This is a genomic window from Anaeromyxobacter soli, from assembly GCF_022808855.1.
Taxonomy (GTDB): Bacteria; Myxococcota; Myxococcia; order Myxococcales; family Anaeromyxobacteraceae; genus Anaeromyxobacter; species Anaeromyxobacter soli.
Map to the genome: position 1 here is coordinate 1 of NZ_JAKZLF010000020.1, position 55,894 is coordinate 55,894.

51 protein-coding genes (1 of these 51 cut by a window edge) are annotated in these 55,894 nt (G+C 74.3%); 37 read left to right on the forward strand and 14 right to left on the reverse strand.

What is annotated here, in order from left to right; all coding sequences use genetic code 11:
• From MLV88_RS14300 to MLV88_RS14355, 12 genes are all read left to right on the forward strand, one after another.
• Positions 1-1,067 (forward strand): dihydrolipoamide acetyltransferase family protein (locus tag MLV88_RS14300; RefSeq protein WP_243337800.1); only part of this gene is annotated, 1,067 nt, incomplete at its 5' end.
• Between the two features lie 7 nt (positions 1,068-1,074).
• Positions 1,075-1,863, forward strand: coding sequence for a TatD family hydrolase (locus MLV88_RS14305; protein WP_242372609.1), 789 nt, complete (start codon positions 1,075-1,077; stop codon positions 1,861-1,863).
• Positions 1,864-1,875: 12 nt separating this feature from the next.
• Positions 1,876-2,790 (forward strand): tRNA threonylcarbamoyladenosine dehydratase, encoded by a 915-nt coding sequence (locus tag MLV88_RS14310; protein ID WP_242361469.1) that lies wholly within the window; start codon positions 1,876-1,878, stop codon positions 2,788-2,790.
• A gap of 130 nt (positions 2,791-2,920) precedes the next feature.
• Positions 2,921-4,366 (forward strand): dihydrolipoyl dehydrogenase, encoded by a 1,446-nt coding sequence (gene lpdA / locus MLV88_RS14315; protein WP_242341186.1) that lies wholly within the window; start codon positions 2,921-2,923, stop codon positions 4,364-4,366.
• Between the two features lie 14 nt (positions 4,367-4,380).
• Positions 4,381-5,481 (forward strand): lipoyl(octanoyl) transferase LipB, encoded by a 1,101-nt coding sequence (gene lipB / locus MLV88_RS14320; RefSeq protein ID WP_242341192.1) that lies wholly within the window; start codon positions 4,381-4,383, stop codon positions 5,479-5,481.
• Between the two features lie 103 nt (positions 5,482-5,584).
• Positions 5,585-6,109, forward strand: coding sequence for an SUKH-4 family immunity protein (locus MLV88_RS14325; protein ID WP_242355018.1), 525 nt, complete (start codon positions 5,585-5,587; stop codon positions 6,107-6,109).
• Positions 6,110-6,421: 312 nt separating this feature from the next.
• The gene (locus tag MLV88_RS14330; protein ID WP_242341188.1) at positions 6,422-7,813 is read left to right on the forward strand and encodes an aspartate kinase; all 1,392 of its coding nucleotides are present in this window, start codon (positions 6,422-6,424) and stop codon (positions 7,811-7,813) included.
• 167 nt (positions 7,814-7,980) lie between these two features.
• Positions 7,981-8,988, forward strand: a complete 1,008-nt coding sequence (locus tag MLV88_RS14335) for a hypothetical protein (protein WP_242341189.1) — start codon at positions 7,981-7,983, stop codon at positions 8,986-8,988.
• A 9-nt stretch (positions 8,989-8,997) separates the two neighbouring features.
• Entirely contained in the window at positions 8,998-9,582 is a 585-nt protein-coding gene (locus MLV88_RS14340; RefSeq protein ID WP_242341190.1) for an RNA polymerase sigma factor, read from the forward strand.
• Positions 9,579-10,316, forward strand: coding sequence for an anti-sigma factor (locus MLV88_RS14345; RefSeq protein WP_242361467.1), 738 nt, complete (start codon positions 9,579-9,581; stop codon positions 10,314-10,316). Before MLV88_RS14340 ends, MLV88_RS14345 begins: the two co-directional genes overlap by 4 nt.
• Positions 10,313-11,893: a caspase family protein gene (locus MLV88_RS14350; RefSeq protein ID WP_242341058.1), complete on the forward strand. Its 1,581-nt coding sequence runs from the start codon at positions 10,313-10,315 to the stop codon at positions 11,891-11,893. Before MLV88_RS14345 ends, MLV88_RS14350 begins: the two co-directional genes overlap by 4 nt.
• Positions 11,886-12,833, forward strand: a complete 948-nt coding sequence (locus tag MLV88_RS14355) for a hypothetical protein (RefSeq protein ID WP_242341059.1) — start codon at positions 11,886-11,888, stop codon at positions 12,831-12,833. Before MLV88_RS14350 ends, MLV88_RS14355 begins: the two co-directional genes overlap by 8 nt.
• Positions 12,834-12,840: 7 nt before the next feature.
• Here the strand turns inward: MLV88_RS14355 and MLV88_RS14360 are convergent, their stop codons facing one another.
• The gene (locus MLV88_RS14360; protein ID WP_242341060.1) at positions 12,841-13,833 is read right to left on the reverse strand and encodes a DUF6976 family protein; all 993 of its coding nucleotides are present in this window, start codon (positions 13,831-13,833) and stop codon (positions 12,841-12,843) included.
• Positions 13,834-14,019: 186 nt separating this feature from the next.
• Between MLV88_RS14360 and MLV88_RS14365 the strand changes: the two genes are divergently transcribed.
• Entirely contained in the window at positions 14,020-15,546 is a 1,527-nt protein-coding gene (locus MLV88_RS14365; RefSeq protein ID WP_243337801.1) for a hybrid sensor histidine kinase/response regulator, read from the forward strand.
• Positions 15,547-15,593: 47 nt separating this feature from the next.
• On the opposite strand, the gene MLV88_RS14370 is transcribed toward MLV88_RS14365, so the two are convergent.
• Entirely contained in the window at positions 15,594-16,967 is a 1,374-nt protein-coding gene (locus MLV88_RS14370) for an aminotransferase class I/II-fold pyridoxal phosphate-dependent enzyme (RefSeq protein ID WP_242341062.1), read from the reverse strand.
• 313 nt (positions 16,968-17,280) lie between these two features.
• Here MLV88_RS14370 and fdnG point away from each other — a divergent pair, with 313 nt between their 5' ends.
• The 5 genes from fdnG to MLV88_RS14395 all read left to right on the forward strand — a co-directional run bounded on the left by fdnG (position 17,281) and on the right by MLV88_RS14395 (position 23,594).
• Positions 17,281-20,349 carry a formate dehydrogenase-N subunit alpha gene (fdnG, locus tag MLV88_RS14375; RefSeq protein WP_242341063.1) on the forward strand — a complete coding sequence of 1,023 codons (3,069 nt, stop codon included), beginning with the start codon at positions 17,281-17,283 and terminating at the stop codon, positions 20,347-20,349.
• An 11-nt stretch (positions 20,350-20,360) separates the two neighbouring features.
• Positions 20,361-21,233, forward strand: a complete 873-nt coding sequence (gene fdxH / locus MLV88_RS14380; protein WP_242341064.1) for a formate dehydrogenase subunit beta — start codon at positions 20,361-20,363, stop codon at positions 21,231-21,233.
• A 3-nt stretch (positions 21,234-21,236) separates the two neighbouring features.
• Positions 21,237-21,917 carry a formate dehydrogenase subunit gamma gene (locus MLV88_RS14385; protein WP_242341065.1) on the forward strand — a complete coding sequence of 227 codons (681 nt, stop codon included), beginning with the start codon at positions 21,237-21,239 and terminating at the stop codon, positions 21,915-21,917.
• Complete coding sequence (gene fdhE, locus MLV88_RS14390) at positions 21,914-22,783, forward strand: formate dehydrogenase accessory protein FdhE (protein WP_243337806.1); 870 nt, start codon at positions 21,914-21,916, stop codon at positions 22,781-22,783. Before MLV88_RS14385 ends, fdhE begins: the two co-directional genes overlap by 4 nt.
• 109 nt (positions 22,784-22,892) lie before the next feature.
• Positions 22,893-23,594 carry a DUF5666 domain-containing protein gene (locus MLV88_RS14395; protein ID WP_242339477.1) on the forward strand — a complete coding sequence of 234 codons (702 nt, stop codon included), beginning with the start codon at positions 22,893-22,895 and terminating at the stop codon, positions 23,592-23,594.
• Positions 23,595-23,675: 81 nt separating this feature from the next.
• Here MLV88_RS14395 and hutH read toward each other — a convergent pair whose 3' ends face one another.
• Positions 23,676-25,241 (reverse strand): histidine ammonia-lyase, encoded by a 1,566-nt coding sequence (gene hutH / locus MLV88_RS14400; RefSeq protein WP_242339479.1) that lies wholly within the window; start codon positions 25,239-25,241, stop codon positions 23,676-23,678.
• Between the two features lie 139 nt (positions 25,242-25,380).
• On the opposite strand from hutH, the gene MLV88_RS14405 reads away from it, so the two are divergent.
• The 4 genes from MLV88_RS14405 to MLV88_RS14420 all read left to right on the forward strand — a co-directional run bounded on the left by MLV88_RS14405 (position 25,381) and on the right by MLV88_RS14420 (position 29,787).
• Entirely contained in the window at positions 25,381-25,779 is a 399-nt protein-coding gene (locus MLV88_RS14405) for a helix-hairpin-helix domain-containing protein (RefSeq protein WP_242339481.1), read from the forward strand.
• 58 nt (positions 25,780-25,837) lie between these two features.
• The gene (locus MLV88_RS14410; RefSeq protein WP_242339483.1) at positions 25,838-26,848 is read left to right on the forward strand and encodes a zinc-ribbon domain-containing protein; all 1,011 of its coding nucleotides are present in this window, start codon (positions 25,838-25,840) and stop codon (positions 26,846-26,848) included.
• Positions 26,849-26,901: 53 nt separating this feature from the next.
• A complete protein-coding gene (locus MLV88_RS14415; RefSeq protein ID WP_242339485.1) occupies positions 26,902-28,110 on the forward strand; it encodes a glycosyltransferase family 2 protein in 1,209 nt (402 codons plus the stop codon).
• A 78-nt stretch (positions 28,111-28,188) separates the two neighbouring features.
• A complete protein-coding gene (locus tag MLV88_RS14420; RefSeq protein ID WP_242339487.1) occupies positions 28,189-29,787 on the forward strand; it encodes an amidohydrolase in 1,599 nt (532 codons plus the stop codon).
• A gap of 46 nt (positions 29,788-29,833) precedes the next feature.
• Here the strand turns inward: MLV88_RS14420 and MLV88_RS14425 are convergent, their stop codons facing one another.
• Positions 29,834-30,325: an NlpC/P60 family protein gene (locus MLV88_RS14425; RefSeq protein ID WP_242339489.1), complete on the reverse strand. Its 492-nt coding sequence runs from the start codon at positions 30,323-30,325 to the stop codon at positions 29,834-29,836.
• A gap of 263 nt (positions 30,326-30,588) precedes the next feature.
• Here MLV88_RS14425 and MLV88_RS14430 point away from each other — a divergent pair, with 263 nt between their 5' ends.
• Positions 30,589-31,017 carry a hypothetical protein gene (locus MLV88_RS14430; protein WP_242339491.1) on the forward strand — a complete coding sequence of 143 codons (429 nt, stop codon included), beginning with the start codon at positions 30,589-30,591 and terminating at the stop codon, positions 31,015-31,017.
• Here MLV88_RS14430 and MLV88_RS14435 read toward each other — a convergent pair.
• Positions 31,014-31,535 carry a hypothetical protein gene (locus tag MLV88_RS14435; RefSeq protein ID WP_242339493.1) on the reverse strand — a complete coding sequence of 174 codons (522 nt, stop codon included), beginning with the start codon at positions 31,533-31,535 and terminating at the stop codon, positions 31,014-31,016. The two genes, MLV88_RS14430 and MLV88_RS14435, sit on opposite strands and share 4 nt — an antisense overlap.
• A gap of 82 nt (positions 31,536-31,617) precedes the next feature.
• On the opposite strand from MLV88_RS14435, the gene MLV88_RS14440 reads away from it, so the two are divergent.
• Positions 31,618-33,264 carry a mucoidy inhibitor MuiA family protein gene (locus MLV88_RS14440; RefSeq protein ID WP_243337809.1) on the forward strand — a complete coding sequence of 549 codons (1,647 nt, stop codon included), beginning with the start codon at positions 31,618-31,620 and terminating at the stop codon, positions 33,262-33,264.
• Positions 33,265-33,340: 76 nt separating this feature from the next.
• On the opposite strand, the gene MLV88_RS14445 is transcribed toward MLV88_RS14440, so the two are convergent.
• The 5 genes from MLV88_RS14445 to hutU all read right to left on the reverse strand — a co-directional run bounded on the left by MLV88_RS14445 (position 33,341) and on the right by hutU (position 38,419).
• Positions 33,341-34,111, reverse strand: coding sequence for a class II glutamine amidotransferase (locus MLV88_RS14445; protein WP_242339497.1), 771 nt, complete (start codon positions 34,109-34,111; stop codon positions 33,341-33,343).
• A 111-nt stretch (positions 34,112-34,222) separates the two neighbouring features.
• Positions 34,223-34,801 (reverse strand): endonuclease dU, encoded by a 579-nt coding sequence (locus MLV88_RS14450; protein ID WP_242339499.1) that lies wholly within the window; start codon positions 34,799-34,801, stop codon positions 34,223-34,225.
• The gene (locus MLV88_RS14455; protein ID WP_242339501.1) at positions 34,798-35,322 is read right to left on the reverse strand and encodes a metallophosphoesterase family protein; all 525 of its coding nucleotides are present in this window, start codon (positions 35,320-35,322) and stop codon (positions 34,798-34,800) included. Before MLV88_RS14455 ends, MLV88_RS14450 begins: the two co-directional genes overlap by 4 nt.
• 75 nt (positions 35,323-35,397) lie before the next feature.
• Positions 35,398-36,678, reverse strand: coding sequence for an imidazolonepropionase (gene hutI / locus MLV88_RS14460; protein ID WP_242339503.1), 1,281 nt, complete (start codon positions 36,676-36,678; stop codon positions 35,398-35,400).
• 100 nt (positions 36,679-36,778) lie between these two features.
• A complete protein-coding gene (gene hutU, locus MLV88_RS14465) occupies positions 36,779-38,419 on the reverse strand; it encodes a urocanate hydratase (RefSeq protein ID WP_242339505.1) in 1,641 nt (546 codons plus the stop codon).
• Positions 38,420-38,531: 112 nt separating this feature from the next.
• Between hutU and asd the strand changes: the two genes are divergently transcribed.
• The 7 genes from asd to MLV88_RS14500 are packed head-to-tail and all read left to right on the forward strand — an operon-like array spanning position 38,532 to position 45,133.
• Positions 38,532-39,380, forward strand: a complete 849-nt coding sequence (gene asd, locus MLV88_RS14470) for an archaetidylserine decarboxylase (protein WP_242339507.1) — start codon at positions 38,532-38,534, stop codon at positions 39,378-39,380.
• A 26-nt stretch (positions 39,381-39,406) separates the two neighbouring features.
• On the forward strand, positions 39,407-40,654 hold the full coding sequence (hisS, locus tag MLV88_RS14475) for a histidine--tRNA ligase (protein WP_242339509.1): 1,248 nt from the start codon (positions 39,407-39,409) through the stop codon (positions 40,652-40,654).
• Entirely contained in the window at positions 40,654-41,553 is a 900-nt protein-coding gene (miaA, locus tag MLV88_RS14480) for a tRNA (adenosine(37)-N6)-dimethylallyltransferase MiaA (RefSeq protein ID WP_242339538.1), read from the forward strand. Before hisS ends, miaA begins: the two co-directional genes overlap by 1 nt.
• Before the next feature lie 54 nt (positions 41,554-41,607).
• Entirely contained in the window at positions 41,608-42,576 is a 969-nt protein-coding gene (locus tag MLV88_RS14485; protein WP_242339512.1) for an acetyl-CoA carboxylase carboxyltransferase subunit alpha, read from the forward strand.
• A gap of 48 nt (positions 42,577-42,624) precedes the next feature.
• The gene (gene hisC, locus MLV88_RS14490; protein WP_242339514.1) at positions 42,625-43,719 is read left to right on the forward strand and encodes a histidinol-phosphate transaminase; all 1,095 of its coding nucleotides are present in this window, start codon (positions 42,625-42,627) and stop codon (positions 43,717-43,719) included.
• Positions 43,716-44,429 carry a (d)CMP kinase gene (cmk, locus tag MLV88_RS14495; RefSeq protein WP_242339516.1) on the forward strand — a complete coding sequence of 238 codons (714 nt, stop codon included), beginning with the start codon at positions 43,716-43,718 and terminating at the stop codon, positions 44,427-44,429. The genes hisC and cmk overlap by 4 nt, the downstream gene beginning before the upstream one ends.
• Positions 44,426-45,133 carry a hypothetical protein gene (locus MLV88_RS14500; protein WP_242339518.1) on the forward strand — a complete coding sequence of 236 codons (708 nt, stop codon included), beginning with the start codon at positions 44,426-44,428 and terminating at the stop codon, positions 45,131-45,133. The genes cmk and MLV88_RS14500 overlap by 4 nt, the downstream gene beginning before the upstream one ends.
• Before the next feature lie 8 nt (positions 45,134-45,141).
• On the opposite strand, the gene MLV88_RS14505 is transcribed toward MLV88_RS14500, so the two are convergent.
• Complete coding sequence (locus tag MLV88_RS14505; RefSeq protein ID WP_243337814.1) at positions 45,142-46,416, reverse strand: alpha/beta hydrolase; 1,275 nt, start codon at positions 46,414-46,416, stop codon at positions 45,142-45,144.
• Positions 46,417-46,690: 274 nt separating this feature from the next.
• Here MLV88_RS14505 and MLV88_RS14510 point away from each other — a divergent pair, with 274 nt between their 5' ends.
• The 6 genes from MLV88_RS14510 to MLV88_RS14535 all read left to right on the forward strand — a co-directional run bounded on the left by MLV88_RS14510 (position 46,691) and on the right by MLV88_RS14535 (position 51,954).
• Complete coding sequence (locus MLV88_RS14510; RefSeq protein ID WP_243337816.1) at positions 46,691-47,143, forward strand: hypothetical protein; 453 nt, start codon at positions 46,691-46,693, stop codon at positions 47,141-47,143.
• Between the two features lie 2 nt (positions 47,144-47,145).
• The gene (locus MLV88_RS14515; RefSeq protein ID WP_242339523.1) at positions 47,146-47,778 is read left to right on the forward strand and encodes an energy-coupling factor ABC transporter permease; all 633 of its coding nucleotides are present in this window, start codon (positions 47,146-47,148) and stop codon (positions 47,776-47,778) included.
• The gene (locus MLV88_RS14520) at positions 47,765-48,331 is read left to right on the forward strand and encodes a hypothetical protein (protein ID WP_242355726.1); all 567 of its coding nucleotides are present in this window, start codon (positions 47,765-47,767) and stop codon (positions 48,329-48,331) included. The genes MLV88_RS14515 and MLV88_RS14520 overlap by 14 nt, the downstream gene beginning before the upstream one ends.
• Positions 48,331-49,110: an energy-coupling factor ABC transporter ATP-binding protein gene (locus MLV88_RS14525; RefSeq protein WP_243337817.1), complete on the forward strand. Its 780-nt coding sequence runs from the start codon at positions 48,331-48,333 to the stop codon at positions 49,108-49,110. Before MLV88_RS14520 ends, MLV88_RS14525 begins: the two co-directional genes overlap by 1 nt.
• A gap of 77 nt (positions 49,111-49,187) precedes the next feature.
• Positions 49,188-50,039, forward strand: a complete 852-nt coding sequence (gene ispH / locus MLV88_RS14530) for a 4-hydroxy-3-methylbut-2-enyl diphosphate reductase (protein WP_242339530.1) — start codon at positions 49,188-49,190, stop codon at positions 50,037-50,039.
• 208 nt (positions 50,040-50,247) lie between these two features.
• Entirely contained in the window at positions 50,248-51,954 is a 1,707-nt protein-coding gene (locus tag MLV88_RS14535; protein ID WP_242339532.1) for a 30S ribosomal protein S1, read from the forward strand.
• Positions 51,955-52,020: 66 nt separating this feature from the next.
• On the opposite strand, the gene cheB is transcribed toward MLV88_RS14535, so the two are convergent.
• The 3 genes in view from cheB to MLV88_RS14550 are tightly spaced (at most 3 nt apart) and all read right to left on the reverse strand, a layout consistent with a single transcriptional unit that may run on beyond the window.
• The gene (gene cheB, locus MLV88_RS14540) at positions 52,021-53,037 is read right to left on the reverse strand and encodes a chemotaxis-specific protein-glutamate methyltransferase CheB (protein WP_243337819.1); all 1,017 of its coding nucleotides are present in this window, start codon (positions 53,035-53,037) and stop codon (positions 52,021-52,023) included.
• Complete coding sequence (locus tag MLV88_RS14545) at positions 53,034-55,370, reverse strand: hybrid sensor histidine kinase/response regulator (protein WP_243337821.1); 2,337 nt, start codon at positions 55,368-55,370, stop codon at positions 53,034-53,036. The genes cheB and MLV88_RS14545 overlap by 4 nt, the downstream gene beginning before the upstream one ends.
• A gap of 3 nt (positions 55,371-55,373) precedes the next feature.
• Positions 55,374-55,894 carry the final stretch of a methyl-accepting chemotaxis protein gene (locus MLV88_RS14550; RefSeq protein WP_243337824.1) on the reverse strand. It continues 1,114 nt past the right edge of the window, so 521 of the gene's 1,635 nt are visible here — the last part of the coding sequence; its start codon lies off the right edge, out of view; it ends in the stop codon at positions 55,374-55,376.

Below are 55,894 nucleotides of genomic sequence, written 5' to 3' on the forward strand. Positions count from 1 at the left end.
GCGCCGCCGCCGTCGGCGCCGAGCACGGCCCAGGCGAGGGCCGGCACGGAGGCGCCCGCGGCCCGGGCCGCGACGCCGGCCGTTCCGCGCGCCGCCGCGCCGGCGGCGGCTCCGGCCCTGTCCGCGCGCCCCGCGGGCCAGAAGGCGCTGGCGACGCCGGCGGCGCGGGCGCGCGCGCGCTCGAGATCGACATCAACGCCGTGGCCGGCTCCGGGCCGGGCGGGCGCGTCACGAAGGAGGACCTCGCCGCGTTCCGGAACGCCACGAACGGGCACGGCCGCCCGGAGCGCGGGGCCGCGCCCTCGGCCGAGGTCATGCCCGCGCGGCCGGCGGCGCCCATCCCGCTGCGCCCCGAGGGCGGCGGCGCCGAGGAGCGCGTGCCGCTCCGCGGGGTCCGCAAGCGGATCGCCGAGAACATGGCCCGCTCCAAGCGGACCGCCGCGCACTTCACCTTCGTCGAGCAGTGCGACGTGACGGAGCTCGCGCGGGTGAAGGACCGGATCGCCGCCGCCGCGAAGGAGGAGGGCGTGAAGGTGACGTTCCTCCCGTTCATCGTGAAGGCGGTCGTCGCCGCGCTGAGGAAGTTCCCGAAGCTCAACGCCACGATGGACGACGAGCGCGGCGAGCTCGTGCTGCACCGCCGCCACGACATCGGCATCGCCTCCGCGACGGACGCGGGGCTCGTCGTGCCGGTGGTGCGCGGCGCGGACCGGCGCTCGCTCGTCGAGCTCGCGCGGGAGATCGAGCGGCTCGCGCAGGACGCGAAGGCCGGGCGGGCGCGGCCGGAGGACATGGGCCGCTCGACCTTCACCATCACGAGCCTCGGCGCGCTGGGCGGGATGTTCGCGACGCCGGTCCTCAACTACCCCGAGGTGGGCATCCTCGGCGTGCACCGCATCCGGCCCACCCCCGTGGTGCGGGACGGGCAGGTCGTGGTCCGGGACGTGATGCACCTGTCCATCACGAGCGACCACCGCGTCATCGACGGCCACGAGGCGGCGGCCTTCTGCTACGAGATCATCCGGACGCTCGAGGATCCGAACCTGCTCTTCATGCACATGGCGTAGGCCCGCGCTGATCGACACCCACTGTCACCTCGACAAGCTCGAGTTCGCGCCCGATCGCGACCGGGTCCTCGAGCGCGCGCGGGCGGCGGGCGTCTCGGAGGTCGTCGTCCCGGCGATCGGGCCCGACGGCTGGGCGGGCCTCGCCGGCTGGGCGCGCGCCAACCCGGGCGTGCACTTCGGGCTCGGCCTCCACCCGCAGCTCCTCCCCGAGCTCGACCCGCGGGACGACGCGCGGCACCTGGCGGCGCTCGAGGCCGCGCTCGCCGAGGGCGGCGCGGTGGCGGTGGGGGAGTGCGGGCTCGACGGGCCGAGCGTCGCCGCCGGCGCCCCGCTCGAGCGACAGGTGCGGGTGCTCCGCGCGCACCTCGCCCTCGCCCGGCGGCACCGGCTCCCGGTCGTGCTCCACTGCCTGAAGCTCCACGAGCCGCTCATCGCGCTCCTCGAGGAGGCGCCGCTCCCCGCGGGCGGCGTGCTCCACAGCTTCTCGGGCAGCGCCGACCAGGTGAAGGGCTACCTGCGCTTCGGCCTCCACTTCTCGTTCGCCGGCCCGGTGACCTACGAGCGCGCGCGGCGCCCCATCGCCGCCGTCCAGGCGGTCCCGCCGGACCGGCTGCTCCTCGAGACCGACGCGCCGGACCAGACGCCGCGCCCGCACCGGGGCCGGAACGAGCCCGCGTTCCTCCCCGAGATCGCCTCGGCCGTGGCGCGCGCCACCGGGCGCTCGGTCGAGGAGGTGGACGCGCTCACCACCGCGAACGCGCGGGCGCTCTTCCGGCTCGGGCCCCAGGGGCGGTAGAAGAGCGCGCGCATGGACACGCGTCGGCATCTTGTCGGGGGGGCGCAGACGGCGCGCCCCGCCGATCCCCCGGTCGCTCCGGCTCCCGCCTCGCCGCGCCACGACCGCACCGCGCGCCTCCTCGGCGCGGACGCCATGGAGCGGCTCGGCAAGGCGCACGTGGTCGTGCTCGGCATTGGCGGGGTGGGGAGCTTCGCGGCGGAGGCGCTGGTGCGCGCCGGGGTCGGGCGGGTCACGCTCGTGGACGGCGAGCGCGTGGACGAGACGAACGCGAACCGCCAGCTCCACGCGCTCGAGGGCGCGTTCGGCGCGCTGAAGGTCGAGGAGATGGCGGCCCGCCTCGCGCGGGTGAGCCCGGCCGTGCGGGTGGACGCGATCGCCGAGTTCTACTCGGAGGCGAGCGCGGAGCGCATCGTCCCGGCGGGCGTGTCGTTCGTCGTGGACGCGATGGACACCGTGGTCGCGAAGCTCCACGTCATCCAGCGCTGCCTCGCGCTCGGCGTCCCCATCGTCACCTCCCTCGGCGCCGCGCGGCGGCTCGATCCCACCGCCATCCAGGTGACCGACCTCTGCGAGTCGCACACCGATCAGCTCGGCAAGGACGTCCGCAAGTACCTGCGCCGGCGGCACGGGATCTCCGCGGCCGAGCCCACCGGCGTCCTCGCCGTCTGGTCGGTCGAGACGCCGCGCGAGACGCTCGCGCTCCCGGGCGACGACGGCGGTGTCCCCGGCGCGCGCCCGCGCGGGTCGGAGGAGCGCCGCCGCGGCCCGAAGGTGTACGGCAGCGCGGCGTTCGTCACTGGCGCGTTCGGCCTCGCCGCCGCGGCCGCCGTCGTGCAGCGGCTCTCCGGCGTCGCGCCCGAGACGCACCGGATCCTCTCGGAGAAGGAGGAGGCGCGGCGGCGCAAGCGGCAGCGCGCCCGCTGAGCGGGCAGGCCATCCCTCTCGGGGGAGCCGCTTTCGTGTTGACCGTCGGCGGCCCGCCGATAGAGTCCCCGCGCGCGCGAGGTCGCGCGGTTACATCTTCACCCAAGGACTCCACCCAGGAGATCGCTCCATGGCCACCAAGACCTTCGACGCCGTCGTGATCGGCGCCGGCGTGGGCGGATACCCCGCCGCCATCCGGCTCGCGCAGCTCGGGAAGAAGGTGGCGCTCGTCGAGAAGGAGACGCTCGGCGGCGTGTGCCTGAACTGGGGCTGCATCCCGTCGAAGGCGCTCATCGCCGCGGCGAACCTCGTGGACGAGATCAAGCACGCGGCCGAGCGCGGCATCGTGGCCGGCGAGCCGAAGGTGGACGTCGCGAAGCTGCGCGAGTTCAAGAACGGCGTGGTCAAGAAGCTCACGAGCGGCGTCGGCCTGCTCGAGAAGGGCAACGGCGTCGAGGTGGTGAAGGGGACGGCGACCTTCGTCTCGCCCACGGCCATCGACGTCGAGCAGAACGGCGAGCGGACGCGCGTCGAGGCGCAGGCCTTCATCGTGGCGACGGGAGGCCGCCCGGTCGAGATCCCGGGCTTCAAGTTCGACGGCAAGGACGTGTGGAGCGCGAAGGAGGCCGTCGATCTCCCGGAGGTCCCGAAGCGTCTCGTCTGCATCGGCGGCGGCATCATCGGGATGGAGCTCGGCACCGTCTACGCGAAGCTGGGCTCGCAGGTCACGTTCCTCGAGGCGCTGCCGAACATCCTCACCGGCATCGACCCGGAGGCCGTGCGGTTCGTGCAGAAGAACCTGCGCCAGCGCGGCGTCACCGTGCACGTGAACGCGAAGGCGAAGGGGTTCGAGCGCAAGGGCGCCGCGCTCGCGGTCAAGGTCGAGGTGGAGGGGAAGGAGACCACGATCGAGTGCGACAAGATCCTCGTCGCCGTCGGGTTCCGGCCGAGCCCCGAGGGGCTGGGGCTCGACAAGATCGGCGTGAAGGTCGGGCCGAAGGGGATCGAGGTCGACGCGCAGTACAGGACGAGCGTGCCTTCGGTCTTCGCGATCGGCGACGTGACGGGTGGGCCGTTCCTCGCGCACAAGGCGTCGAAGGAGGGCGAGATCGCGGCGGAGGTGATCGCCGGGATGAAGTCGGCGCGCGACTGGGTCGCGATGCCGGGCGGCATCTTCACGGATCCGGAGATCGGCACCGTCGGGCTCTCCGAGGAGGAGGCTCGCGCGCAGGGGTACGACCCCATCACCGGGAAGTTCTCGTTCGGCGCGCTCGGCCGCGCGATCGCGATCGACCACACGGACGGGTTCGTGAAGGTGGTCGCCGACCGCGCCTCGAAGCTCCTCCTGGGCGTGACGGCGGTCGGGCCGGAGGCGGCGGATCTCATCGCCGAGGCCACGCTGGCGCTCGAGATGGGCGCGTACCTCGAGGACGTCGCGCTCACCATCCACGCGCACCCGACCCTCCCCGAGGCGTTCATGGAGGCGTGCAAGACCGCGCTCGGCGAGCCCATCCACATGTTGAAGCCGCCCGAGCGCAAGAAGAAGGGCGAGGCCGCCGAGCCCGCGCGGGCGTGACGGGCGCCGCGAACGTGCGCACGCTCCTCGTCCACAGGCTCGGCCGCGTCGAGTACGAAGACGGCCTCGCGCTCATGCGCCTCGCGGGCGAGGCGGTGCGGGCTGCGACGCCGCCCGGGGTCGATCACCTCTTCCTGCTCGAGCACCCGCCGGTCGTGACGCTCGGGCGCGGCGCGGACCGGGCGAACATCGTCGCCGCCCCGGCCTGGCTCGAGAAGCAGGGCTTCGAGCTGCACGACACCGACCGCGGGGGCGACGTCACCTACCACGGGCCCGGCCAGATCGTCGGCTACCCCGTCGTCGACCTCGCCGACCGCCCCGACGTGCGCCGCTACGTCGCCGCGCTCGAGGAGGCGATGATCCGCACCTGCGCGGACTACGGGGTCGAGGCGGGCCGGCACGAGGAGCACCGGGGCGCCTGGGTCGGCCGCAAGAAGATCGGCGCGGTCGGCGTCCACCTGTCGCGCTGGGTGACCTCGCACGGCTTCGCGTTCAACGTCCGCACCGACCTCACCCACTTCCAGGTGATCGTGCCGTGCGGCATCGCCGATCCGCGCCTCGGGGTCACGAGCCTCGAGGCCGAGCTGCGCGAGCGGGGCAGGGCGGCGCCGGAGCTGCCGGAGGTGGAGGAGCGGCTCGCCGCCCACGCGGCGGAGGCCCTGGGGCGCGCGCGCGAGGACGCGTCCCCGGACCTGCGCACGGTCTCGGTGGTGCCGGTCGGCGCCGACGGGCGCGTGCTGCTCCTGCGCCGCAGCGAGGCGCGCGGCGGCTTCTGGCAGCCGGTGACCGGGCGCATCGAGGTGGGCGAGAGCGAGGCGGAGGCGGCGCGGCGCGAGCTGCGAGAGGAGACCGGCGCGGACGTGCCGGTCGAGCCGCTCGGCTACCGGCACGCGTTCGGCGTCGATCCCGTCCTGGCACGGCTCCCCGGCGGCGCGCTGCGGCTCGCGGAGGAGACCGCCTTCGCCGCCCGGCTCCCGGCCGGCTTCGAGGTCCGCATCTCCGACGAGCACGCCGAGCACGTCTGGCTCACGCCGGCGGAGGCCCTCGAGCGGCTCCGCCTGGCGGGGCTGCGCAAGGCGGTGCGGCTCGCGACGGGCTCGCCCGCCTCGCGCTGAGGCCGGCTTCCCCGGCCAGGCGCCCGGACCCGGGAGACGTGTGGTCCGAGGTGGTCCGGGCGGCGGCTCGGCGCTGTCCCGCGTCCATGGCATGATGCGCGCCGTGGTCGTCACCGAGCGCCATCGCCTCCGCGAGAAGCTTCCGGACCTCGGCAACGCCGCGCGCACGCTCGCGCTGCGCGGCGTGCCGCGCGAGGTCCGCATCCCCGGGTGGACCGGGCCGACGTTCTTCTCCTCCGAGCTCGCCGACGGGAGGCTCCGCACGCTCGAGCAGTTCGCGAGCGGCGGCGCGGAGACGGCGGGCGTGACGGGCTGGGTGATCGGCTCCATGCGCGACCCGATGTCCTGGGGCGACGAGCCGCCCGCCGCGGTCTTCGTCCTCGAGCGGGTGAGCGGCCGCGTGCTGCTCGTCGACCTGGAGCAGGGGCAGCGGCCCGCGTTCGTGAGCTCGAGCGCGGGCCTGTTCCTCGACGCGATCGACGTGTTCCTGCAGTGGTGGGGCGCCGAGGAGCCGGTCGCGCAGCGGCTCAAGCGGATCCGCACGGATCTCGCCCGCATCGACCCCCCGGCGATGGCCTCGCCGGCGAACCACTGGCCGCAGTGGCTCGATGATCTGAACGAGAGCTGAACGGGGGCTGCGCCCCCGCCCCGCCGACGGCTGACCGCCGTCGTCGGGGACCCCACCCCTGCTCGCCGGGTCCCGTGCGCCGCCGCGAGCGGCTTCGCCGCTTCCGCGGCGTCGCCCCGGCGGGCTCGCTTCGCTCGCCTGTTCGCGAATCATGATCGGCCGTTCAGCCGTGGCGGGACCGCTCGCGGCGGGCTCCCGGACCCCGCCGGTCGCCCGCTCGCGCCCCAGGGGGGTCGCGATCCCGGCCACAGTTGGTATCATCCCGGCTTTCGCCCGGAACTCCACACCATCCAGCCCCGCGGGATCCGTTCGATGATCAGCGTCGAGAAGATCGGTGGCACCTCGATGTCGGCGTTCGAGGACGTCCTCCGCAACATCATGCTGCGCGACCCGAAGCGCGTGCACGGCCGCGTCTACGTCGTGTCCGCCTACGCCGGCGTGACGAACCAGCTCCTCGAGCACAAGAAGACCGGCGAGCCCGGCGTCTACGCGCGGTTCGCGAACGGCGCGGACTACGCGAGCGCGCTCGAGGGGCTCACCGCCAAGCTCAAGGAGATCAACGCGGGCCTCGCCCCGATCGGTCTCGATCTCGCCCGCGCCGACGGCTTCATCGAGCGGCGGATGCGCGAGCTGCGCGCCTACCTCGACTCGATGCGCCACGTCCTCGCGAGCGGGTACCTGCGGCGCGACAACGTGCTGCTCGCCGCGCGCGAGATGCTCGCCGCCATCGGCGAGGCGCACAGCGCCTTCAACAGCGTCGAGATCCTGAAGGCGAAGGGCGTCGCGGCCTCCCTCATGGACCTCACCGGCTTCGACGACGACGAGCCGTTCACCATCGACGAGCGCATCCACGCCTCGTTCAAGGGCGTCGACCTCGCGAACCAGGTGGTGGTCGTCACCGGCTACACGAAGGGCGTCGAGGGGATCATGCGGGAGTTCGACCGCGGCTACTCCGAGGTCACCTTCAGCAAGGTCGCCGTCGAGATCAAGGCGAACGAGGCGGTCATCCACAAGGAGTTCCACCTCTCCTCGGCGGATCCCCAGCTCGTGGGGGCGGAGAACGCGGTGGTGGTCGGGATGACGAACTACGACGTCGCCGATCAGCTCGCCGACGTGGGCATGGAGGCGATCCACCCGAAGGCGGCGAAGCCCATGGAGCTCGCCGGCATCGCCATCCGGCTCAAGAACACCTTCGAGCCCGACCACCCGGGCACGCTCATCACGAAGCAGTACACCGGCAAGCAGGCGCGCATCGAGATCATCGCCGGCTCGCCGAAGGTGACCGCGGTCGAGATCCACGATCCCTCGATGGTCGGGACGGTCGGCTTCGACTACGGGGTGATGGAGCTGTTCCGCAAGCACGGCGTCTCGTACATCCTCAAGGCGACCAACGCGAACTCGATCACGCACGTCGTCTGGGAGAAGTCGGTGAGCGCGGGCTTCGTCGAGGAGCTCGAGAACGCCTACGAGGTCGTGACCGCCGTGCCCTCCGCGATCGTCTGCGTGATCGGCACGAACATCGCGTTCCCCGGGGTCCTCGCCCGCGCCACCGCGGCGCTCGCCGAGAACGGCATCAACGTGAACGCCGTCTCCCAGTCGCTGCGCCAGACGAGCATCCAGTTCGTCATCAACCGCGACGACTACAAGCGCGCGGTGGTGGCGCTCAACTCGGCGCTCTGCCTCAACCCTCCCGTCGCGGCGTGAGGCTCGCGAGGGCGGCGTCCCGCGACCGCGGGGCGCCGCCGCCCGCGCACCCCCTCCCACCTTCCTGACGACCCGGCGCGGGTGGCACTTTCCATTCCGCGCGGGGGAGCGTGTCTCTCTCCGTAGACCGCGCCGGAATGATCCGGCCGACCACCGAGGTCTCCGAGATGAGAAAGACGATCGCCGCGCTGTCCCTCGCCGTGCTCGCGTCAGCGTGCGGGAAGCAGGACATCACCCCTGACGAGGCGCGGAGCGCCGTCCCCGAGTCGAGCGCCATCCGCATCGACACCCCGAAGGACAGCGCGGACGCTTCCTCCCCGTCCTCCCCGGCCGCGCTCACCGCGACCGCCGAGGCGACCTTCGACGCCCGCTTCCCCGCCCTGACGACCTCGGACTACGCGCGCTGGTCCTACGTCACCGCCTGGACCGTGAACGGCGGCGCGTGGTGGACGCTCGCGACGCTCCGCCTCGTCACGCTCCTCCCGCCGACCGCCTGCAGCGGCGACACGTGCACCTGGGGCCCCTGGGACGAGGAGAGCAAGGTCGGGCTCAAGGTGAAGCGCTGGCAGCTCGTCGTCACGAAGGTCGAGGAGGGCAAGTTCACCTACGAGCTCTCGGCCATGAACCTCCTCGTGCCCGGCCCGTTCCTCTCCATCGTGAGCGGCGTCGCCGAGCCCGCCGGCCCCGGCCGCGGCAAGGGGCAGCTCACCGTCTCCTTCGACAACGCGCGCCAGCTCCCGGAGTCCGAGCAGCGCTACGGGACGCTGACGATCCAGTACGACACCACCGCCGAGGCCCGCGTCGACGCGCAGCTCGCCGGCGGGCGCGACGAGCAGAACGGGAACCCGCTCGACGCCGCGTACGCGTTCGTCGCGACGGGCGCCGGCGGGGACCTCCAGGTGGCGTTCCGCGGCCAGGACCCGGCGGCGAACCCGGTGAACCTCTCGCTCCACGCGCGCTGGGACGGGACCGGCGCGGGCCGCGGCGACGCGCGGGTCTTCGCCGAGGACGTGAACGGGAGCTGGACGTTCGACTACGGCGCGAGCGAGTGCTGGGCGGGCAAGGCGGGCGCCTTCGCGCTCACCTACGACACCGATCCGGCCTTCGGCGACGTGTCGGCCTGCGCGAGCGCCTTCCAGGGCGAGCCGCAGTACTCGACGCTCGGCCTCCCCTGAGCGGGGCGGATGGCGCGGCTCGAGGTCATCGCGGGAGGGAGGGCCGGCCCCGCCGGCCCGCTCCCCGCGGCCACGCCGGCGGCGGGGCTCGTCGAGGAGCTCTACCGCCGGCACGCCGCGGGCGTGCTCGCGCGCTGCCGCTACCTGCTGCGCGACGAGGAGGGGGCGCGCGACGCGGCGCAGGAGGTCTTCGTCCGCGCGCTGCGCGCGCTCCCCGAGCTGCGCGCCGCCGCCTCGCCGAGCGCCTATCTCCTCACCGCCGCGACGCACCACTGTCTCAACGTCCTGCGCGCCTCGCGGGCGGCGTGGCGGGACGAGCTTACGCGGCTCGCCCGGGAGCGGGTGAGCGAGGGCATCGCGCCGGACTCCCGCGAGCTCGTGCGCGCGCTCCTCGGCGCGGCGCCGGTGGAGGCGCAGGAGGTCGCCGTGCTCTACTTCGTCGACGAGCTGACGCAGGCCGAGATCGCGGCGGCGACCGGCCGCAGCCTCCCGACCGTCCGCAAGCGGCTGCGCGAGTTCCTGGGCGCCGCGCGCGGCGCGCTCCGCGAGGCGTTCCCCGACCTGACCCTGCCGGATCCGGAGGAGCTGCCATGAAGACCGAGCTGGGCGGCCCCGGCGTCGCGTGCTCGATCTCCCGGATCCGCCGGCTCGAGGCGGGCGAGCTGACGGGCGACGAGCGCTCCCGCACCGAGGGGCACCTCGCCGGCTGCGCGCGGTGCCAGGCCTCGGCGCGCGAGCTCGCGCGCGAGCGCGAGGCGCTCCACGCGTCGCTCCCGTTCGAGCGGTTCGCCGCGGGCGTCGCGGAGGGGCTCGCCCGCGCGGACGCGCCGGCCGCGGCCCCGCGCCGCCGCCTCCTCCGCGCAGGGCTGGCGCTCGCGGCCCTCCTCGTCGCCGTGGCGGCGGTGCCGCTCCTCCAGCGGCTCGCGCCCGGGCCGGACACGCAGGACTGGCGCGCCAAGGGCGCCCTCGAGCTCACCCTGTGGGCGAGCGAGGGCGGCCGCGTGCGGACGCTCGGGGAGGCCGAGCCGGTGCCGGCGGGCGCGTCGCTGCGCGTCGGGCTCCCCGCGTCGCGTCACGCGCACGCCGCGGTGGCGCTCGTGGACGGGGACGGCGTGGCGGTCCTCTTCGCCGGGCCGGCCACGGCGGGGGCGGTGGGGGACGCGTTCGCGTGGACGGGCGCGGGGGAGGGGGCGCTCGTGGCGGTGCTCGACGACCGCCCCGTGGACGTGGGCGCGCTGCGGGCCCGGCTCGAGCGGCGCGGGGCGGAGGGCGCCGCCGGGGCGGGGCCCGCGGTGATCGTCCGGCCGCTCGTGCGAGGGCGGCCGTGACCCGGGCGCTCGCCGCCGCCGCGCTCCTCGCGCTCGCCGCCGGAGCCGGCGCGGCGGAGCCGCACCGCTTCGCGCTCGTCGCGGGCGCGCCCGACGGCGGGCCCGGGACCGCGAAGCTGCGCTACGCCGAGCGCGACGCGCGCCGCATCCACGGGATCCTCACGCGCGTCGGCGGGGTCAGGCCGGAGGACGCGCGGCTCATCCTCTCCGGCAGCGCCGGCGAGCTCATGCGCGCGCTCGGAGAGCTTTCGGACCGCGCCGGCGCGGCGCGCGCGCGCGGCGAGCGCACCGTGCTGCTCGTCTACTACTCCGGGCACGCGAAGGACGGGGCGCTCCGGCTCGGGAGCGGCCGCGTGCCGTTCGGCGACCTCCGCGCCGCGCTCGAGGCCGCGCCCGCCGACGTCCGCGTGGGCCTCGTGGACTCCTGCCGCTCGGGGGCCATCGCCCGGGCGAAGGGCGTCCGCCCCGCGCCGGCCTTCGACGTCTCGGCGGCGGAGGAGGGGCCCCGCGGGCTCGTGCTCATCGCCTCGTCCGCCGGGGACGAGGACTCGCAGGAGTCGGACACCATCGGGGCGAGCTGGTTCACCCATCACCTGGCGTCGGGCCTCCTCGGCGCGGCGGACGCCTCCGGCGACGGGCGCGTCACGCTCGCCGAGGCCTACGCCTACGCGTACGCGCGCACCGTCGGCTCCACCGCCTCGAGCGCGGGGGGCGTCCAGCACCCGGTGTTCCTCTACGACCTCGGCGGCTCCGGCGATCTCGTCCTCACGGACCTCGCCCCGGTCGCAGGAGGGCTCCTCCTGCCCGCGGCCGCGGAGGGGCTCTACGTCGTGCTCGACGGCGCAGGCCGCGCCGTCGCCGAGGTGGCGAAGGGGGCAGGGGTGGAGCGGCGCGTCGCGCTCCCGGCGGGCCGGTACACCGTGAAGAAGCGGCTTGCCGACGACTCGGCGCTCCTCGTCGCGCCGGTGGCCGTGACCGGCGCCGCGCCGGCCGTCGTGGACGACGCGCGCATGGACCGGGTCCGGCTCGATCGCGACCCGCAGAAGGGCTTCTCGGGCACGCGCTGGGCCCTCCTGGCCGGGCTCGGCGCGCAGCGCTTCTTCGACCGCGCCGCGCGCGACGGGCTCTTCCCGCCCGCGGCGCTCGGCGGGCTCGAGCTCGCGGTCCGCGACGATCTCGGGCGCGGGCTCGCCTGGGGGATCGACGCCGCGCTGGGTGGCGGCGCCGGCACGCTGCGGATGCCGGGCGTCGAGCCCATCCCGGTGAAGTTCGCCGAGATCGCGGGGGGCGCCTCGCTCTGGAAGGACCTCGTCCTCGGACCGGTGGTGCTCTCGGCGGGCGCGCGGATCGGGCTCACGTTCCTCGGGCGCAGCTTCCCGGCGCGCGAGGAGCTGCCGAGCCAGACGTTCTTCACCGTGACGCCGGGGCTCGTGGGCGGCGCCGCCTGGCGCGCCTCTCCGCGCCTCGCCGCCGTGGCGCGCCTGCGGCTCTCGTACCTCTTCTACAACGTCGACGAGAACCGGAGCCTCGGGTTCGTCGAGGGGATGCTGGGGGTGGAGTATGCGCTCGGTGAATAGGCTGATCGTCCTCGCGCTCTGCCTGGGCCTCTGCGCCTGCGGCGACTACTCGACCGAGGACCTCCGGTTCCTGGCCGCCGTGCCGAGCCGCGCCGATCTGCGCGTGGAGGTCCCGCAGGACGCGGCGGCGAGCGCCGGAGCCTCGGCGCAGGTCGCGGCCTGCCCCACGCGCGCGGCCGACACGTGGCTGCGCGCCAAGCCGGAGTCGGACCGGCTGAACTCCGCGGTCGAGTTCCTGCTCGGGCTCGTGGACGTCGTCCGGCGCGAGCCGCCCTCCTGGAGGCAGGTGGACGCCCGCGGCTGGGGGCCCTTCCCCGACGGACGGCACCCGGGGCGCGAGCTCCGCGTGACGCTCCTGCGCCAGTACCCTGCGGGCCCGGAGGCGCCGCCCACGTTCGCGTACGCGTTCGACGCGCGCGTCTCCGGCGGCGGCGCCTGGACGACCGTGCTCGCCGGCTCGTTCGAGGGCGCGTCCGCCTCGCTCGGGAAGGGAACGCTCGGGCTCGACTTCGACGCGCTCTGGTCGCTCGGGATGGCCGACGCCGGCACGCCGCGGGGGCGGATGGGCGTGGAGTACGACCGCTCCGCGGAGCCGGTGCGGATCGGGCTCCTCCTCGACCAGGACGGCTTCGGCCTCGCGCAGTTCGGCTACCGCTTCGAGGGCTACGCCGACCGGAGCGGCACGTTCACCTACGCGTTCCGGAACGCCCAGGGCGACCTGCTCGTCGCGACCGCCTCCTTCGACGCGGCGGCGGCCGGGCGCGCCGCGGTGGGCTTCCGCACCGTGGCCGGGGTCACGGGCGGCTTCCGCGAGTGCTGGGATCCCGCCGCGTGCCTCGTCTACGTGGACGATCCCGCGGCGTTCAGCTGCGGAGGCGCCTGGCCCTGCTCGCTCGGCGACGTGTCGGCGTGCCCGGCGGTGCCGTCGCCGCCGTTCTGAGGACGATTCACCCTGCGTGCGAGACGGTGAGGTAGACCATCGTCTGGTTCAGGAGCTGGTAGGCGATCTCGCCGAAGGTGATCGGGCCGACGATGTCTCCGGTGGTCCTGCCCTCGAGCGACGAGTTGACGAAGTTGACGACGCAGTTGCACGAGAGGGCGACGCGCTCGGCGATCCCGGTGGGGAGCGCCGAGACGAAGGCGTCCACGTAGTCCTCGATCGGTCGGGCGTGGTGGTAACGGACCCCCGCGAACACCGGAGCGTAGAAGCGGACCTCGCCGCGGGATGGGTCCACGGACTGGAAGCTCACGTTGATCGCCGCGCCGAGGTAGTCGGCGACGAGGGGCAGGCGCGTGTCGAGGCGCGTCTCCCCGACGTACTCGGCGAAGTTGCGCTCCCGGCCGTCGATCTCCGCGAGGGTCGCCGAGAAGCCGGTCGCCGGGAAGGTGATCGTGGGCCCGGTCCCCGCCTCGAAGATGTTGAGGATCCCGATCTCCGCGCGCACGCCGGGCGGGAAGGCGACCTGCATCACGACGGCGTGGTGCTCCAGCGCCTCGGCCGTGGTGCCTTCGAACACCTTGGGCCTCGTCTTGCCGATCTCGGAGAGGTGGACCCCGGAGATCCACCCGAACAGCGGGGCGGTGGCGAACTTCTCGTACCTGGGCGCGTTCAGCGCGAACGAGAGATGCACGCGGCTCGCGTACGGAGCGATGATCACGCCCATCGAGCCCGCGGGCAGGTCCGAATACACCCGCGCGATCTCGCGCTCGTCGTAGCGGCGGATCGCGACGTACTCCGAGGGCGCGGGGAGCCGCTCGACGAAGATGCGGTGGCGATCGACCACGCCGCCTTCCTCGCTCATGAAGTACGGGATGGTCCCCCCGATCCACCTGCCCCTGGGCAGCCGGCTGAGGGGGGTCTCGTCCCCGGCGAGCAGCAGCGTCTCCCCCTCGCGGATCAGCGCCGCGACCTCGTCCACCTCGAGGAGATGCCCTTTCATCACCACGACCATATACCCGCAGTGGCGGGCTCCGCCGAACGCCAGGCGCCGGCACCGAGCGGGGTGAGCGCGTCAGGGCTGCCTTGACGGAGGGACGGGCGCGCCACGGCTGGGCGAGCGCGCCTCGCCGGCTCGCCGGACGCAGCTTTCGCCGAGACGCGGGACCTCGGAGGCATGGCAGCAGACATGAGCCTGCTCGCTCAGCAGCTCCGGCTCAGCGCGATGGAGGCGGAGGTGAGCCGCTTCCAGCGGTTCGCGAAGGACGCCCCCATCGGCATCCTCTTCATCAGCAAAGACGCCACCGTGCAGTTCGCGAACGACGAGTACCTGCGCATCGTCGGCCGAACGCGGGAAGAGTTCGAGGCCGAGCGGTTCCGGCTGGGGCCGGTGCGGCCGCCGGAGTGGCTGCACCCGGAGGTCGGCGCGCGACACGAGAGCGAGTGCGTGCGGGGCGACGGCACGCGGGTGCCGATCCTCGTCGGCCTCTCGATCCAGGAGGACGGCGTCGCTGCGTTCGTCATCGACCTCACCTCCGAGAAGTCGGCGGAGCGCGCGCGCCAGGAGAGCGAGGCGCGCTACCGCGCCATCGCCGAGCAGCTCGCGGAGGCCGATCGACGCAAGGACGAGTTCTTCGGGATCCTGTCCCACGAGCTCCGGAATCCGCTCGCGCCCATCCGGAACGCGCTCCACCTCCTCGCGCGCGCTCCGGACGACCCGGCACGCGCCGCGCGGGCGCGCGAGGTCATCGATCGCCAGATCGGGCACCTCTCGCGGCTCGTCGACGACCTCCTCGACCTCACCCGGATCACGCGCGGGAGCATCCAGCTCGTCAGAAAGCGGCTCGATCTCGCGCGCGTCGTCCGCGACACCGTCGAGGACCACCGCGCCGGGTTCGACGCCATCGGCGTCGCGCTGATCCTGCAGCTGCCGCCGGCGCCGCTCCACGTGGAGGGCGACGAGACCCGGCTCGCGCAGGTGGTGGGAAACCTGCTCGCCAACTCGGCGAAGTTCACGCCGCGCGGCGGCGCGGTCACGGTGCGGCTCGAGGAAGGGCCGGCGCGCGCCGCGCTCCTCGAGGTCCGCGACACGGGGGAGGGGATCGAGCCGGACGTCCTCCCGCGCATCTTCGAGCCGTTCTCGCAGGCGGACCGCAGCCTCGCGCGCTCCCGCGGCGGCCTCGGCCTCGGCCTCAGCCTCGTGAAGCGCCTCGTCGAGCTGCACGGCGGCACGGTGAGCGCGACGAGCGCCGGCCGGGGCGCCGGGACGGAGGTCGCGGTGCGCCTGCCGCTCCTCGATCCGCCCCTCGCGGCGGCGGAGGCGGCGGCGCCAAGTGCCCCGCCGCGCGTCGCGCACGTGCTCGTCGTCGAGGACAACGCGGACGCCGCGGAGACGTTGCGCGATGCGCTCGAGCTCGAGGGGATGGAGGTCACGCTCGCGTCCGACGGCGAGGCGGGGCTCGCGGCCGCCCGGAAAAGAGCGCCGGATCTCGTCATCTGCGACATCGGGCTGCCAGGGGACCTCGACGGCTACGGGGTCGCGCGCGCGATGCGGGCCGATCCCGGCCTGCGCAGGGTCCCGCTCGTCGCCCTGACGGGCTACGTGGGCCCCGAGGACCGGGCGCGGGCCCGGGAGGCCGGCTTCGACCTCCACCTGGGAAAGCCGACCCGGCTCGCCGACCTGCTCGGTGCGATCGGCCCGCTCCTTCCGGCGTGATCGCGCGCGAGGCGCCGCGCTCGCGCGGGCCCGGCGTCAGGCTTGGCTCACCGCCGGCGACGCTCGCAGAAGCTCACGTGGAAGCGGCCGATCCGCTCCACCACCGCCTCGAGCTGCTCGACGGGCGGCAGGATGGTGGTGCGGAAGTGCCAGGTGCCGGCCTGCTGGCCGAAGCCGGAGCCGGGGACGACGCAGATGCCGGTCTCCTCGAGGAGCGCGAGGCACCACTCGGTGTCGGTCGCGCCCTCGGGCAGGGTGATCCGCGGGAACGCGTACATCGCGCCGGCCACCCGGTTGCACGAGATGCCGGGGATCGCGTCGAGGCCGCGCTCCACGATCGCGGCACGGCGGCGGAGGCTCTCGAGGACCTCGCCCCGCTCTCGCGTCCAGGTCCCATGGGACGGCTCGCCGGGCAGCGGCGGCCGGACGAGCAGGTAGGTCACGATCTGCCCGACCGAGTTCGCGCACAGCGCGATCGACTGGAGCTTCGTGATCTCGTCCATCACCGCCGGGGGCACGTTGCGGCACTCGAGGTAGCCGCCCCGGTGCCCGCACTCGCCCAGGTAGCCCTTCGAGACGGAGTGGAAGCTGAAGAGCGAGACGTCGCGGAGGCCGAGCCGCTCGAGCACGCTCGCGAACGACACGAACCGGTCGCCGGGCAGGTAGACGTTGTCCTGGTAGACCTCGTCCGCGAGCACCGCGAGCCCGCGCTCGCGCGCGAAGCGGAGCACGTCCTCCACGTTCCTCGCGTCGAGCACGGCGCCGGTGGGGTTGCCGGGGTTGATGACGCAGATCGCCCGGGGCCGGATCCCGCGGGCGCGCGCCTGCTCGTACGAGCGCTCCAGGTCGGCGAGGGAGAGCCCCCACTGCGCCGCCTCGTCCAGCGTGTACGGCACCGCCGCGCCGCCGTAGAGCGTGATGGTCGCCGAGTAGAGCGGGTACTGCGGGGTCGGGATGAGGACGCCGTCGCGGGCGTCCGCGATGAGGAGCCGGAGCACCGACTGGACACCCTTGCTCGCTCCGTCGGTGAGGAAGATCGCCTCGGGATCCGCCTGGATCCCGTCGCGGGCGTGGATGAAGTCGGCGATCGCGTCGCGCACGAAGCGGAGGCCCTTGCTCTCCGTGTAGGCCCCGAGGCCGTGCTCCGAGGCGCGGAGCACGTGCCGCGCGACCTCGACGGCGTCCGCCGGAAAGGTCCCGGCGGGCGCGCGGTCGAGCAGCTCCGGGTACTCCACGAGCGCCAGCACCTGCCGGACCCATGAGATCGGCCGCTGGCCGAGGGCCTGGGGGTTCCCGATGTTGCAGTAGATGATCTCGCGCCCCTGGCGCTCGAGCTCCTGCGCGCGGGCGACGATCGGGCCTCGGACGGCGTACTGCGCCTCGCGCACCACCGGCGCGACGTCTTCGATTCGGACGACCATGACCGCGCAGGATACGACGCCCCGGCCGGAGCTGCGAGCCCGGGTCCCTCGCCGATGCCGGCCGGTCCGTGGAGGCTGCATGACGGCGTCTCTCGGGAGGTGGCTCTCGCTCCGTCCGGCGGTCGGCACGCGAGCGCGCGGAACGGCGCCAGGCGCTGCCATCCTCCCGCAGCGCGCCGTCGCGATGCGTCATGACGGCGGGCGATCAGCACAATTTGGTCCCGGAGCAGGATTCCCCAAAATTCCGCGACCTTCTGCCGCACACAGGGCCAGCATGCCAGGGCGGCACCAGGGACGATCCCGGAGACCATCCATGAACCTGTCTCGACGGCAGTTCCTCAAGCTGACCACGTCCGGAATCGGCGCTACCAGCCTGGGCGCCCTCGGCTTCGCGCCGGATCGCGTCCTCGCCGACGTCCGCAACTTCAAGCTCGCCTCCACGACGCAGACGCGGAACACCTGCCCGTACTGCTCCGTCGGGTGCGGCATCCTCATGTACGGGCTCGGAGACCGCTCGAAGAACGCGCGCCTCCGGCTGGTGCACATCGAGGGAGATCCGGACCACCCGGTGAACCGCGGCACGCTCTGCCCCAAGGGCGCGAGCCTGCTCGACTTCGTGAACAGCCCGCACCGGCTCAAGTTCCCGGAGTACCGCGCGCCCGGCTCGAGCGAGTGGCAGCGCGTCACCTGGGAGTGGGCGCTCGACCGGATCGCCCGGCTCATGAAGGACGATCGCGACAAGAACTTCATCGCGAAGAACGCCGCCGGCGTCCCGGTGAACCGCTGGACCAGCGTCGGGATGCTCGCCGCGAGCGCGTCCTCGAACGAGTCGGGATACCTCACCCACAAGGTGTTCCGCGCGATGGGGATGACCGCGCTCGACAACCAGGCACGTGTCTGACACGGCCCCACCGTGGCCGGTCTGGCCACCTCGTTCGGCCGTGGCGCGATGACGAACCACTGGGCGGACATCAAGAACGCCAACGTCATCATCGTGATGGGCGGGAACCCCGCCGAGGCGCACCCGTGCGGCTTCAAGTGGGTGACCGAGGCGAAGGCGCACAACAAGGCGCGGCTCATCGTGGTGGACCCGCGCTTCACGCGCACCGCCGCCGTCGCCGATCAGTTCGTGCAGATCCGCCCCGGGACGGACATCGCGTTCCTGGGCGGCGTCATGAACTACCTGCTCTCGAACGACGCCATCCAGCACGACTACGTCAAGGCGTACACGAACGCGTCGTTCATCGTCCGCGCCGACTTCACCTTCGACGACGGGCTCTTCTCCGGCTACGACGAGGCGGGCCGCAAGTACGACAAGGCGAGCTGGACCTACGAGCTCGGGCCGGACGGCTTCGCCAAGGTCGATCCGACGCTCCAGGATCCGCGCTGCGTCTACCAGCTCCTGAAGAAGCACTACTCCCGCTACACGCCCGAGATGGTCTCGTCGATCACCGGGGCGAAGCAGGAGGAGTTCCTCCAGGTCTGCAAGACCATCGCGTCCACCGCGCCCGCCGACCGGACCATGACGAGCCTCTACGCGCTCGGCTGGACCCAGCACTCGGTCGGCTCGCAGAACATCCGCTCGATGGCGATGATCCAGCTCCTGCTCGGCAACATGGGGATGGCGGGCGGCGGGGTGAACGCGCTGCGCGGCCACTCCAACATCCAGGGGCTCACCGATCTCGGCGTGCTCTCCGACCTGCTCCCGGGCTACCTCACGATCCCGAAGGAGACGGACAAGGACCTCGACGCCTATCTCGCGCCGCGCACCCTGAAGCCGCTGCGCCCGGGGCAGATGAGCTACTGGCAGAACTACCCCAAGTTCTTCGTCTCGCTGCAGAAGGCGTGGTGGGGCGAGGCCGCGACGAAGGAGAACCAGTTCGCCTACGAGTACCTGCCGAAGCTCGACAAGCTCTACGACCTCCTCGCGGTGTTCGACCTCATGCACCAGGGGAAGGTGAACGGGTACATCTGCCAGGGCTTCAACCCGCTCGCCTCGGCGCCGAACAAGGCCAAGGTGATCGACGGGCTCTCGAAGCTCAAGTTCCTCGTGGTGATCGACCCGCTCGTCACGGAGACCTCCACGTTCTGGAGGAACGCGGGCGAGTTCAACCCGGTCGAGCCCTCCAAGATCGAGACCGAGGTGTTCCGGCTGCCGTCCACCTGCTTCGCCGAGGAGGACGGCTCGCTCACGAACTCGAGCCGCTGGCTGCAGTGGCACTTCAAGGGGGCGGAGCCGCCCGGCGAGGCGAAGACGGACCTCGAGATCGTCGGCGAGCTCTTCGGCCGGATCCGCCGGCTCTACGCGAAGGAGGGCGGGACGTTCCCGGATCCGATCGTCAAGCTCACCTGGCCGTACGCCATCGCCTCCGCGCCGTCCGCCGAGGAGGTGGCGCGCGAGTACAACGGCTGGGCGCTCGCCGATCTCCCCGACCCGAAGGACAAGACGAAGATCCTGGTGAAGCGCGGCGACCAGCTCACCACGTTCGGCCAGCTCACCGACGACGGCTCCACGGCGGCGGGCTGCTGGATCTACACCGGCAGCTACACCGACAAGAACAACATGGCCCGCCGCGAGACGGCCGATCCGAGCGGGCTCGGGCTCGCCCCGGCGTGGGCCTGGGCCTGGCCCCTGAACCGGCGCGTCCTCTACAACGCCGCCTCCTGCGATCCGACCGGCAAGCCCTGGGACCCGCGCCGCACGCTCGTGAAGTGGAACGGCGAGAAGTGGGTCGGGGCGGACGTGCCGGACTTCAAGGTGGACCAGCCGCCCGAGTCGGGGATGGCGCCGTTCATCATGAACCCCGAGGGCGTGGGGCGGCTGTTCGGCGCGGACAAGATGGCGGAGGGTCCGTTCCCCGAGCACTACGAGCCGTTCGAGAGCCCGCTCGCGCGGAACCCGATGCACGAGAAGCCGGTCGCGAGCACGAACCCGGCCGCGCGCATCTACGCCGAGGACAAGGCCGCGCTCGGGACGGCGGAGCACTTCCCGTACGCCGCCACGACCTACCGGCTCACCGAGCACTTCCACTTCTGGACGAAGCACGCGCGCATCCCCGCCGTGCTGCAGCCCGAGCAGTTCGTGGAGATCGGCGAGGCGCTCGCCAAGGAGAAGGGGATCCGCGACGGCGAGCGGATCAAGGTGCGCTCGAACCGCGGCGAGATCGTGGCGAAGGCGGTGGTCACCAAGCGCATCCGGCCGCTCACCGTGGCGGGCAAGACGGTCCACACGGTGGGGATCCCCATCCACTGGGGCTTCGAGGGGCTCACGAAGCCGGGCTACCTCGCGAACACGCTCACCCCGTTCGTCGGCGACGCGAACGTCCAGACCCCCGAGTTCAAGGCGTTCCTCGTGAACGTCGAGAAGCTCGGCGTGGCCTAGAGGAGGCGGCCATGGCGCTCGAATCGCTCGACATCCGCCGCCGCTCAGCGAGCCAGACCCGGGCCCCCGACGTACGGGAGCGCCTCGAGGTCGCGAAGCTCATCGACATCTCGCGCTGCATCGGCTGCAAGGCCTGCCAGGCCGCGTGCATGGAGTGGAACGACCTCCGCGACGACGTCGGCCAGCTGGGAGGCTCGTACGACAACCCCATCGACCTCACCGACCGCACGTGGACGGTGATGCGCTTCTACGAGGAGGAGATCGCCGACAAGGGCCTGCAGTGGCTCATCGTGAAGGACGGCTGCCTCCACTGCGCGGACCCCGGCTGCCTCAAGGCGTGTCCGGCGCCCGGCGCGATCGTGCAGTACTCGAACGGCATCGTCGACTTCCAGCAGGACAACTGCATCGGCTGCGGCTACTGCCAGACCGGCTGTCCCTTCAACATCCCGCGCTACGGGGTCAGGGACGGCAAGGCCTACAAGTGCACGCTCTGCTCGGATCGCGTGGCGGTCGGGCTCGAGCCGGCCTGCATCAAGACCTGCCCGACCCAGGCGCTCAGCTTCGGGGCGAAGCAGGACATGATCGACATCGCGAATGCTCGGCTCGTGGACCTGAAGGAGCGCGGCTTCGACAAGGCGGCGGTCTACGACCCGCCGGGCGTGAGCGGCACGCACGTCGTCTACGTGATGCCCCACGGCGACCCGGCGCTGTACCGGATGCCGCGCGAGGCAAGCATCTCGCCCCTCGTCTCGCTCTGGCGCAGCGGGTTCGCCCGGACGCTCGGGGTGCTCACGATGGTCTCGGTCGTCGTGGCCGGGTTCTTCCACTGGATGAAGGTCGGGCCGGTCGATCCGGACGCTCGGCCGCCGCGCGAGGGGGAGTAGGCCATGGCGACCGAGATGCATCCGGGCACGCAGCACGAGTTCGCGACCACGCGGCCGCCCGACGCGGTGCAGCGCTACTCCACCGGCGAGCGGCTCACGCACTGGGCCGTGGCGCTCGCCTACGTCGTGCTGTTCCTCTCCGGCCTCGCGCTGTTCCACCCGTTCTTCTACTGGATCTCGCTCTGGTTCGGGACGCCGACGTTCATGCGGATCCTGCACCCGTTCATCGGGGTCGCGCTCGCGATCCTGTTCTTCGCCTACGCGGCGCGGCTCTGGCGCGAGAACCTGTTCTCCCCGGCCGACCGGCAGTGGCTCCGCCGGATGTTCGCGTACATGAACGGCCGCGAGGAGGCGCGCGTCGAGGGCAAGTACAACGCCGGGCAGAAGGCGATGTACTGGTCGATGGTCGCGATGGTGGTCGGCCTGCTCGTGACGGGGATCTTCATCTGGCGCCCGTACATCGCGCCGTCGATCCCGCTCCTCGGCCGCCGCATCGCGTCGGTGATCCACGCGATCTTCGCGTTCATCATGTTCGTCGGGATCGGCATCCACATCTACGCGGCCGTCTGGACGCGCGGGTCGATGCGGGCGATGACGCAGGGCTGGGTCACCCGCCGCTGGGCCCGCTACCACCACCCGGGCTGGTACGACAGGGTCGCGCGCGGCCGGGAGACCGTGCGTTGAGCCCCGCCGCGCTCCCGATCACGCCGGGCGACGCGCCGCCGCCGCTCCGGTTGCCGGAGCCTCCGCTCCTCTTCCGCGCCCGGGCCGAGCGGCTCGAGGCGCTCGCGAGCGGCCACGCCGCGGGCGACTGGCTCCGCTTCCTCGCGCGGCTCGCGCGCGGACAGGACCGGGCGGTGCGAGCGGTCCCCTCGGGCGTGATGCCTCGCCCCGGCGGCGACGGCCCGCCGCTCGCGCAGGCCGCCGCGCGGCGCGATCCCGCCTGGCGCGCGATGCTCGCCGCCGTGCTCGCCGCGGCGCGCGGCGGCGCCCTCCCGGCCGCGGCGTCCGCCGCCGTCGCGCGGCTCGAGGCCGCTTCGCCCGACGCGCTCGAGGCGCTCGCCGACGACGTGCTCGCCGGCGCGCCGGCCGACCTCGCCGCCGCGCCGTTCGTGGGCGCCGCCCTCCAGGCGCACCTCACCCGGCTCGCCGCGGCGCTCGAGCCGGCCACCCCCGCGCCGGCCGGGGCCGCCTGCCCGGTCTGCGGCGGCGCTCCCGTGGCGAGCGTCGTCCTCGGCGACGCCCGCGTGCGCTACGTCGTGTGCGGCCTCTGCAGCGCCGAGTGGCACGTGCCGCGCGCGCAGTGCCCCGTCTGCCGCGAGGCGGGCGGGCTCTCGTACCTCGAGGTCGAGGGCGGCCCGCGCGGCGTCGCCGCCGAGGCCTGCGATCACTGCCACGCCTACCTGAAGGTCTTCGATCTCGCCGAGGCGCACAGCGCGGACGCGGTGGCAGACGACGCCGCGACGCTCGTGCTCGACCTCCTCACGGGCGAGCGCGGGTTCCTGCGGGCGGGCGCGAACCCGCTCGCGCCGGGAGGCGAGCGGGCCTGACGGGCCGGCCTGGACTCGCGCCGCGACGGTCCGGGGGAGCGGTCGCCCGCCGAGCGGGCGAGCGGCGCGCGCCGCCGGTCGTCATCTTTCCGGGAAGGGAGGAGAGGTCATGCAGCTCGGGACGATCGCGCTCGCGGCGGTGCTGCTTGCCGGGCCTGCGGCGGCGCAGGAGACGAAGTCGCAGGAGTCGCAGCAGAAGTCCGAGGCGAAGCAGCAGGAGCAGCAGGGAGAGGAGAAGGCGCAGGGAGCGAAGGGGGCGGACACGCAGGAGGCCGAGCCCAAGCACATGAAGGGGTACGGCTACGGCACGCCGTCCGGTGTGGAGGCGGGAGGCAGCGCGCGACAGGCGGGGGACGAGAAGCGCAAGACGCCGAAGACCCCGCAGCAGGAGGAGGGCGCGAGCGTGACGCAGCCGCACGCGCGCGCGGAGCAGGCGACCCTCAGCGGGGAGATCGTGAGCACCGGGAAGGACAGGCTCACGATCCAGGCGCCCGACGGGATGCGCGACATCCAGGTCACCGCCAGGACCGAGGTGCGGGGCGAAGGGCGCAAGAGCGTGGCGCAGCTGAAGCGCGGCGATCAGGTCCGCGTGTCGTTCGACCCGAAGGCCGGCGTCTCGGTCGCGAAGCGGATCGAGGTCCGCGCGAGCGGCGACGCCCGGAGCGGGAAGGGCGTGGACCTCACGCCTCCGCCGGGGAGCTCGACGCCGCCCGGCTCGACGACCACGCCGAGCGGGACGCCGTCGGCGCCGGCGCCGGGGGCCTCGACCCCGGGCGGCACGACCGCGCCGGGCGGCGAGGGGCGGAAGTAGGGACCCCGTCCTGCCGAGCAGGGATCCGCGAGGGGACGCGCCGCGTGCGGGTGCGTCCCCTCGCTGCGAGTGGGGGGCCGCTCAGAGGTCCAGCTGGCCGTCGTCCACGAGCCGGCAGACCGCCTCGATGTCGCGGTGCAGCTCGCGGTCCTCGTCGAGGCGCGGGACGACGGCCCGGATCCGGCGGTGCGCCTCCGCGACCTTCACGGCAGGTCGAAGCGGTGCCCGCAGGTCGATCGCCTGCGCCGCCACGAGCAGCTCGATCGCGAGGCAGGTCCGCACGTTCTCGAGGACCTGCCTCGCCTTGAGGGCCGCGGTCATCCCCATCGAGACGTGATCCTCGCGTCCCGCCGACGACGGGATCGAGTCCACCGAGGCGGGGTGGCTGAGGACCTTGTTCTCCGAGACGAGCGCGGCGCTCGTGACCTGGGCGATCATGAACCCGGAGTTGAGGCCGTGCTGCGGCGCGAGGAAGGGCGGCAGCCCCGAGAGCGAGGGGTTCACGAGCTGCTCCACGCGCCGCTCGGAGATCGCCGCGAGGTGCGAGGAGGCCACCGCGAGGACGTCGAGCGCGAGCGCGACCGGCTGGCCGTGGAAGTTGCCGCCCGAGACGATCTCGCCCGTCTCCGGGAACACGAGCGGGTTGTCCGTCGCCGCGTTCACCTCGGCGGCGAGCGTGGCGCGGCAGAAGCCGATCCCGTCGCGCGCCGCGCCGTGCACCTGCGGCATGCACCGGAGGGAGTAGGGATCCTGCACCTTGTGGCAGCCCGGCCCCTGGTGAGAGGCGTTGAGCTCCGACCCCGCGAGCAGCTCGCGCAGCCGCGCCGCCGCCGCGATCTGGCCCGGCTGGCCGCGCACCGCCTGGATCTCGGGCGCGAAGGGCCGGTGCGAGCCGAGGAGCCCCTCGAGCGTCATGGCGCCGGCGAGGTCGGCGAGCGCCGCGAGCCGCTCGGCACGGAGCACCGCGAGCGTCCCCAGGGCCGCCATCGCCTGCGTCCCGTTCACGAGCGCGAGGCCCTCCTTCGGCTGCAGCACGGCCGGCGCGAGCCCCACCCGGCGCAGCGCCTCGCGCGAGGGCATGCGCTCCATCTTGCTGGGGGACGCAGCGTCATCGCGCCCCCCAGCAACAAGAGCTTCCCCCTCGCCGATGAGCAGGAGCGCGAGGTGCGCGAGCGGCGCGAGGTCGCCGGACGCGCCCACCGAGCCGCGCTCCGGCACGACCGGCGCGACGCCGCGGTCGAGGAGCGCGAGGAGCAGGTCGAGCGTCTCCTCGCGGATCCCGGAGACGCCCTTCGCGAGCACGTTCGCGCGGAGCAGCATGAGGGCCCGCGCCTCGACGAGCGGGAGCGGCGCCCCGACGCCGGCCGCGTGGGAGAGGACGAGGTTGCGCTGGAGCCGCTCGAGGTCGGCGCGCTCGATGCGCACCTCCGCGAGCGTCCCGAACCCGGTGTTGATGCCGTAGTGCGGCTCGCCGTCCTCGAGCCGCGCCTCGACGAGCGCGCGCGAGCGCCGGACCCGCTGGCGCGCGTCGGGGGAGAGCTCCGCTCGCGCTCGCCCGAGGGCGACCGCCTGGACCTCCTCCAGCGTGAGGGTGTCGCCGTCGAGGAGGACGTGCTGGCGTACCCCGCCGTTCGTGCCGTGGCTCATGGACGGCTTCCCTACACGGGCGACGCACGGTTGTCCCGGCGAGGAGCGGCGGACGCCCCCTGCGTGGCGTCCAGGCGCCCGGGGCAGGGTGGGTGCGCGTGGACCACACATCGGCGCGGCTCTTGCTCGGCCGCGCCACATGGCCCGCCGGATCGCCCTGCTCCTCGCCCTCGTCGCCACGCTCGCGGCCGCGCCGGTGCGCGGGATCCTCGAGACCCCCGATGCTCCCGCGCCGTGCGCGCCCTCCGGCCGCGGCCGGTTCCCGCGGCACTGGGTGGGCTGCGAGACGGACCCCGGCCCGGTTCGGCCGCTCGCCTCCGACGAGCGGCTCGCGCTCGGGCTCCGGGTGGATCCGAACCGCGCCTCGGCACGCGAGCTCGCCTTCGTCCCGGGCCTGTCCCGGCGCCTCGGCGCCGAGGTGGTCGCCGACCGGGAGCGGAACGGGCCGTTCCCGGACGTCGAGTCGCTCCTGCGCGTGCGCGGGGTCGGACCGAAGCGGCTCGCCCAGGCGCGCGAGGCGCTCGTCGTGGAGCCGTAGCGACCTGCCCGGGAGGTGGAGTACCCTGTCCCGCGCCGCAGGGACGGGAGGATTCGCTTTGGTCATTCGCTGTGAACGCTGCTCGACGCTGTACGAGCTGGACGAGACGCTGCTCGCGCCCGACGGATCCCAGGTCCAGTGCACCCGCTGCGATCACGTGTTCACGGCGCGGCCTCCCGCGCCGGCCGAGTCCGCCGGGCCACGAGCGCCCTCGAGCAGCCCCACGTTCACTCCTGCCGAGCTCGAGATCGCCGTCGCGCCCGCCTCGGGCGCCCCGCTCGATCCGCGGACGCCTGACGCCGTCGCCATCGGCGACGTCCCGCCGACGGCGCCCTCGCCGCGCGCCGACGGCTCCCGGCCTCGCGCGCCCACGCCCGAGCCCCGGTACGTGCGCGCCGGCCCTCCTGCCGTCTACCGGCCCACGCCAGGCCCGACCTCCGTCCGCGCTCACCCCGTCCTGCGCCGCGACACGGTCGGCGCCTTCGAGTCGCGGCTCCGCTGGAGCGCGCGGATGCGCTGGCTCCTGCCCGCGGCGGCGGTCGGCCTCCTCGCGCTCGGCGCCGGCGGCTTCCTCTTCGTCCGCGGCCGCTGGGCCGCCTCCAGCGCGGCGAGCGCGCGCGCGGAAGGGGCCGCGAACGCCCGGCCTGCGGGCCACGAGGCCGGCGGAGAAGCGCTCTCCGCGCGGCCGCCGGCCCCGCCGCCGCCCACCGCGCCGCCGCCCGCCGCGTCGCCTGCGGAGCCACCGCCTGGGAACGGCACGCCACCGGCGAGGAAGTCGATTGCCCAGCGACCCCCGATGGCGGCGCCGGCCGGAGCTGCGGCCGTGGGGGCGAGCGCCGCGCAGGCCCCTGCCGCCCTGGAGGGCGCGACCGCGGCACCCGCGTCCTCCCTGGGAGGCAACGCCTCGACCGCGCGGGGGCTGGCGCCGAGCGCACTCACGCCCGCGAGCATCCCCGACGTCGCCCCGGCGTCCGGAATGCCCCAGGTCGCGCCCCCCCTAGCGACCGAGGGCTCGCGTCACCCCGCGCGCGAGCCAGCCGTGCAGGACGAGCCGATCGGCGGGGGCTAGGGCCCCGAGGAGGCCGGCGGGCGTGGCGCGCAGGTTGCTCCAGTCCACGCTCGATGGCGTCCCTCCTCTGGCTGTGCCTCGGTCTCGTCGCGTTCAGCTATCTCGGCTACTTCCTCGTCCTCCTCGTCTGGGACGGCGTGCGCGATGCGCTGTCGGCGCTGCGCTTCGTCGCGGGCGGCGAGGACCGGCGCGCGCGGCGCGAGGCCGACGCCTGGCCGCGCGTGTCGATCGTCTTCTCGGCGTTCGACGAGGAGACGGTCATCCGGCACAAGATCGAGAACTGCCTCGCGCTCGACTACCCGCCGGACCGGCTCGAGATCGTGGTGGGCTGCGACGGCTGCACCGATCGCACCGCGGAGATCGCGCGCGCGGCCGGCGGGGACCGCGTGACCGTCCACGAGCTCACGCCGCGCGCCGGCAAGTCCGCCGCGATCTCGAAGCTCGTCCCCGGGGCGCGAGGCGACCTCGTCGTCCTCACCGACGCGAACGTGATGCTCGAGCCGGGCGCGCTGCGCGCGCTCGTTCGGCGCTTCCGCGATCCCGCCGTGGGGGCCGTGGTCGGGCGGCTGCGCCTCTACAACCCGACCCGCGCCGAGTTCGAGGAGAGCCTCTACTGGAAGTACGAGACGGTCCTCAAGTACTACGAGGGCAAGCACGGCGCGGTGCTGGGCGCGAACGGCGGCCTGTACGCGATCCGCCGCATCCTGTTCAGCCCCATCCGCCCCGACACGATCGTCGAGGACTTCGTCATCCCGGTGCGCATCGCGGTGCGCGGGTGGAAGGTGCCCTACGAGCCCGACGCCGTCGCGCACGAGGAGACGACCGAGGACGCCGGGCGCGAGTTCGTGCGGCGGGCTCGCATCGGCGCGGGGGACTGGCAGGCCCTCGCGCGCGTGCCGGACCTGCTCGACCCGCGCACCGGGTTCCTGTTCTTCTCGTTCGTGTCCCACAAGCTCCTGCGCTGGACGACCCCGTTCCTCCTCGCGCTGGCCCTCGTGCTGAGCGTGCCGCTCGCCGCGCAGCCCGGCGCCTGGCTGTATCGCGCCCTGCTCCTCGGCCAGCTCCTCTTCTACGGGCTCGCGCTCGCGGGCCCGCGCGTGGCGGCGGGGAGGCTCGGGCGCGTGGCGTCGCTCGCGCACTACTTCGTCACGATGAACGCGGCGCTCGCGGTCGGGCTCTGGCGCTTCGTGCGCGGCACGCAGCGCGCCACGTGGGAGCGCACCGAGCGGGTGGCGCCGCCGCCCGGGGTGCGCGCCGCCTGAGCGACGCTCTTCGGTTCGCGCCGGCTGCCGACCTTGTTCGTTGCCCGATCGAGATCGATCGCTTAGAGAGCCGGGGGCATGGCCTCCGCCCCCGAGCTCCTCGTCATCGGCCTCCTCCACACCCTGGATCCGGCCCGCCCCGTGGCGCAGGCCGCGCTCGTGCGCGACGGGCGCTTCGCCTGCGTCGGCACGGTGGAGGCCTGCGCGGCCCGCGCCGCTCCGGGCGCACGGCGGATCGAGGTCGGGAGCGCGGTGCCGGGGCTCGTGGACGCGCACGGGCACGTGATGGGGCTCGGCCGCGCCGAGCTCGAGGTGAGCTGCACCGGCCTCCCGACCGAGGACGCGTGCGTCGCCCGCACGGCGGAGCGGGCGCGCGCGCTGCCGGAGGGGAGCTGGATCCGCGGCCGGGGGTGGGACCAGAACCGCTGGCCGGGGCAGGCGTTCCCGACCGAGGCGCGGCTCTCGCGCGCCGTGCCGGACCACCCGGTCTTCCTCGTCCGCGTCGACGGCCACGCCGGCTGGGCGAACGCGGCCGCGCTCGCCGCCGCCGGGATCGGGCCGGACACGCAGGACCCGCCGGGAGGGAAGCTCGTCCGCGACGCGCGCGGCCGCCCCACGGGCGTCCTCGTGGACGCCGCGATGGACCTCGTGCTGAAGCGGATCCCCGCGCCGTCGCCCGCCGAGATCGAGGAGGCGCTCCGGCGCGGGATGGACGCGCTCGTCCGGCTCGGCATCACCGCCGCGCACGACGCGGGCGTGACGCCCGAGGTGCTCGACGTCTATCGCCGCCTCGCGGCCGAGGATCGGCTCCCGCTCCGCGTCTACGCGATGATCGAGGGAGAGGGGACCCCGGCGGACCTCACCGCCCGGATGGCGCGCTGGAAGGCGTCGCCGGAGGTGGGGCGGCTCACGGTGCGCGCGGTGAAGATCTACGCGGACGGCGCGCTCGGCAGCCGGGGGGCGGCGCTGCACGAGGACTACTCGGACGATCCCGGCAACCGCGGGCTGTTCCTCACGGCTCCCGACCTCCTGCGCGAGAAGGTCCGCGCGGTCGTCCAGGCCGGCTTCCAGCCCGCCATCCACGCCATCGGCGACCGCGGCATCGCCGAGACGATCTCGGCCATCGAGGGCGCGGGCGAGCGCGGCGCGGTGCGCGCGCTTCGGCCCCGGATCGAGCACCTCCAGATCGTCCGGCTCGCCGACCTCCCGCGGCTCGCGGCGGCCGGCGTCGTCGCCTCGATGCAGCCCTCTCACGCCACGAGCGACGCGCCCTGGGTCCCGGCCCGGCTCGGCGCCGGCAGCGCGCGGCTCGCTGGCGCCTACGCCTGGCGCTCCGTGCTGCGCGCCGGCGTGCCGCTCGCGTTCGGCTCGGACTTCCCCATCGAGAGCCCCGACGTGCGGCCCGGCCTCGCCGCGGCCGAGACGCGCCTCGCCTCGGGCGCGGCCGCGCCCTTCCTGCCGGAGGAGCGGCTCCGGCGCGAGGAGGCGCTGCGGGCGTTCACCGCGGGCGCGGCGTACGCGGCGTTCGCGGAGGGGCGCCGGGGGATGATCCGCGAGGGCTACGACGCGGATCTCACCGCGTTCGCGGGCGACGTGCTCGCCGTGCCGGCGAGCGCGCTGCCCGCGCTCCCGGTGACGCACACGATGGTCGGGGGCCGGATCGCGTTCGAGCGATGAGGGTCGGGCTCGTGCTTCGCTCCCGGCGAGCGAGGCGCGCGGGCGCTCACCGGGGCGTCGCGTAGCCCACGAGCAGCCGTCCGGTGGTGACGCGCCCGGCACCGACGATGAGCACGTCGTTCAGCGCCTTGCCGGCCTCGGTGCGCGCCTTCCACGGGCTCGACGCGTTGAGGTGCAGCCGCGCGACGCCGCGCGCCGTCCGGTGCAGGAAGACGACCGTGCCGTCGGCGCCCGCGCGCTCGACGAGGCCGACGTGCTCGACCGGACCGCCGGGGCGATCGGAGAGGAACACGAGATCGCCCGGCAGGGCCTTGCCGCGCCGGACCCCGGCCCCGGCCCTGGCCGCAGCGTGGAGGGCGCTCGCGTCGCCCTCGGCGACGGCGATGCCGCCCTCGGCCAGGGCGGCCCGGACGAGCGCGTCGCAGCCGTCGCCGTGGTCGGCGCCGCCGAGCACGATGGCGCTCGCGCCGAGGAGGCTCGCGGCCGACTCGAGCGCGCGCGGGACGGACACCTGGGAGGCGACCCGGGGGGTCCGCACGCGGGGGAGTCCGGTCTCCGGACCGGCTCCCGTGAGGGAGCCGGCCCGGATTCCGGGGGCGGGCGGGGGCAGGGGTTCGCGCCTCGCCGCGAGCTTCCCCCCGGCGCAGCCCGTCGCGAGGAGGGCCAGCGCGAGGAGACGTCCGCAGCTCGGCGACATCGACGCCGATGGTACGCACGCGACGTCGCACGTCCAATTTTCTCCTCCCGTCGCGACCGCGCGCGAGCAGGATCGCGCGAGGACGCCGTCCCCCCGGAGGCCGCATGACCCGCGCCGTCGCGCTGCTCGTCTCGCTCCTGCTCGCCGCGTGCGCCACCGCGCCGCGCTCGGAGGCGCGCCGCTGCGAGGGCGCCGCCGATCGCGTGAGCGCGCTCCTGCGCGCCGGGCTCGAGACCTACGTGGACGGCATGCGCCGCTTCGCGGCTGCGCGCGATCCGGAGCTCTCGACCGCGGAGGCCGAGGAGCGCGCCAAGGCGAGCTCCGATGCGTGGGCGGGTGCGCACCGCGAGGGGCTCGCCCGCGCCTGCCGCGAGTGGCCCGAGGAGCGGTACCGCTGCGTGATGTCCGCCGCGGACGCCGCGGCGCTGAACGGCTGCGGGCTCGAGGAGGTCGTGCGCGGGTACACCGACGAGGTCGTCTCGGACTTCGCGACGCGGCCGTTCGACCGGTCCGGCGCGGGTCGCTCCCGCTAACTGCGGGTCGAGCTCCGCGCCCGCTTCATCGCGCGCAGCCCGACGACGAAGACGAGGAAGCCCATCGCCAGGAAGAGCAGCATCCGCCCGAGCGCGGCCTTCAGGTAGCCGGGCGAGAGCGCCTCGGTGAAGATGCGGACCTCGCCCTCGCCGGGGAGGCTCACGCCGAAGCGCTTCTGCAGGAAGTCGCGCGTGTAGGTGCCGGGGGCGAAGCCGCCCTCCAGGGGCCCGGCCTGGCACGGGACGTCGCCCACGCGCTGCACGACGAACTGCGCGCCGCCGCCCTTCGGCGCGGCGAGGAAGAACGTGTAGCTCCTGCTCGTCGTGCGCGTGTCGCAGCGCGGCTCGACGTCCTCGAGCCGCACCCAGCGCTCACCCGGCGCGTCGGCCGCCTTCGCCGCGAGCGGCGCGTCCGCGGTGCGCGACAGCGCGATCCCGATGTTCGCCGCGAACCAGGCGGTGCCGAGGGTCCAGACCGCGCCGGCGGCGACGAGGAGCGTGCTCGCGAGCTTTCCCATGGGTGCGATCCATACCATCGGCGAGCGGTCGTCAGATCCTTTTCCCGGCGCGCGCGTTACGACCCGCAGGAGGTCCCACCCCATGCGCACCCTCGCGCTCGTCGCGCTCGCCGTCCCCGCCCTCGCCGCCGCCGCGCCCTCGCTCTCGCCTGCGTCCCGCATCGACGCGGTGACCGTCTACCGTCAGTCCGCCCGTGTCACCCGGGTCGCCCGCGTGGAGCTGCCAGCCGGCGCGAGCCGCGTCGTGCTGGAGGGGCTCCCGGACGAGCTCGACGACGACTCGATCCGCGTGGAAGGGAAGGGCGCCGCCCGCGCACGCGTGTTCGGCGTGAGCGTCGAGCGGGTGACCGCGCAGGCGGCGGTGACGGCGGAGGCGCGCGCGGTGGAGGAGCGGATCGAGCGGCTCCAGGACGACGACCGCGCGCTCGAGGACGCGAGTCGCGCCGCCCAGGCGCGCGCGAAGTTCGTCGAGTCGCTCCGCTCGACCTACTCCGAGGAGCGCGCCAAGAACCTCGCGGTCCGCGGCGTCTCGGTGCGCGAGTGGGCGGAGCTCGCCGGCCACGTCGAGCGCGAGCTCGCGGACGCCGCCGCGCGGGTGCGCAAGGCGGAGGCCGGGCGGCGCGAGCTCGCCCGGAAGCTCGCGCAGGCGCGCGCGGAGCTCGAGAAGGTGCAGTCGAAGCGCGCCCGGACCACGAAGGCGGTCGGCGTCGAGCTGGAGGCGGAGCGGGACGGCGCGCTGGAGCTCGCGGTCTCGTACGCGGTCGGCTCCGCGGGCTGGGCGCCGATCTGGGACGCCCGGCTCGACCCGGAGCGGGCGACGATGGAGCTCACCTTCCTCGGCTCGGTGTGGCAGCGCACCGGGGAGGACTGGTCCGAGGTGAAGCTCGCCGTCTCCACGGCGGAGCCCGCGCGCGGCGTGTACGTCCCCGAGCTCGAGCCCGTCTACCTGACGGAGCGCCGGGACGTGCACACCCTCGGCGTGGCGCGGCGCGCGCCCGCGGGCGCCCCGGCCCCCCCGCAGGGCGCGCTCGCGCCGGCGCCCGCGCCGGGTGGCGCCGAGGTCGAGCAGGACGTGGAGCTCGCGGCCGCGTCGGTCGAGCAGGGGCTCCTCTCCGCCGCCTTCACGGCGCCGCGGCGCGAGTCGGTGGACGGGGCGGGGCAGGCCCGCAAGATCGCCCTGCAGCGCTTCCCGCTGCGCGCGGAGCTCGTCCGCATCGCCGCGCCGCGCCGCGAGGCCGCGACGTTCCTCACCGCCAAGGCGGTGAACGAGACGGGCTTCCCGCTCCTCCCCGGCCTCGCCGGGATCTACGTGGGGGACGAGTTCGTCGGCCGGGCGCCCATCGCCCTCACCCCGCCCGGCGGCGAGCTCGAGCTCGCCTTCGGCGTGGACGATCGGATCGAGGTCGAGCGCAAGGTGCTCGAGCGGAAGCGGCTCACGGCGGGGCTCCTCTCGAAGGACGACGTGCAGCGCTACCGCGTCCGCATCGAGGTGAAGAACCGCTACGCGACCCCGGTCGCGGTGAGGCTCCTCGACCTCGTCCCGGTGAGCCGCGACGAGCGGATCAAGGTGGCGATCCTCGACGGCAGCACCGCGCCGGCGCGGGAGGATCCCGAGCGCCCCGGCGTGCGGATCCACGAGCTCGCCCTCGGGGCCCGCGAGTCGAAGGTGGTGGAGCTCCGCTACGAGGTCCGCACGCCGCGTGGGCTCGCGATCGCGGGGCTGGACTGAACGACGGCCCGGGCGATCACGCCTCCATGAGCGCGGCGAGGCTTGCGAGCGGGGACGGGGCCGGCCCGTCCCGGGGTCACCCTCGCAGCGCGCCGCGCTCGATCTGCGCCCCGTCCTCGGTCCCCACGAAGCCGCCCTCGGGGAGCTCCTGCCACGGGCCCGCGCCGATGGGCTCGCTCGCCACCGCGAAGACGTGGCGCGGGGCGGCGGAGGACGTGACGTGGAGCGTCCGGCCGTGCCGGCACGCCGCGAGGAGGCGGCCGTCGGAGACGACGAGGTTGAGCGACGTCGGCTTCGGGGAGGGCTCGGCGTCGGCGATGCGGAGGACGGTCGCGGTGGTGTCCGCGAGGGCGCGCCGGACCCGGGAGAGGTCCGCCGCGCGCGTCTCCCCGGTCGCGCGGAGGCGGGAGACGAAGAGGTAGAAGACCCGCTCGCTGTCGGTGTCGCCCTGGATCTCGCGGCGCAGGTCGGGATCGATCTCGGCCTCGATGGCGGTCCGCACCGCGGGGACCTCGCGGTAGCGCGCCACCGTCCCGTTGTGGGCGAAGAGCCAGCGATCGAACAGGAACGGGTGCGTGTTCTCGCGGAGCACCGGGCCGACGCTCGCCTCTCGCACGTGCGCGATGACCACCGCGGAGCGGACCTCGCGGCCGGCGGAGACGAAGGACTCGTCGGCGTGGGCCGGGAGGATCCCGCGCCGGACGTGCGGGGCCCCGTCGACGTACCAGCCGATGCCCCAGCCGTGCGGGTGCTTGTGCGACTGGAAGCGGAGCGCGTTCTCCGCGCTGCAGAGCGGCTCGCAGACGTCTAGGCCGGGGTGGGCGTGCTGGCCGAAGAGGCGGCACATCGCGGTCCCGGAACGTAGCAGCGAGCGAGCGCGCGCGCCAATGGGTCGCCGCGCCGCGCCGCGCCGACCGCCGGCCCGCCGAGCTTTCGCTCGTCCAGGCGCGCGGCGGCGTCAGGCGCGCCGGCCGCTCTCGCCCTGCCGCACCGCCGCGGCGACGAGGTGCGCGAGCCGGAGCGGCTCCGGGACGGCGCCGCGGTCCGTCAGCCGCGCGAGGGCCTCGGCCGTGGCCGCCGGCTCCGCGCCGCGCACCTGGAAGACGAACCCGCCGAGCCGGTGCACCGGCCCCGCGCGCTCGAGGAGCGCGAGGCGGCGGCCGGGGCGCGGGAGCCCGCGAATGGCGCGCTCCATCGCGGGGAGGTCCGGCGGGCGGCGCATGACCGCGACGCACGGCCGGTCGAGGCGCGCGGCGAGCGCCTCGAGGTCCACGAGGTTCAGCCCCCCGAAGCCGAGGCCGTCGAGGAGGACGAGGTGCAATTGGGGGAGGAACTTCCCGCCCACGAGCAGCCGGGCGACGGCGTCGGTCGCGTTCCAGCCGTCCTGGCGCACGCGGCCCCAGACGAGCCCCTCGAACCGCGTCCCCGCGCAGACGACGCCCGCGAGCCCCACGTCGCCGCGCCGCCGGCGCACGAACGGCGCGTCGTCGAGGCCGAGGGCGCGGAGCGTCCGGCCCGGCGGCGGGAAGCGCCTCACAGGGCGGCCTCGACCGGCTCGCCGAGGAGCGCGGGCGGGTCGCCGGCGAGATCGAAGAACGTGACGCTCACCCTCCGGCCGTGCACCTCGAGCAGGGCCGCCGTGCGGGGCAGCGAGAAGCGGCGCGGCCCCGCGCTGCCCGGGTTCACGAACAGCGTGTCGCCCACGCGCGCGACGCCCGGCCGGTGCGAGTGTCCGTGGACCACGAGCTCCGGCCGGTGGCGGACGAGCAGCGGGCGCGCCGGAGGCTTCGGCCGCTCGCGCGCGCCGAGGTCGTGCACGAGGAGCAGCGTGAGCGCGCCCACCTCGACGAGCGCGGTCTCCGGCAGGCGCCCGAGCGCGGGCAGCCCCTCGTCGTTGTTCCCGCGCACCGCCTTGACCGGCGCGATCTCCCGGAGCACCTCCAGGATCCGCGGCTTCACGATGTCACCCGCGTGCAGGACGAGCTCGACCCCGTGGAGGACGTCGCCGAGGCGGGGGTCGACGAGGCCGTGGGTGTCCGAGACGAGGCCGATCCGCATGGGGTCCTCTAGGCGGGCACGACCACGGGCGGTGGCCTCCTCGTCGACGTGGAACGTCTCCCGGTCACGCGATCCTCAGCGACAGTCGACCGCCGCGCCCGGCGCCGCGGTGTGGACGACCCGCCCGCGCTTCACCACGACGAGCGCGTGGTTCACCGCCATGTGCCAGGCGAGGTGCTCGGGCGAGCCGCAGCCCCACAGCACGAGGTCGGCGTCGCCGCCGGGCCGGAGCCGCCCCGCGTCCGGACGCCGGAGCGCCCGCGCTCCACCGGCGGTGAAGGCGACGAGCGCCTCCGCCGGGCTGAGCCGGAGCTGCAGGCACGCGAGCGAGAGCGCGAGCCCGACGTTCTCGCTCATGGCGCTGCCCGGGTTGAGGTTCGTCGCGAGCGCGACGCGCACGCCGGCCGAGAGGAGCTTGCGCGCCGGCGCGTAGCGGCTCGAGCCGAGGAAGAGCGTGGAGAGCGGGAGGAGCCCGGCCACGACGTCGGCGCGGGCGAGGGCGGCGATCCCCTCGTCGTCGATCTCCTCCAGGTGATCCGCGCTCGCGCAGGCGAGCTCGGCCGCGAGCCTGGCGCCGCCCGAGGCGGTGAGCTGATCGGCGTGCACGTGCGTCACGAGCCCGTGGCGCGCGCCCGCGTCCAGGATGCGGCGGGCCTCGTCGAGCGTGAACGCGCCCTCCTCCGCGAAGACGTCCACGTGCTCCGCGAGCCGCTCGCGCGCCGCCCGGGGCACGAGCACCTCGCACAGCTCGCGCACGAACGCGTCCCGGTCGCCCGCGCGCTCGGGCGGGACGGCGTGGGCGAGGAGGGTCGGGACGATGGTCACCTCCGCCCACAGCGCGTGCGCGAGGTCGTGGATGATCCGCAGGAGCCTGAGCTCGTCCTCCGTGGAGAGCCCGTAGCCGCTCTTCACCTCGACGGTGGTGACGCCCTGGGCGAGGAGGCGCCGGGCGCGGGCCACCGCGGTCTCGAGCAGCGTGGCGTCGGACGCGGCCCGCGTCGCCCGCGTCGTCACCGCGATGCCGCCGCCGGAGAGCGCGACCGAGAGGTAGCTCTTGCCCGAGCAGCGCAGCGCGAACTCGCCCGCCCGCTCGCCCGCGAAGACGAGGTGCGTGTGCGCGTCCACGAGCCCCGGGGTGACGAGCCCCCCGGCGGCGTCGATGACCTCCGCACCGTCGAGGTCCACCGCGGCCTCGAGCCCGTGCTCCGGGCCGACGAAGGCGATGCGCCGATCGTCCACCGCCACGGCCGCGCCCGGGATGAGGCCAGGATCGGAGGCGCCGGCGTCGCAGGTGGCGACGACCGCGTTGCGGAGGACGAGGGAGGCCTTCGGGCGGAGCGGTTTGCGAGGGGGCACGATCGGGGGCGGGGCGGTCGGGGTCGAGGTCGGGGTATCGGTCGGGTCGGGGTCGGGGGCGAGGTCGGGGGCGAGGGCGAGGTCGAGCGCCCGATCCTCCTCAGGGGATCTTCACCCCCCGTACTCTCGCCACCTCCCTCGCCTCCTCATACCCCGCATCCGCGTGCCGCAGCACGCCCATCGCCGGATCGCTGCGGAGCACTCGCTCGACCCGGCGCCCCGCCGCCTCCGTGCCGTCGGCGACCACCACCTGACCGGCGTGCAGGGACCAGCCGATCCCCACCCCACCGCCGTGGTGGAAGCTCACCCACGAGGCGCCGTTCACCGCGTTCACGAGCGCGTTCAGGATCGGCCAGTCGGCGATGGCGTCGGAGCCATCCTTCATGGCCTCGGTCTCGCGGTTCGGCGACGCGACCGAGCCGCAGTCGAGGTGGTCCCGGCCGATGACGATCGGCGCCTTCACCTCGCCGCGCCGGACGAGGTCGTTGAACGCGAGGCCCGCCCGATCCCGCTCGCCGTAGCCGAGCCAGCAGATGCGCGCCGGGAGCCCCTGGAACTTCACCTTGCGGGCGGCGAGGTCGAGCCAGCGGCGGAGGCCCTCGTTCTCCGGGAAGAGCGCGGCGACGGCGGCGTCGGTGCGGGCGATGTCGGCCGGGTCGCCCGAGAGCGCCACCCACCGGAACGGCCCCTTGCCCTCGCAGAACATCGGCCGGATGTAGGCGGGGACGAAGCCGGGGTAGGAGAACGCCTCCGCGAGCCCGGCCTCGCGCGCGCCGGCGCGGAGGTTGTTGCCGTAGTCGAAGACGTGGCTCCCGGCGGCGCGCATGGCGAGCATCGCCTCGACCTGCCGCGCCATCGACTCCTGGGCGCGACGGACGTAGCCCTGCGGATCGCGGCGCCGGAGCGCCGGCGCGTCGGCGAGCGGCACGTCCGCGGGCACGTAGCCGTTCAACGGGTCGTGCGCCGAGGTCTGGTCGGTGACGAGGTCCGGGGCGATCCCGCGCCGGGCGAGCTCCGCGAAGACCGTCGCGGCGTTCCCCACGAGGCCGATGGAGAGCGGCCGGCGCGCGCGGCGCGCCTCCTCGAGCCGCCGGAGCGCGTCGTCGAGATCTCCGGAGCGCGCGTCGAGGTAGCCGGTCTCGAGCCGCTTCTCGATCCGCGCGGGATCCACGTCCACGCCCAGGAACGCCGCCCCCAGCATGGTCGCCGCGAGTGGCTGCGCGCCGCCCATCCCGCCGAGGCCGCCGGAGAGGACGAGCCGGCCGGCGAGATCGTCCGTGCCGAAGTGCGTCCGCCCGGCCTGCGCGAACGTCTCGTAGGTGCCCTGCAGGATCCCCTGCGTCCCGATGTAGATCCAGGACCCCGCGGTCATCTGGCCGTACATGATGAGGCCGCGCTTCTCGAGGTCCCAGAAGTGCTCCCAGGTGGCGAAGCGCGGGACGAGGTTCGAGTTGGCGATGAGCACGCGCGGCGCGTCGGGGTGCGTGCCGAGGACGCCCACGGGCTTGCCGCTCTGGACGAGGAGCGTCTCGTCGTCGCCGAGGGTCCGCAGGCTCGCGACGATCCGCCGGTAGCTGTCCCAGTCGCGCGCGGCCTTGCCGGTCCCCCCGTACACGACGAGGTCCTCGGGCCGCTCGGCCACCTCGGGATCGAGGTTGTTCATCAGCATGCGCAGGGCGGCCTCCTGCACCCAGCCCTTGCAGGAGAGTCCCGTCCCCCGCGCCGCGCGGATCGCCTCCATCGTGCACCTCCGGGCCTGCAGCCTCACCCACCGTCCGCCCGGCCGCAGCGCCAAAAACGGGGCGCCGCGGCGATCTCCCGGGCCGAGCGTTGGTTTACACTGCCGCGCCCGCATGAACGAAAAGCTCTTCATCTCCGCCCTGAAGCTCCTGCCGAAGAACACCGTCTCGCGCCTCGCCGGCGCGCTCACGCGCTGGAACGCGCCCGCGTCGGTGCGGCTCGCCGCCATGCGGGCGTTCGCCGCGCGCTACGGCATCGATCTGTCCGAGTGCCCGGAGCTCCAGGTCTACGGGACCTTCGGCGAGTTCTTCGCGCGGCCGCTCCGGCCCGGGCTCCGCCCCATCGCGCCCGGCGACACGGTCGTCGTCTCGCCCGTGGACGGGGCCGTCTCCGAGGCCGGCACCGCGGCGGACGGGCGGCTCGTCCAGGCGAAGGGGATCGACTACTCCGTGGGCGCGCTCGTCGGCGACGAGGCGCTCGCGCGGCGGCTCCAGGGCGGCGCCTACACGACCGTCTACCTGTCGCCGCGCGACTACCACCGCATCCACTTCCCGCTCGGCGGCAGGATCACCGGCTGGCGCTACGTGCCGGGCCAGCTCTGGCCCGTGAACCCCGCGTCGGTCCGGAGCGTGCCGGGCCTCTTCACCGTGAACGAGCGGCTCGTCACGATCCTCGAGACGCCGCTCGGCGCCTGCGCGGTCGTCGCGGTGGGCGCGACGGTCGTCGGCCGGGTCCGCGCCTACTACGACCCCACCGTCCCGGTGACGAACCTCAAGGCGGCGACCGCCGCCGCGCGCGACTACGCCTCGCCGCTGCCCGCCGAGAAGGGCGGTGAGCTCGGCGCGTTCGAGATGGGCTCGACCGTCATCCTGCTCTTCGAGCCGGGGCGCGTGCGCCTCGACGCCCGCCTCGTGCCCGGCGCGCGGGTGCGCGTGGGAGAGCCGATCGGTGGGCCCCCTTGAGCCTTTTCTGGTAGAGAGACGCGGCGATGGCGACGAAGATCAACGGCGTCAAGGGGATGAACGACCTCCTGCCCGGCCAGGCGGCACGCTGGCAGGAGATGGAGGCGATCGCGCGCGAGGTGTTCGCGCTCTACGGGTACCGCGAGGTGCGGACCCCCGTGGTCGAGCCGGCGCAGCTGTTCGCGCGCGGCGTCGGCGAGGCGACCGACATCGTGAAGAAGGAGATGTACGTCTTCGAGGACAAGGGCGAGGACCTGCTCGCCCTGCGCCCCGAGGGCACCGCCGGCACGGTGCGGGCGTTCATCGAGCACGGCGCGTTCGTCGAGGGCCCGCAGAAGTGGTTCTACGTGGGCCCGATGTTCCGCCGCGAGCGGCCGCAGAAGGGCCGCTACCGCCAGTTCCACCAGATCGGCTGCGAGGCCTTCGGGATCGCCGAGCCGTTCCTCGACGCCGAGCAGATCGCGCTCCTCGACGACTTCCTCGCCCGCCTCGGGGTCCGCGCCGAGCTGAAGCTCAACTCGGTCGGCGACCGGAGCTGCCGCCCGGCGTACCTCCAGGACCTCCGCGCGTACCTCGGGTCGCACAAGGGCGAGCTCTGCGCCGACTGCAACGAGCGCATGGAGCGGAACCCGCTGCGCGTCCTCGACTGCAAGGTCGAGAGCTGCCAGCCCGTGCTCGCCGCGGCGCCGCGGCTCCTCGAGCGGCTCTGCCCCGAGTGCGCCGCCCACTTCGAGGCCGTGAAGAGCGGCCTCGACGCGCTCGGCGTCCGCTACACCGTGGACACGCGCCTCGTGCGCGGTCTCGACTACTACGTCCGCACCGCCTACGAGTTCACCTCCGACGCCCTCGGCTCGCAGTCCGCGGTGGCGGGCGGCGGCCGCTACGACGGGCTCGTGGAGACCCTGGGCGGGCCGCCCACGCCGGGCATCGGCTTCGCGCTCGGCCAGGAGCGGCTCGCGATGATCCTCGAGAAGGCCGGCCGCGCCGCGCCCGAGCGCAAGCCGGTCGTGTTCTTCGTCAGCGCCGACGAGGCGGGCGCGCGCGAGGCGCTCCGGCGCGCCGCGGAGCTGCGCCGCGCCGGGATCGCCTGCGAGCTCGACCCGCGCGGCGGCAAGATGAAGGCGCAGTTCAAGCAGGCGGAGCGGGTCGGCGCGCGCTACGCGCTCGTCCTCGGCGGCAACGAGGTCCAGACCGGCCAGGCGAAGCTGAAGGACCTCGCGACGCGCGAGGAGACGCCGGTCGCGCTCGCGGACCTCGTCGCGCGGGTGAGGTGATCCGCCTCCTCGTCATCGCGGGGCCGACGGCGTCGGGGAAGACCGCGCTCGCCGTCGCCCTCGCGCGCCGCCTCGGCGGCGAGATCGTGAACGCGGACTCGCAGCAGGTCTACCGCGGGCTCGACGTCGGCACCGCCAAGCCTTCACCCACCGAGCGTGCCGCCGCGCCCCACCACCTGCTCGACGTGGTGGAGCCGGGGGAGGGGATGGACGCGGCCCGCTTCGCGGCGCTCGCCGACGCCGCCATCGCGGACGTCGCCGCGCGCGGCCGGCTCCCCATCGTCGCGGGCGGCACCGGGCTCTACGTGCGCGCCCTGCTCCACGGCGTGGTCGCGGCGCCCGGCCGCGATCCCGCGCTCCGCGCGCGCCTCGAGGAGGAGGCCGCGCGGCTCGGCCGCCCGGCGCTGCACGCGCGGCTCGCCGCGATCGACCCCGAGTCGGCGGCGCGGATCCGCCCGAACGACCTCGTGCGGATCGTGCGCGCGCTCGAGATCGCCGCCGCTGGGCGGAGGCCGTCGGAGCTCCACGCCGAGCACGCGTTCCAGCCGGACCGCTACGCGGCGCGGCTCCTCGCGCTCGACCCTCCGCGCGCGGCGCTCCACGCGCGGATCGACGCGCGCGTGGTGGAGATGTTCGCCGGCGGGATCCTCGACGAGGCGCGCGCGCTCGTGGCGCGCACCGGCGGTGCGCTCCCCGCGAAGCTGCCCATCGGCTACGCCGAGGCGGTCGCGTGCGTGCGCGGGGAGCTCGAGCTCGCGGAGGCGATCCGGCGCGTGCAGGTGGCGCACCGCCGCTACGCGCGCCGGCAGGTCATCTGGCTCCGGCGCGAGCGCGGCGTCGAGTGGATCGCGCCGCCGGTGGACGTCGAGGTCTTGGCGCGGCGCGTCGAAAACGGCTGAGAAGTCCAGCGCCTCGACCGTGCGCTCCGGCCGCCTCGTGCTATAAGGCGCGACGTGACGAAGCCAGCCCATGCCCTCGACTTCGAGCGCCCGCTCATCGCGCTCGAGTCCAAGATCGCCGAGCTGAAGGAGCTGTCCGGCGGCGCCCGCGTCGACTTCACCGACGAGATCCAGAAGCTCGAGAAGAAGGCGAAGCGGCTCCAGGCCGAGATCTTCAGCGAGCTCTCGCCGTGGCAGACCGTCCAGCTCGCGCGCCATCCGAACCGGCCGTACACGCTCGACTACCTCGGCCGGCTGTTCACGGACTTCTTCGAGCTCGAGGGCGACCGCCGCTTCGCCGCGGATCGCGCCATCGTGGCCGGGTTCGCGCGCTTCGACGGCGAGCCGGTGCTCGTGATGGGGCACCAGAAGGGCCGCGGCACGAAGGAGAACATGCTGCGGAACTTCGGGATGCCGCGCCCCGAGGGCTACCGCAAGGCGCGCCGGCTCTTCGATCTCGCCGAGCGCTTCCGCCGCCCGGTCATCATCTTCATCGACACGCCCGGCGCGTACCCCGGCATCGGCGCGGAGGAGCGCGGCCAGGCCGAGGCCATCGCGACGAACCTCGAGGTGATGTCGTCGCTCTCGGTCCCGTCGATCTCGGTGGTCATCGGCGAGGGCGCGTCCGGCGGCGCGCTCGGGCTCGGCGTGACGAACCGGATCCTGATGCTGCAGTACGCCTGGTACAACGTCATCTCGCCCGAGAGCTGCAGCTCGATCCTCTACCGCGACTCCACCCAGGGCAAGAAGTCGGCGGAGGCGCTGAAGCTCACCGCGAAGGACCTCGCGGGCTTCGGCATCACCGACGAGATCATCCCCGAGCCCGAGGGCGGCGCGCACCGCGATCACGACCTCGCCGCCGAGAACGTGCGCGGCGCGATCCGACGCCACCTCGCGGAGCTCGAGAAGCTCTCCCCCGAGCAGCTCGTCGTCGATCGCTACAAGAAGTTCCGGGCGATGGGCGTGTTCACGACCGAGGAGTAGCGCGGGGCCTTCGCGAGCGCGGGGGCCGTCGGGTATAACCGTCGCCCCATGCCTCTCGTCCCGCCCCACGTCGCCTCGCTGACGCCGTACGTCCCCGGGAAGCCCATCGAGGAGGTCGAGCGGGAGTACGGCGTATCGAACGTCGCCAAGCTCGCCTCCAACGAGAACGCGCTCGGCCCCTCGCCCCTCGCCCTGGCGGCGGCGCGGGAGGCGTGCGCGAAGGTGCACCTCTACCCGGACGGCTCCGCGTACGTCCTCCGCAACGCGCTCGCCGCGAAGCTCGGCGTCCCGCCCGAGGAGGTGATGGTCGGGAACGGGTCCAACGAGCTCATCGAGCTGCTCGTCCGGTCGTTCGTGCTCGACGGCGAGGAGGTCCTGACGAGCGCCCAGAGCTTCGTCGCGTACAAGCTCGCCGCGCACGAGCACGGCCGCACGCTCGTCGAGGCGCCGATGAAGGCGCGCTTCCACTACGATCTCGACGCGCTCCGCAAGCTCCTCTCCCGCCGCACGAAGCTCGTCTTCCTCGCGAATCCCGACAACCCGACGGGCACCTGGTTCACGGAGGCGGAGCTCACCCCGTTCCTCGACGCGGTGCCGAAGGACACCCTCGTCGTGCTCGACGAGGCGTACGTCGAGTACGTGGACGCGCCCGGGTTCCAGGACGCGCTCGCGCTCCGGCGGAAGTACCCGAACGTCGTGGTGCTCCGGACCTTCTCCAAGATCTACGGCCTCGCCGGCATGCGTCTCGGCTACGGGCTCGCGCGGCCGGAGGTGGTGGAGTACGTCGACCGCGTGCGGCCCCCGTTCAACACGAGCCTCGTCGCCCAGGCGGCCGGCGCCGCGGCGCTCCAGGACACCGCGCACGTCGCGAAGAGCCGCGCGCTCGTCCTCGAGGAGCGGCCGCTCCTCGCGAGCGGCCTCGCGGCGCTCGGCGCGACCGTCGTCCCCTCCCAGGGCAACTTCGTCCTCGCCGACTTCCCTGGCCGGACGGGCAAGGAGCTCTTCGAGGCGCTGCTGCGCGAGGGCGTGATCGCGCGCCCGGTGGCGGGCTACGGGTTCCCGAGCGCGCTGCGGATCACCGTGGGGCTCCGGCGCGAGAACGAGCGCTGCCTCGCGGCGCTCGGGAGGATCCTCGCAGCGTGACCGCCGGCCGGCCGTTCATCGTGGCGATCGACGGCCCCGCGGGCGCGGGGAAGTCCACCGCGGCGCGGCGGGTGGCCTCCCGCCTCGGCTTCGCGATGGTCGACACCGGCGCGATCTACCGCACGGTCGCGCTGGCCGCGGCGCGCCGGGGGATCGCGTTCGAGGACGACGCGGCGCTCGGCGCGCTCCTGCCCGAGCTCGAGATCCACTTCGCCCCCTCGCCGGGCGGCGGCCAGCGCGTCCTGCTCGGCGCGGACGACGTCTCGGTCGAGATCCGCACGCCGCCCATGTCCATCGGCGCGAGCGCGGTCTCGGCGCGCCCGGTCGTGCGGGCCGGGCTCCTCGAGCTGCAGCGCCGCCTCGCCTGCGCGCCGGAGAACCGGGGCGCCGTGCTCGAGGGGCGGGACATCGGGACGGTCGTGTTCCCCGACGCGGACGTGAAGTTCTTCCTCACCGCCTCCGCGGAGGAGCGCGCGCGCCGGCGCCACGCCGAGCTCGGCGCGAAGGGCGACCCGTCGACGTACGACGAGGTGCTGGCGGATCAGCTCCGGCGCGACAAGAACGACTCGGAGCGTGCCATCGCGCCGCTCCGGCCGGCGGACGACGCGCGGGTGGTGGACACGAGCGGCGTGCCGCTCGACGCGGTGGTGGACGCGCTGGTGCGCGCGGTCGAGGAGCGGCTCCAGGCGGAGGGGCGGAGCAGAGCGTGAGCGAGGAGCGCAGGTACGGGCCGAAGGAGTGCGGGAGCTGCCGGCTCTGGCGGCCCATCCTCGAGGACGCCCGCGGCCCCATCGGCCCCTGCCGCCTCGGCGTCCGCACCGGAGACTTCCCGGGCACCGCGCCGGCCTGCGAGCGCTACCTCTCCCGCGACGCCGCCATCCCGACCGCGCCGCCCCCGACGCAGCTCCGCCGGCGCGCGCCGCGCCCGTCGAGCCCGCTCGTCCACCGCGGCGCGGATCCCGGCGCGCCGCTCGAGCGCGCGCCGCTCGCGCCCGCCGCCGCTCACCACCGTCCTTTCCCGCAGTCCGCGCCGCAGTCCCCCTGGCCCGAGGAGCTGACCGACATGACCCGCGAGGAGTTCGCCGAGGCGATCCGCGAGGCGCTGCGCGAGGAGGGGGCCGACGTCCGGCTCGCGCCGCGCTGGGAGGGCGGCACCGTGGTCCTCAAGCCGGGCGACGGGCAGACCCAGCCGAAGGAGATCCCCCTCGACTCGCTGTTCCACAAGATCGTGATGATCCGCGATCGGCTGCGCGTGCTCGAGCAGAAGGTCAACGCGAACGACAAGCTCTCCGACGCGGAGAAGATCGAGCTGCAGCAGTACGTGACGCGCTGCTACGGTTCCCTCACGACCTTCAACGTCCTCTTCCGCGACGACCGAGACAGGTTCGTCGGCGACAAGGGCGAGAAGGGCTGAGGGGTTCGCTAGCCTCCACCGTCGAACCGCGACTCCCGGTCGTACCCGCCGTAGCGATCGCGGGACTCCGTCTGGACGTCCGCGTCGCCTGCGCTCGCTGGCGATCGCCGGCCGGTGCCGGTCGCGCCGCTCGCGCGGTGGTAGCTCGCCTCGTACGCCGGCGCATCCCGGGCGCCCGCCGCCTTCGCCGCCTCCCAGGCACGCCGGTACGCGTCGCGCGCGCCCTCGAGCTCGCCGCTCCGCTCGAGCGCCAGGCCGAGCGCGTGCCGCGCGCGGGGCGAGGACGGGTAGAGCTCGACGGTCCGGCGCAGCGTGCGGACCGCGCCGTCACGGTCGCCCTCGGAGAGGAGCTGCAGGCCCGAGAGCGCGAGCGCGCGCTCCGGCGGCGGGACCGCGAACCCGAGCCGCTGCGAGAGCGCGCGGTTGTGGGCCTCGACCGCCGCGGCGCCGCCGCGCGGCCCCGTCGCCTCGGGGGACACCGCCATCGACCACCCGTCGAACACCTCCTCGAGGCCGGCGTAGTAGCTCGCGAAGGGCGTCGTGACGTGATCCTCGCCCGCGAGGTGGAGCGCCCGCAGGTGGACCGCGCCACCGCGGGCGAGGAGCCCCTTCAGCTCCTGGAAGCGGGCGGCGGCGAGCCGGCCCTCGTCGCCCACCGTGAGGACGATGGTCCCGGAGAGGCCGTCCTTGCGCCCGAGCGCGTCGCGCACCTCCCTCGCCGCGAGGTCGCGGTCCCAGCCGAGCGTCGGGCTCGCGGCGATGGCCGCCTGGAACACGCCGGGCCGCGCGGTCATCGCGTGCAGCGCGAAGAGCCCGCCGAACGAGTGGCCCGCCAGGATCCGCAGGGGCTCGGTCCGGTAGCTCCGGTCCACCCAGGGCACGAGGTCCTGCGCGAGGAAGGCGAGGAAGCGCTCCCCGCCGCCGCTCGTCTCGTAAGAGACCTCCTCGCCTCCGCCCTGCTCGAGCTTCCCGTGCGTCGGCGTCAGGTCGTGGACGCGGTCGGGGTGAGCGAGGCCCACGAGGAGCACCTCGGGCATGCGGCCGGCGCTCGCGAGGAAGCGGGCCGTCGTCGCGAGGAGCGGCAGCGTGCGCTCACCATCCGTGAAGTAGACGACGGGATACCGGCGCTCGCCGCGCTCGTAGCCCGGCGGCGTCAGGATGTACACGGTGCGCTCCTCGCCGAGCGCCGGAGACCTGAGCGTCACCACGCGCACGGGGAGATCCTGCGCGAGCGCGAGCGCGTGGGAGGCGACGGCGAGCAGGGCGGCGGCGACGAGCTTCATGGGGAGTGCCTCCGGAGGGCGCGAGGTCCCCGCAGCATAGGGGAGCCGGGGAGGGCGTCGCGCGGGCCCGAGGAGTCAGCGCAAGGAGGGGCGTGCCCGGCTCGCGTGACGCTTCGTTCGCGGCCAGCAGGACGTCCCCTCGAGGCCGTGCGCTCGGAGATGGGAGGGCCGAAGCTCGTGGCAGATCGCGCGCTTGACGCCCGGTTGGGTGCTCGGTATTACGAACCACGAATTCGTGCGAACAGCTCCGCCCCCCAGGGAGAGGGCACACCGCATGCGCTCGAGCTTCACCGTCCTCGTCCTCCTCGCCGGGCTCGTGCCCGCCGGCGCGCGGGCGCACGAGGTCCTCCACGACGTCGAGCGGGGGCGAGCGGTGGCGGTGCGGGTGTACGAGTCGGACGGCGAGGCGCTCGCGGACGCGCCGTTCGAGGTGTTCTCGCCGTCGACGCCGGGAGCCGCCTACCTGGCGGGCCGGACGGATCGGGCAGGCTGGCTCGCGTTCGTCCCCGACGCGCCCGGCCGCTGGCGCGTGAAGGTCGTGGAGGCCGGCGGGCACGGGCTCGACACGACCGTCGAGGTCGCGCAGGCCGGGGCGGCAGCCCAGGGCGGTGCGCGGGCGGGCGGCGGCGCGGCGTTCGTGCTGCGGCCGCTCCTCGGCGCGGCGGTCATCGCGGCGGTGTTCGGCGCGCTCGTCCTCCTCGCGCGGCGCAGATCCACGAGCGGCTAGCGATGCACGTCCCCGACGGCTTCGTCTCCCCGCAGCTCACGCTCCCCGCGCTGGCCGTCTCGGCGCCGCTGTGGGCGTGGGCGGCGCGCCGTCACTTCGGCCGCTCCGCGGCGGACTCGCTCCCGGTGGTCGGCGCGCTCACCGCGGTGGCGTTCGTCGTCCAGTCGATCATGATCCCGCTCCCGGGCGGCACCTCCACGCACCTCCTGGGCGTGACGCTCCTCGCCATCCTGCACGGCCCGCTCGTCGCGTTCGTGTGCGAGTCGCTCGTGCTCGTCGTGCAGGCGCTCTTCTTCGGCGCGGGCGGCTTCACCGTGCTCGGCGTGAACGCCCTCGCCATGGGGCTCCTCGGCCCGCTCGCCGGCTGGCTCGTGCACCTCGCGCTGCGGCGGGCCTCGCCGCGGGGCGCCGCGCTCGTCGCCGCCTGGGTCGCCGTGCAGGTCTCGACCCTCGCCGTGGCGCTCGTCCTGGGGCTGCAGCACCGGCTCTCTCCGGCCTACTTCCCGACCCCGCTGCCGGTGACGCTCGCGGCGATGATGATCCCGAGCCTCGCCGTCACCGGGCCCGCGGAGGGGCTCTACACGCTGTTCGCGCTGTCGGTGCTGCGGAGGGCGAAGGTCCGTGAAGCGCTCTGAGCCGCGGCGCAGCCAGCTCCTCCTCGCCCTGTGGGCGGCGTCGGTCTTCGGCCTGTCGGCGCTGACTGGCCTCCGCGGGCTGTCGCTCGCGACGCTCCTCGCGCTCCTGCTCCTCCGCCGGGGCGCGCTCCGCGCCGCGAGGCGCGTCCTCCGCTCGGTCGTGCCGGTCACCGCCTTCCTCTCGCTCGCGTCGGCGGGATGGCTCCGGCTCGTCACCGGCCGCTGGCCCGACGCCGAGCCGTTCGTGGCGCTCGCGCTCCGCGCCGCGCTCATCGCCTTCGTGACCTTCTCCGCGCTCGCGCGGATCGAGCTCTTCCGCGCGCTCGCGCCCTTCCCGACGGCGAGCCGGCTGCTCGTCCTCACGCTCGCGCAGGTGCACGCGCTCCGGCTGCTCGCGACGGACTCGCTCCTCGGCCTCAGGAGCCGCATGCTGCGCCGCCCCGGGCCGGTCGACGTCGTCCGGGGCGCGGGCGGGATCACCGGCGCGCTCCTCACGCTCTCCATGAAGAACGCGCGCGACGTCTCCGACGCCATGCGCTCCCGGGGGTTCTAGTGCCGTTCCAGCTCGACCACGTGACCCTGGAGCTCTCCGGCCGGGCGGTGCTCCGCGACGTCTCGCTCTCCGTCGCGCCGGGCGAGCGCGTCGTCCTCCTCGGCGTGAACGGCTGCGGGAAGACCACGCTCCTCCGGGCGCTCGACGGCCTCGCGTTCCCCGCCGCGGGCGAGCTCCGCTACGCCGGCATGCCGCTCACGGCGCGGGCGCTCGACGACGCGACCTTCCGGCGCCGGTTCCGCAGCGAGGTGGGGCTCCTCTTCCAGAACGTGGACGGGATGCTGTTCAACCCCACGGTGGCGGACGAGCTCGCGTTCGGTCCGCGCCAGCTCGGCGCCCTCGACGTGGACGCGCGCGTGCGCCGCTGGGCGGAGGCGCTCGAGCTCGTGCCGTTCCTGGACCGCCCGCCGTTCGAGCTCTCCGGCGGCGAGAAGAAGCGCGTGGCGCTCGCCGCGGTCCTCGCGCTCGATCCGAAGGTGCTCCTCCTCGACGAGGCCACCGCGAACCTCGACCCCGCCGCGGCCGCGCGGGTGGTGGAGCTCCTCGCCGCGCTCGACGTGACGACCGTCGCCACGACCCACAACCTCTCGGTCGTCGAGGAGCTGGGAGACCGGGCGATCCTGCTCGACCGGGCGGGCGGCGGGATCCTCTTCGACGGCGCCCCGGCCGAGCTGCTCCGGGACGAGGCGCTCCTCGTGCGGAGCGGGCTGGCGCACCGGCACGCCCACCGCCACGGCTCCGCCGAGCACGCGCATTTCCACGTCCACGACGCCGAGTAGCGGGAGGGGCGGTGCCGGGAGGGACGGGGGCCCGGCAGGCTGGCCACGGCGGAGGAGGGCGTTATATAGAGCGCCGCGTGGAAGTGAAGATCGCCAAGACCGCCGGTTTCTGCTGGGGCGTCCGCCGCACCGTCGACAAGGTGATGGAGGTCGCCGACCACTCCTCCGGGCCCGTCGTGACGCTCGGACCCATCATCCACAACCCGCAGGCGGTGGCGCGCTTCCGCGAGAAGGGCGTCGGCACCGTCAACGCCGTCGGCGAGGTGACGGACGGGACCACCGTCGTCGTCCGCACGCACGGCGCGGTGAAGGAGGAGCTCGAGCGCGCGGACGGGCGCGGGCTCGAGGTCGTGGACGGCACCTGCCCCTACGTGAAGTACCCGCAGGCGATGGCCCAGAAGCTCAGCGCCGAGGGGTATCACGTCGTCATCGTCGGGGACGCGAACCACGCCGAGATCAAGGGCGTCGTCTCGTTCAGCGAGGGGCCCTGCACGGTCGTGAAGCCGGGCGGCCCCATCCCGGAGATCCCGGCGAAGAAGGTCGCCGTCATCGCGCAGACCACCTGCATCGGCGCGGACTTCGAGGCGGTCGTGGGCGCGCTCGCCCTCCGGCACAAGGAGGTCCGGGCGGTGAACACCATCTGCAACGACACGGAGGAGCGGCAGGCGGACGCCCGCTCGCTCGCCCGCGAGGTGGACGCGGTGGTGGTCGTCGGCGGCAAGAACAGCGCGAACACGCGCCATCTCGCCGAGATCTGCCGCGAGATCCAGGCGCGCACGTGGCACGTGGAGACCGAGGCCGAGCTCCGGCCGGAGTGGTTCGACGGGTGCCAGGTGGTCGGGCTCTCGGCCGGCGCCTCGACGCCCGACTGGGTGGTCGAGGGGGTGGCGAGCTGGCTACGCGCCCTCCGCCCGCAGGGCGCGCCTTGACCCCGTGATCTCGGGCGTGTAGCGTGCGCCTTCCAAGATTCCCGATGTACGCCGGGGTATTCCCGGCGCGCGGCGCGCCTTCGATCCCCGGGGCGTCGGCCGCGACACGAACCAGGGGGCTTGCTGTGGTTGACGCCGGGGCGGTCCTGAGCCGCTCACCCAGAGTCGCAGGTCCGGCGTGATCCCGACAAAGGTTGGTCTTTTCCGAATGGAGAATCAGACTCCCCGTACGCCCGAAATCGAGACCGAGGACTTCGCCACGCTCTTCGCGCAGAGCGAGGCCCAGGCCGGTCCCATCGAGGAGGGCAAGGTCGTTTCCGGCACCGTCATCGCGCTCTCGAAGGACTATGCCGTCATCGACATCGGCTACAAGTCCGAGGGCCAGGTGCCGATGTCCGAGTTCGTCTCGGCGCCCGGCGGCGAGCCCGCCGTCAAGGTCGGCGACAAGGTCGAGGTGCTCGTCGAGTCCCGGGAGAACGACACCGGGATGGTCGTCCTCTCCAAGGAGAAGGCCGACAAGATGCGCATCTGGGACGAGATCTCCGCCGCGTGCGAGCGCGACGAGCTCGTCGAGGGCGTGATCGTCGGACGCGTGAAGGGCGGCCTCTCCGTCGACATCGGCGTGAAGGCGTTCCTCCCCGGCTCGCAGGTCGACATCCGGCCGGTCCGGAACCTCGACAAGCTGATCGGCGAGAAGTTCAAGTTCAAGGTCATCAAGTTCAACAAGAAGCGCGGCAACATCGTCCTGTCGCGCCGGGTCCTCCTCGAGAAGGAGCGCGAGGAGCTCAAGAAGGAGACCCTGAAGAACCTGAAGGAGGGCGCGGTCCTCAAGGGCCAGGTGAAGAACCTGACCGACTACGGCGCCTTCATCGACCTCGGCGGCATCGACGGCCTCCTCCACGTCACCGACATGAGCTGGGGCCGCATCGGCCACCCGTCGGAGATGTTCGAGGTCGGCCAGGAGGTCCGGGTCGTCGTCCTCAAGTTCGACCCCGCCTCCGAGCGCGTCAGCCTGGGCCTGAAGCAGATCCAGGAGGACCCGTGGCACCGCGCCGACGAGAAGTATCCGGTCGGCACGCGCGTAAAGGGCAAGGTCGTCTCGCTCACCGACTACGGCGCGTTCATCGAGCTCGAGCAGGGCGTCGAGGGCCTCGTCCACGTCAGCGAGATGAGCTGGACGAAGCGCGTGAAGCACCCCTCGAAGCTCGTCAACCAGGGCGATCAGGTCGAGGCGGTCGTGCTCGACATCGACCCGAAGGCGAAGCGGATCAGCCTCGGCATGAAGCAGATCGAGGCGAACCCGTGGACGCTCCTCGAGGACAAGTACCCCATCGGCACGACGATCCGCGGCGAGGTCCGCAACGTCACCGACTTCGGCGTGTTCGTCGGCGTCGAGGAGGGGATCGACGGCCTCGTGCACGTGTCCGACATCTCGTGGACCGAGCGCATCAAGCACCCGGGCGACAAGTTCAAGAAGGGTGACGTGGTCGAGGCGGTGGTGCTCAACATCGACGTCGAGAACGAGCGCTTCAGCCTCGGCATCAAGCAGGCCCACGTCGATCCCTGGACGACGCTCTCCGAGCGCCACCCGGTGGGCTCGCGCGTGAAGGGCAAGGTCACGAAGGTCACCGACTTCGGCGCGTTCGTCGAGATCGAGCCGGGCATCGAGGGCCTCGTCCACGTCTCCGAGATGAAGGACGAGCGCGTCGAGAACCCGCGCGACGTGGTGACCGAGGGCCAGGAGGTCGAGGTCAAGGTCATCGACATGGACCTCCACGAGCGCAAGGTCGCGCTGTCGATCAAGCAGCTCAACCGCGACGGCGGCGAGGACGACTACCGCGAGTACCTGCGCCGTCAGGGCGACGGCCGCGCGCGGCTGGGCGACCTGATGGAGAAGTTCAACCGCCGCAAGTAGTCGAGCTCCGGTGGCAGTCCAGAGCGGCGCGTCCTCGTGGACGCGCCGTTCTCTTTTTTTTCACCCCTACACCGCCTGCATGAGCAGGTAGGCGAGCGCGTCGAGCGGGAGGACCTCGTCCGTGAGGCCTCCCAGCACGGCCTCGCCGTTCATGCCGAAGATGACCGAGGACTCCTTGTCCTGGGCGACCACGGTGCCGCCCGCGGCGTGGAGGGTCGCGAGGCCCTTCACGCCGTCGTGGCCCATGCCGGTGAGGATGAGCCCGAGCGCGGCGGGGCCGAACGAGCGCGCCACCGACTCGAACAGGTAGGTCCCGGAGGGCTTGAAGCCCTCGATCGGCGGCGCGTCGGAGAGCTCGATCCGGTCGCCCTTCACCCCGAGGTGGCGTCGATCCGGCGCGAGGTAGACCGTCCCGGGCGCGAGCGGCTCGCCGTCGTCGCCGACCTTCACGCGGAGCGGAGACGACTCGCCGAGCCACTTCGCGAGCCCCTCCGCGAAGCCCTCGGCGATGTGCTGCACGACGAGGAGCGGCGCGCGGAAGTCGGCCGGCAGCTCGGAGAGGATGCGCGACAGCGCGGGCGGACCGCCGGTCGACGCGGCGATGGCGACCACCCGCGCGCGCGTGCGCTGCGGGCGCGCCTCGGGCGCGGCCGCGCCGGGCCGCGGGGACTGGACGCGCGGCAGGAGGTTCACCCCGGCCATCGCGCGGGCCATGGTGAGGAGGTGCCGCGCCTGCGCGTCGAAGTCGGGATCGCCGGGCGCGGGGGGCTTCGGCACGACCGCGAGCGCGCCGGCCTTCATCGCGTTGAGCGCGAACCCGACGGAGTTCACGTCCTGCCCCGAGACGACCACGATCGGCGTGGGGAGCTCGGTCATGATCCGGAGCGTCGCGTCGAAGCCGTTCATGACCGGCATCTCGATGTCCATCGTGACGAGGTCCGGCTTCAGCCGCCGGGTGAGCTCGACGGCCTCCTCGCCGTTCCGCGCCCGGCCGACGATCTCGAAGCCCGGCTCGAGCGCGAAGATCGCCTCGAGGAGCTTGAGCGACGCCTCCATGTCGTCCGCCACCACCACCCGGATCATGGGACCTCCTCGAGCAGCTCCGAGAGCGTGTCCAGGAGCACGCGCTGGTCGAACGTCGACTTCACGAGGTATGCGTCGGCGCCCGCCTCTAGGCCGCGCCGCCGGTCGGCGTCGCTCTCGAGGGCCGTCAGCAGCACGACCGGGACCCGGGCGAGCCGGGGGCTCTGCCGGATCGCCCGGGTCAGCTCGAAGCCGTTCATGCCGGGCATCTCCACGTCCGACACGACGACGTCGGCCACGTGCTGCCGGAGGAGCGACCAGGCCTGCTCTCCGTCGGCCGCCGTCGTCACGTCGTACCCGGAGGCCTCGAGGATGCTCCGCGCGAGGGCGCGAGTGGTGGCGGCGTCGTCCGCGAGGAGGACGCGGCGCCGCGCGGGCCCGGCCGCGCGGGCCGGCGCCGCCGCGAGCGCCGCGGCCGCGTGGGAGCGCTCCACGAGCTCCCGGCTCGCGAGGACCACGGCGAGCTCGCCACCCGGCAGCGCCGCGACCGCGCTCGCCAGGGGGAGCCCCGCGAGCCGCCCGCCGAGCGGCTCGAGCGACAGCTCTCGCTCCGCGAGCACCTCGTCGACCGCGAACGCGGCGCGCTGCCCGGCCACGCCCACCACCACGGCCATGCGCCGGTCCTCGGCGCGCCACGGCCCCGACGCGAGCCCCAGCGCGTGGGCGAGCGGCGCGATGGGCACCGGCTCGTCCGCGAGCAGCACGGTCCTCCCGCCGCTCGTCGCGAGGAGCTCGGGGCGCAGCCGGAGCACGCGCTCGACGTCCAGCGCCGGCACCGCGAAGCTCTGGCCGGCGTCGCGGGCGAGCAGCGCGCGCAGCCCGTAGAGCGTGGTGGGCACCGCGAGCTCGAAGCAGGTCCCCCGTCCGCGCGCCGACGTCACCGCGACCGAGCCGCGCATCGCGCGCACGGCGCTCGCGACGACGTCGAGGCCGACCCCGCGACCGGAGAGCTCCGTCACTGCGGTGGCGGTGGACAGCCCGGGCAGGAAGACGAGCTCGAGCGCCCGGCGGCGATCGGGGGGGACGGGCAGGCCGCGGCGGCGAGCCTCGTCGCGCAGCAGCTCCGGGTCCAGCCCCCGGCCGTCGTCGCGGACGCGCACGAACACCCGCTCGCCCTCGATGCGCGCGTCGACCTCGATGCGCCCGCGCTCCGGCTTCCCGCCGGCGCGCCGCTCCTCGGCGGGCTCGATGCCGTGGTCCACGGCGTTTCGCACGAGCTGGGCGAGCGGCTCGCGGAGCGCGTCGACCACCGAGCGGTCGAGCTCGAGCCCCTCTCCTCCGACCGCGAGCTCCACCTCGCGCCCGAGGGCGGCGGCTACGTCCCGCGCCGCGCGCTCGAGTCCGGCGGTCGCGTCCGCCCAGGGTCGGAGCCGCAGCGCGCGCACGTCGGAGGCGAGACGGCGCGTGCGCCGCTCGAGCGCGCGGGCCTCGACGGCGAGCTGGCCACGCAGCGCCGCGAGCCCGCGCTCGACCCGGCCGAGCTCGTCCTCGACGCCGAGGGCCGCGCGCGCCGCGGTGGCCTCCACGGCGGCGCGCCCGCGCTGGACGGCCGCCGCGCGCACCAGGATCGGCCGGACGGCGCGCAGGGCCCTGCGGAGCCTCCGCACCTCCCGGGCGAGCTCGTCCGCGCGCGTCGCGCGCGACTCGGCCTGGGTGGCGGAATCGAGCAGCGCTCCGCCCGCGACCGCGATGGCGTCGAGTCGCTCGGGGGCGAGGCGCAGGGAGCCGGCCCGGCGCGGCCGAGCGGCGTCGGAGGGCGGGAGAGGCGCGGGAGCGGTCGTGGGTGGGGTGGAGGGCGGGGGCGACGGAGCCGGGGTCGAGGTCGCGGTCGGGGTCGAGGTCGCGGTCGGGGTCGGGGTCGGGGTCGCGGTCGGGGTCGGGGTCGGGGTCGAGGTCGGGGTCGCGATCGCGGCTGGGCTCGGCTCACCCTCCGTCCTCTCCCGCAGCAGCTCCCGCGCCCGGGCGAACGGGGCCTCCTCGATCTCCGTGAGCGGCGCCTCGGCGAGCCGCTTCTGGGCCTCGGCGAGCGCGTCCACCGCGGCGAGCAGCGCGGCAAAGTCCTCCGGCCCGAGCGGGCGCCCCTGGTCGCGCGCCGCGCCGAGCAGCGACTCCATCGCGTGGCAGGTCGCCTCGATCGGGCCCGCGCCGGCGGCGCGGGCGGACCCCTTGAGCCCGTGCGCGGCGCGGAACACGTCGGCGAGGAGGGTGTCGCGCGGCGGCCCGGGCTCCGCCTTCTCCAGCGCGACGAGCCCCTCCTCGAGGACGGGGACCTGCTCCGCGAGGTCGGTCGCGAGCGCGCCGCGCAACGACTCGAGCAGGGCGTCGCGGTCCATGCGTCACCGCGACGTGGTGACGAGGAGCTGGCGGAGCCGCTCGCCGAGCGCGGTGAGATCGCGGACGGCGAGCTCCGACTGCTTCGTCGACGTGACGTACTGGCTCGCGACGTTGCTGATGTCGCGGACCGCCTGCGTGATCTGGCCGATCCCGGTCGCCTGCTGCGCGGTCGAGTCCGCGATCTCCTGGACCGCCCCCGAGAGCCGCGCGCCGAGCTCGGCGAGATCGCGGATCACGGCGCCCGCGTGCTGCGCGGCCCGCACCGCCGCCTCGAGGCTGCGCGTGCTCTCCTCGGTGGAGAGCACGGAGCGGTTCGCGCGCTTCTGCACGTCCCCGAGCACCTGGCGCGCCTCCGCGGTCGCCCGCCGCGACTGCTCGGCGAGCGACTTCACCTCGGCGGCCACCACCGAGAACCCCTTGCCGTGCTCGCCCGCGCGCGTCGCCTCGATCGCCGCATTCAGCGCGAGCACGTTCGTCTGCTCCGCCAGGTCGTCGATGAGGCCGGTGATGTCGCCGACCGCGT

What these genes read in the sequence shown, in the direction of transcription:
- MLV88_RS14310 (WP_242361469.1), top strand. Translation starts at nt 1,876, where the DNA reads ATGGACACGCGTCGGCATCTTGTCGGGGGGGCGCAGACGGCGCGCCCC.
- lpdA (WP_242341186.1), top strand. Translation starts at nt 2,921, where the DNA reads ATGGCCACCAAGACCTTCGACGCCGTCGTGATCGGCGCCGGCGTGGGC.
- MLV88_RS14330 (WP_242341188.1), top strand. Translation starts at nt 6,422, where the DNA reads ATGATCAGCGTCGAGAAGATCGGTGGCACCTCGATGTCGGCGTTCGAG.
- MLV88_RS14335 (WP_242341189.1), top strand. Translation starts at nt 7,981, where the DNA reads ATGAGAAAGACGATCGCCGCGCTGTCCCTCGCCGTGCTCGCGTCAGCG.
- MLV88_RS14340 (WP_242341190.1), top strand. Translation starts at nt 8,998, where the DNA reads ATGGCGCGGCTCGAGGTCATCGCGGGAGGGAGGGCCGGCCCCGCCGGC.
- MLV88_RS14345 (WP_242361467.1), top strand. Translation starts at nt 9,579, where the DNA reads ATGAAGACCGAGCTGGGCGGCCCCGGCGTCGCGTGCTCGATCTCCCGG.
- MLV88_RS14360 (WP_242341060.1), bottom strand. Translation starts at nt 13,833, where the DNA reads ATGAAAGGGCATCTCCTCGAGGTGGACGAGGTCGCGGCGCTGATCCGC.
- MLV88_RS14365 (WP_243337801.1), top strand. Translation starts at nt 14,020, where the DNA reads ATGAGCCTGCTCGCTCAGCAGCTCCGGCTCAGCGCGATGGAGGCGGAG.
- MLV88_RS14370 (WP_242341062.1), bottom strand. Translation starts at nt 16,967, where the DNA reads ATGGTCGTCCGAATCGAAGACGTCGCGCCGGTGGTGCGCGAGGCGCAG.
- fdxH (WP_242341064.1), top strand. Translation starts at nt 20,361, where the DNA reads ATGGCGCTCGAATCGCTCGACATCCGCCGCCGCTCAGCGAGCCAGACC.
- MLV88_RS14385 (WP_242341065.1), top strand. Translation starts at nt 21,237, where the DNA reads ATGGCGACCGAGATGCATCCGGGCACGCAGCACGAGTTCGCGACCACG.
- MLV88_RS14395 (WP_242339477.1), top strand. Translation starts at nt 22,893, where the DNA reads ATGCAGCTCGGGACGATCGCGCTCGCGGCGGTGCTGCTTGCCGGGCCT.
- hutH (WP_242339479.1), bottom strand. Translation starts at nt 25,241, where the DNA reads ATGAGCCACGGCACGAACGGCGGGGTACGCCAGCACGTCCTCCTCGAC.
- MLV88_RS14405 (WP_242339481.1), top strand. Translation starts at nt 25,381, where the DNA reads ATGGCCCGCCGGATCGCCCTGCTCCTCGCCCTCGTCGCCACGCTCGCG.
- MLV88_RS14415 (WP_242339485.1), top strand. Translation starts at nt 26,902, where the DNA reads ATGGCGTCCCTCCTCTGGCTGTGCCTCGGTCTCGTCGCGTTCAGCTAT.
- MLV88_RS14420 (WP_242339487.1), top strand. Translation starts at nt 28,189, where the DNA reads ATGGCCTCCGCCCCCGAGCTCCTCGTCATCGGCCTCCTCCACACCCTG.
- MLV88_RS14430 (WP_242339491.1), top strand. Translation starts at nt 30,589, where the DNA reads ATGACCCGCGCCGTCGCGCTGCTCGTCTCGCTCCTGCTCGCCGCGTGC.
- MLV88_RS14435 (WP_242339493.1), bottom strand. Translation starts at nt 31,535, where the DNA reads ATGGGAAAGCTCGCGAGCACGCTCCTCGTCGCCGCCGGCGCGGTCTGG.
- MLV88_RS14440 (WP_243337809.1), top strand. Translation starts at nt 31,618, where the DNA reads ATGCGCACCCTCGCGCTCGTCGCGCTCGCCGTCCCCGCCCTCGCCGCC.
- MLV88_RS14445 (WP_242339497.1), bottom strand. Translation starts at nt 34,111, where the DNA reads ATGTGCCGCCTCTTCGGCCAGCACGCCCACCCCGGCCTAGACGTCTGC.
- MLV88_RS14455 (WP_242339501.1), bottom strand. Translation starts at nt 35,322, where the DNA reads ATGCGGATCGGCCTCGTCTCGGACACCCACGGCCTCGTCGACCCCCGC.
- hutU (WP_242339505.1), bottom strand. Translation starts at nt 38,419, where the DNA reads ATGGAGGCGATCCGCGCGGCGCGGGGGACGGGACTCTCCTGCAAGGGC.
- asd (WP_242339507.1), top strand. Translation starts at nt 38,532, where the DNA reads ATGAACGAAAAGCTCTTCATCTCCGCCCTGAAGCTCCTGCCGAAGAAC.
- hisS (WP_242339509.1), top strand. Translation starts at nt 39,407, where the DNA reads ATGGCGACGAAGATCAACGGCGTCAAGGGGATGAACGACCTCCTGCCC.
- hisC (WP_242339514.1), top strand. Translation starts at nt 42,625, where the DNA reads ATGCCTCTCGTCCCGCCCCACGTCGCCTCGCTGACGCCGTACGTCCCC.
- MLV88_RS14505 (WP_243337814.1), bottom strand. Translation starts at nt 46,416, where the DNA reads ATGAAGCTCGTCGCCGCCGCCCTGCTCGCCGTCGCCTCCCACGCGCTC.
- MLV88_RS14510 (WP_243337816.1), top strand. Translation starts at nt 46,691, where the DNA reads ATGCGCTCGAGCTTCACCGTCCTCGTCCTCCTCGCCGGGCTCGTGCCC.
- MLV88_RS14515 (WP_242339523.1), top strand. Translation starts at nt 47,146, where the DNA reads ATGCACGTCCCCGACGGCTTCGTCTCCCCGCAGCTCACGCTCCCCGCG.
- MLV88_RS14535 (WP_242339532.1), top strand. Translation starts at nt 50,248, where the DNA reads ATGGAGAATCAGACTCCCCGTACGCCCGAAATCGAGACCGAGGACTTC.
- cheB (WP_243337819.1), bottom strand. Translation starts at nt 53,037, where the DNA reads ATGATCCGGGTGGTGGTGGCGGACGACATGGAGGCGTCGCTCAAGCTC.
- MLV88_RS14545 (WP_243337821.1), bottom strand. Translation starts at nt 55,370, where the DNA reads ATGGACCGCGACGCCCTGCTCGAGTCGTTGCGCGGCGCGCTCGCGACC.